Origin of the sequence: Williamsia sp. MIQD14 (assembly GCF_051025635.1) — a bacterium.
GTDB lineage: Bacteria > Actinomycetota > Actinomycetes > Mycobacteriales > Mycobacteriaceae > Williamsia_A.
In genome coordinates, this window is the sequence record NZ_JBPFDG010000005.1 from 228774 (window position 1) to 285239 (window position 56466).

Sequence of the window (56466 nt, forward strand, 5' to 3'; positions counted from 1 at the left end):
GTGCGTCGGCGATAGCCCGCCTCGGCGAGCATCGCCGCGGCCGACTCCGACAGCGCACCCTTGTTCGGCACGGCAACGCGCAGCATGTGATCGGTTTCCTTCGTGAGGGACGTGAGGGTGAGGCGTCTACAGGTACCGGTACACGTCTGCCGGTGTGAGACCACGTTTGATCATCATCACCTGCAGCCAGTAGAGCAACTGAGATATCTCCTCGCCGAGCGACTCGTCCGACTCGTGCTCGGCGGCCAGCCACACCTCACCGGCCTCCTCGATGATCTTCTTGCCGAGGGTGTGGACGCCGGCGTCGAGCGCGGCGACCGTCCCGCTGCCCTCCGGGCGGGTCGCAGCACGCTCGGTCAGCTCGGCAAAGAGGTCGTCGAAGGTCTTCACGGGAGATCAGTCTCCCACGGCCGCGTGACCGGCCCGACCGCGACGCCAGGCGTCGGACACCGCGGCCTCGTCGAGGCCGACCAGGCTCTCGCGGAACGTGCGTCCCGGCGCCTGCGGGACGTCGGCGTCGGACGGCACGACGAGGGTCGGGCACCCCGCCGCCCCGGCGGCCGCGGCACCGGTCGGTGAATCCTCGATCGCCAGACAGTCCGCCGGCGGCACCCCGGCCGCCCGCGCCGCGGCGAGGTACAGGTCGGGCGCGGGTTTGCCCTCGGCGACCTCGTCGCCGCACAGGGTGTGGGCGAAGCGGTGCTTGCCGATCGTCGGCAGAGCCCGTTCGGTGAGGTCGCGTTCGGTGTTGGTCACCAACACCATCGGGATCCCCGCCGCCGCGATCGTCCGCAGGGCGGCGTCGGCACCCGGCCGCCACGGGATGCCGTCGGCGAACAGCTCCGCGACCCGTCCCCGCAACCAGTGGGCCTGACCGTCGAGGTCACGCTGCGCCTCGGGCACACCCGCGGCATCGAACAGTTTCGTCATCGCGCCGACCATCGAGTTGCCCAGCGTCGACTGACGCAACTCCACGGTCATCACCGCACCGAGCCGCACCGCGAGCTCGGCCATCGCCACATCCCACAGCTTCTCGGAATCGAGCAGCGTCCCGTCCATATCCCAGAGAACCGCGCGCGGCAGCGCACCGTTCCCGGGATCGGCGGGGGCCACGCCCGTCGACTCCACGTCAGACGTTGAAATACTTGGCCTCGGGGTGGTGCAGGACGAACGCGTCGGTGGACTGCTCGGGATGCAGCTGCAGCTCCTCGCTCAGCTCCACCCCGATGCGACCCGGCTCCAGCAGCTCGATCATCTTCGCGCGGTCCTCGAGATCGGGGCACGCGCCGTAGCCGAACGAGTAGCGCGCACCGCGGTACTCGAGATCGAAGAATCCCTGCGGCGACGTCGGGTCGTCGCCGGCCACCGAACCGCCGTCGAACGTCAGCTCCGACCGCACCCGCTGATGCCAGTACTCGGCCAGCGCCTCGGTGAGCTGCACGCCGATGCCGTGCACCTCGAGGTAGTCGCGGTAGGAGTCCTTCGCGAACAGGTCGTTCGCGAAGTCGGCGATGGGCTGGCCCATCGTGACGAGCTGGAACGGCAACACGTCGACCTGACCGAGCTCGGTGGCCCGCTCCTTCGACGCGATGAAGTCGGCGATGCACAGGAACCGACTGCGCTGCTGACGCGGGAACTCGAAGCTGAACCGGACGTCGGCGTCGGGCCGCGGCTCGGTCAGCACGTGGACGGTGTCGCCCTCGCTGACCGCCGGGAAGTAGCCGTAGACCACCGCGGCGTGCTGCAGGATGTTGCCCGTCGACAGACGGTCGATCCATTCGCGGAAACGCGGACGCCCCTCGGTCTCGACGAGCTCCTCGTAGCTGGGACCGTCACCGCTGCGCGTGCCGCGCAACCCCCACTGCCCCAGGAACAGCGCACGCTCGTCGAGCAGACCGCGGTAGTCGGCGATCGGGATGCCCTTGACGATCCGCGAGCCCCAGAACGGCGGTGTCGGGATCTCGTTGTCGGCGGCCACGTCCGAGCGTGCCGGCACCTCGACGGGCGCCTGCTCGGCCTTGCGCTTGGCCGCGATGCGGGCCGACTTCTCGTGGCGCGCCTTGCGTTCGGCGGTCTTCGCCTCGGCCGCGGCCTTCGCCTCGGGATCCTGCGTCGAGCCGCCGCCCCGCTTGGCGGACATGATGTCGTCCATCAGCCGCAGCCCCTCGAAGGCGTCGCGTGCGTAGTGCACGTCGCCCTCGTAGGTCTCCGAGAGGTCGTTCTCGACGTAGCCGCGCGTGAGCGCGGCGCCGCCGAGGAGCACCGGATAGTTCTCGGCGAGCCCGCGGGAGTTGATCTCCTCGAGGTTCTCCTTCATGACGACCGTCGACTTCACCAGCAGACCGGACATGCCGATCACGTCGGCGCGCTTGTCCTCGGCGACCTCGATGATCGTCGCGATCGGCTGCTTGATGCCGATGTTGACGACCTCGTAGCCGTTGTTGGACAGGATGATGTCGACGAGGTTCTTGCCGATGTCGTGGACGTCGCCCTTCACCGTGGCCAGCACGATGCGGCCCTTGCCGTCCTCGCCGGTCGCCTCCATGTGCGGCTCGAGGTGGGCCACCGACATCTTCATGACCTCGGCCGACTGCAGCACGAAGGGGAGCTGCATCTGACCGGAGCCGAACAGCTCACCGACGGTCTTCATGCCCGAGAGCAGGGTCTCGTTGATGATCTTGAGCGGCGGGACCTCTTTCATCGCGTCGTCGAGATCGGATTCGAGACCGTTGCGCTCACCGTCGACGATGCGCCGCTCGAGACGCTCGAACAGCGGCAGCTTGGCCATCTCCTCGGCGCGGCTCTCGCGTGCCGACGCCGCCGACACGCCCTCGAACAGACCCATCAGGGTCTGCAGCGGGTCGTAGTCGGCGTTGCCGTCGCTGCGCACGCCATCGGTTCCGCGGCGGTCGTAGACGAGGTCGAGCGCGACCTCGCGCTGCTCGTCGGGGATACGCGCCATCGGCAGGATCTTCGAGGCGTGCACGATCGCGGTGTCGAGTCCGACCTGCGCACACTCGTGCAGGAACACCGAGTTGAGCACCTGACGTGCAGCGGGGTTCAGGCCGAACGAGATGTTGGAGATACCCAGGGTGAAGTGCACCGACGGGTGCGCCTCGTGGATCCGGCGGATGGCCTCGATGGTCTCGATGCCGTCCTTGCGGGTCTCCTCCTGACCGGTGGAGACCGGGAAGGTGAGGGCATCGATGATGATGTCCTCCTCGCCGAGCCCCCAGTTCTCGGTGATGTCGGTGATGAGCCGTTCGGCGACGCTGACCTTCCAGTCGGCGGTACGCGCCTGACCCTCCTCGTCGATGGTCAGTGCGACCACGGCGGCGCCGTGCTCCACCGCGAGCTGCATGATCTTGGTGAAACGGGAGTCGGGTCCGTCGCCGTCCTCGTAGTTCACCGAGTTCACCGCGCAGCGACCGCCGAGGGCCTCAAGTCCCGCCTGCAGGACCGCGGGCTCGGTCGAGTCGAGCATGATCGGCAGCGTCGACGAGGTCGCCAGACGCGTGGCCAACGCGGTCATGTCCTCGGCACCGTTGCGGCCGACGTAGTCGACGTTGAGGTCGAGCATGTGGGCGCCGTCGCGGGTCTGGTCCTTCGCGATGTCGAGGCACTTCTGGTAGTCGCCGGAGAGCATCGCCTCGCGGAAGGCCTTCGAACCGTTCGAGTTGGTCCGCTCGCCGACCATCATGAAGCTGTTCTCCTGCTCGAACGGCACGGACGCGTAGAGCGAGGACACCTCCGACTCGTGTTCGACGGCCCGGGTGCCCTTGGTGGTGCCACGGACCGCCTGGGCCAGCTGCGAGATGTGTTCGGGGGTGGTGCCGCAGCAGCCGCCGACGAAGGACAGGCCGTAGTCGGAGACGAAGCCGCTGACCGCCTCGGCCAGCTCGTCGGGCAGCAGCGGGTACTCGGCACCCTTCGGGCCGAGCTGCGGTAGACCGGCGTTGGGCATGACCGACACCGGGATGCGCGCGTGCTTGGACAGGTACCGCAGGTGCTCGCTCATCTCGGCCGGGCCGGTCGCACAGTTGAGGCCGATCAGGTCGACGCCGAGCGGCTCGATGGCCGCCAGCGCGGCGCCGATCTCCGACCCGAGCAGCATCGTGCCGGTGGTCTCCACGGTGACGTGGGAGATGATCGGGATCCGTCGACCGAGCTGCTCCATGGCGCGCTTGGCGGCCAGCACCGCGGCCTTCACCTGCAGCAGGTCCTGCGAGGTCTCGATGAGGATCGCGTCGGCGCCGCCCTCGAGCATGCCCAGGGCGCACTCCTGGTAGGCGTCGCGGATCACCGCGAAGGTCGTGTGGCCCAGCGATGGGAGCTTGGTGCCGGGGCCCACCGAGCCGAGGACGAAGCGCGGCGTCCCGTCGTCGGACGGGCCCATCTCGTCGGCCACGCCCTTGGCGATGGCGACGCCCTTGCGGGCCAGTTCCCGGATGCGGTCGGCGATGTCGTAGTCGCCGAGGTTGGAGAGGTTGCAGCCGAATGTGTTGGTCTCGACCGCGTCGGCACCGGCCTCGAAGTAGGCGCGGTGGATACCGGCCAGCACCTCGGGGCGGGTGTCGTTGAGGATCTCGTTGCAGCCCTCGAGATTGTTGAAATCGTCGAGGGTGAGATCGGCGGCCTGGAGCATCGTGCCCATGGCCCCGTCGCCCACGAGCACTCGTTTGGCCATCGCGTCGAGGAAGGCCGAGTCGTACGAATCGGTTCCGGTGGTGGCAGACATGGTACTCAGCGTAGTTCGCTCCCTATCGGTGTTCGGTCGTAGGCTGGTTCGGTGCACGCTGAGAAGACCGGCCATCTCCCCACATTGCGGTCACCGATCCTCGTGGCAGCGTTCGAGGGCTGGAACGATGCAGGTGACGCCGCGAGCGGCGCGGTCGAACATCTGGCCCTCATCTGGGATGCGCAACCCCTCGCCGAGATCGATTCCGACGATTACTACGACTTCCAGGTCAACCGTCCCATCGTAAAGCAGATCGACGGCGTCACGCGACGGATCGAGTGGCCGGCCACGTCGGTGTCGTGGTGCAGCCCGCCGGGAGCCGACCGCGACGTCGTCTTGCTCCGCGGCATCGAACCGAACATGCGCTGGCGTGGATTCTGCGCGGAGATCCTCGACATCGCGCGGTCGCTCGACGTGCAGACGATGGTCATCCTCGGCGCACTGCTCGCCGACGCGCCGCACACCCGGCCGGTCCCCGTGACCGGCACGGCCTACAGCACCGATTCCGCGCTGGCCTACAACCTGCAGGAGAGCCGCTACGAGGGTCCGACGGGCATCACCGGGGTGCTGCAGGACGCGTGCGTGAACGCCGGTATCCCCGCGGTGTCGTTCTGGGCGGCGGTCCCCCACTACGTGTCGACCCCGCCCAATCCCAAGGCGACGGTGGCGTTGCTCGGGCAGGTCGAGGAGGTCCTCGACCTCGAGGTGCCGCTCGGTGACCTGCCCGCCCAGGCCGAGGAGTGGGAACAGGCCGTCACCGAGATGACCGAGGACGACGAGGAGATCGCCGAGTACGTCCGCGGTCTCGAGGAGCGCGGCGATGCCGAGGCCGGCACCGACGACGCCCTGTCGAAGATCGACGGCGACGCACTCGCCGCGGAGTTCGAGAAGTACCTCCGACGCCGCGGACCGGGCTCGTTCGGCGCCTGAGCGCTCACCGCCGTCCCGTCGGATGCGTGAACACCTGAGCATCGAGATGTAACATTGCGGCAAAGGTGCATTGATCCCGGCGAAGAACACTGACGCCCATGTCGTCGACTCCCATGTTCCTGCAGGGGGTGTTCGGGTTCGTCGGTGCCGGACTCGCCGCCCCCGCCCCCCTCGACCCGTCGCTCACCTTCACCGTCCCGCCCGGGATGACCGCGCAGCCGTTGTATTTTCGTGGCGGCAACAGCTCCGACGAACTCGTGTACGTGACGTTGACGCGGGACGGGACGTCGATGCGGGTCTTCCCGATGGGTGCCAGAGCGTCGGTCAACGTGCCGCTGCGCGTGGTGGAGGATGTCGACCCGGATTCGGTGTTGGCGTTGACCTTCGCCGCGCCGGAGGGCTGCAGCGGATCGATCGTCGTGGACTTCGGGTGGGTGGTCTTCTGATGACCGCGACGCCGCGGCGTCGTCTGGTCGTGGTCGGCAACGGGATGGCCGGTGCCCGGACGGTGGAGGAGATCCTGGCCCGAGGCGGTGGAGATCTGTTCGCGATCACCATGATCGGCGACGAGCCCTACGGGAACTACAACCGCATCATGCTCTCGCACGTGCTCGCCGGTGAGAGCTCCATCGACGACGACGATCTGATGCTCAACCCGATGGCCTGGTACCGGGACAACGGCGTCGAGCTGTTCGCCGGCGACCGCGCGGTCTCCGTCGACCGCTTCGGCAAGGTGGTGACCTGCGAGAGCGGGCGCGAGATCGCCTTCGACCTGCTCGTCATCGCCACCGGGAGCACCACCTTCTTCCCGAACATGGACGGGCTGCGCGAACCCGACGGGCGGCTCGCCCGGGGGGTGTTCGGCTTCCGCACCATCGCCGACACCAACGGAATGCTGCAGATGGCCGAGACCGGTGCGGCCGACGACACCGGCGAACGGGTGCGCGCGGTCGTGATCGGCGGCGGGCTCCTCGGCCTGGAGGCCGCCTACGGCCTGCAGACACAGGGTGTGGCGGTCGACGTGGTGCACTCCCCCGGTCACCTGATGAACCAGCAGCTCGACGAACGCGGCGGTCGGGTGCTGCGGGCCAAGATCGAGGCGCTCGGGGTCGGGGTCCACACCTCACGCCGGACCACGTCGGTCGTCCGCGACGACGCCGGGACGGTGACCGGTGTGGCCTTCGCCGACGGGTCGAGCCTGCCCGCCGACATGGTCGTCGTCACCGCCGGGATCCGGCCGAACGTCGAACTGGCGCGCCGTGCCGGCCTGGTGATCGAACGCGGCATCGTCGTCGACGACCAGATGCGCTGCGAGGACGAGGGTTTCGTCTATGCGGTCGGCGAATGCGCGCAGCACCGCGGTGAGGTCTACGGTTTGGTCGCCCCGCTGTGGGAGCAGGCGGTGGTACTCGCCGACGTGGTCACCGGTGCCGATCCGTCGGCGGCTTATCACGGCACGCGCCCGACCACGAAGCTCAAGGTCGCCGGTGTCGACGTCGCCGCCATGGGGGTGAAGGGCCCCGAACGCGACGACGACGAGTTCGTCCAGTTCTATGAACCCCGCAGCGGCACCTACAAATCGGTGGTCGTGCGCGACAACAAGCTCATCGGCGCCATGTTGCTCGGCGACATCAGCAAGGCGGCCTTCCTCACGCAGGCGTTCGACGACAAGGTCGCCCTACCGACCGAACGCATCAGCATGCTCTTCGACATGGGCACCCCGTCGGCCGCCGTCGGTGCGGCCGAACTGTCCGACGACACCGCGGTGTGCAACTGCAACGGGGTCACCAAGGGCGCCATCGTGTCGTGTGTGCAGGGCGGTGCGCGCAGTGTCGGCGAGGTGGTCGCGGCGACGCGGGCGGGCAAGGGCTGCGGATCGTGCAAGGGAATGGTGGCCGACATCGTCGCGTACGCCGCGGACGGCGATCTCGCCGAGGACGTGTCGGCGAAGTGGTACGTGCCGTGCATCCCGATGACCAAACCCGAACTGCTGGGCGCGATCCGGGCGAGCAACATCCGGTCGGTGTCGGAGATGTTCGCCGAGCTCGCCCCCCACGGCGAGGACGCGGCCGCCAAGATGCCGCTGGCGTCGCTCCTGCGGATGGTGTGGGGTCGCGACTGGACCGATGAGCGCGGCGCGCTCTACATCAACGACCGGGTGCACGCCAACATCCAGCGCGACGGCACCTTCTCGGTGGTGCCGCAGATCAAGGGCGGGGTCACCACGCCGGATCAGTTGCGGCGGATCGCCGACGTCGCCGACAAGTACGCGATCCCGATGGTGAAGATCACCGGCGGCCAACGCATCGACCTGCTCGGGGTGCGCAAGGAGGACCTGCCGAAGGTGTGGGGTGACCTCGACATGCCGTCGGGTTTCGCCTACGGCAAGAGCTTCCGGACCGTCAAGACGTGTGTGGGCACCGACTACTGCCGCTTCGGGTTGGGCGATTCCACCGCACTGGGCATCGCCATCGAGCAGCGGTTCCAGGGACTCGAGACACCCGCGAAGCTCAAGCTCGCGGTCACCGGATGCCCGCGCAACTGTGCCGAGGCGCTGTGCAAGGACGTCGGTGCGGTGGCCGTCGGCGCGTCGGGCGCGGCGTCGGACCGGTGGGAGATCTACGTGGGCGGCGCGGCGGGCGCACACATCCGCAAGGGTGACCTGCTGGCGACCGTCGACTCGTCCGACGAGGTGGTGCGGTTGTGCGGCATCTTCATCCAGCACTACCGCGAGCAGGCGAAGTGGCTCGAACGCACCTACGCGTGGGTGCCGCGCGTCGGCATCGAGGAACTGCGGGCCGTGCTCGTCGACGACCGTGACGGCATCGTCGACGGTCTGCAGTCCCGCATCGAGGAGAGCGTCGCCGACTACCGAGACCCGTGGCAGGACCGGGAGGAGCCGCGCTCGCCCGCGCAGTTCACCTCCGCGCTGCCGCTGCTCCCGCTCCCCCGGGTCCCGGTCCGATGACCGCCGACACCGCAGACGGCGTCGGGACCACGGGCGCGGCAACGTATGTGCCCGTGGGGTCGATCTCGGATCTCACCCACGGGGAGGGCCGGGCCTACGCGGTCGACGGCGTGCAGATAGCGGTGTTCCGTGTCGGCGGCGACGAGGTGCGGGCCACGGCCGCGGTGTGTCCGCATCGCGGCGGGCCCATCGCCGACGGTCAGGTCGACGGGGCGAAGGTGATGTGCCCGCTGCACCAGTTCACCTACGCGTTCGCCGACGGCGCGTGCTCGGATCCGTCGATCGGATCGTTGCCGGTGTACCCGGCGCGGGTGGTCGACGGTGTCGTGGAGGTGGCGCTCTGAACAGGGCGTTGGCGAAGCGACGGTTTCAGCTGATGCGTTCGATCGACACGACCGGAGTGGTGATGCGCCAGGTGCGCACGTCGGGATCGTCGGCCGCGCGCACCCAGAACTGGGCCGATTCGCCTATGCGGCAGGACTTCACACCCAGCAGCGGGATGTCCTCGGAATCGCGACGGAGCTGACTGACGGCCCACGATTCGTCGCCCGAGCCACCGACACCGGGTGCGCGCAGCAGCGTCATCTCGGTGAAGTCGAGCAGATAGGTCGAGGTCCGGGTGACGACGGTCCACACGCCGGTCGTGGTGTCGGGGTCGATCTCTTCCAGATGGGCCACCTGCAGGACTCTACCCAGCCCGCTTCGCGGCTGACGGGGTACGGCGTCAGCGGCGCAGTTCGACGCCCAGCAACGTGTCGAGTGCGTGCTCGACATCGGCGCCGGCGGTGGTCGACGAACCGAGGCCGCGCACCGCGTCGGCCGCCCACGCATCGAGCGCCGCAAGTGCTTTCGGGGTGTCGAGGTCGTCGGCGAGGTGCTGACGCACCCGGGCGACGGTGTCGGACGCGTCGGGTCCGGTGGGGCGCGAGACCGCGTCGCGCCACGACGCCAGTCGGGTGTGTGCGGTGGCGAGCGCGTCGTCGGACCACATGCGGTCGGTGCGGTAGTGATCGGCCAACAGACCGACGCGGATCGCGTTCGGGTCGACGTCGGCGGCCCGGAGTTTCGAGACGAACACCAGGTTGCCGCGGCTCTTCGACATCTTCTCGCCGTCGAGACCCACCATGCCGGTGTGCACGTAGTGGCGCGCGAAGCGACGCTCGCCGGTGAGTGCCTCGGCGTGGGCGGCGGAGAACTCGTGGTGCGGGAAGATAAGGTCGCTGCCGCCGCCCTGCACGTCGATCGGCGACCCGAGTCGGTTCAGCGCGATGGCGGCGCACTCGATGTGCCACCCCGGTCGGCCGGGGCCGTGCGGTGAGGGCCACGACGGTTCGCCCTCGCGGGCCGCACGCCAGATGAGGGCGTCGAGTGGATCACGCTTGCCCGGTCGCTGCGGGTCCCCGCCACGTTCGGCGAAGAACTGCGCCATCGTCGCGTGGTCGTAGTTCGACTCGTAGCCGAATTGCGGTGTCGCGTCGGTGCGGAAGTAGATGTCGGGGTACTGCTCGTCGTCGACGATGTACGCCGCACCCGACGCCAGCAGCGTGTCGACGACCTCGACGACCTCGTCGATCGACTCCACCGCACCGATGTAGTGCCGCGGCGGCAACACCCGCAGCGCGGTCATGTCGTCGCGGAAGAGCTGTGTCTCGCGGGCACCGAGGTCGCGCCAGTCCTCCCCGTCGCGGTCGGCGCGCTCGAAGAGGGGGTCGTCGACGTCGGTCACGTTCTGCACGTAGTGCACCGCGTGGCCGAGGTCGCGCCATATCCGGTTGACCAGATCGAAGGTCAGGTAGGTCGCAGCGTGACCGAGGTGCGTCGCGTCGTACGGGGTGATGCCGCAGACGTACATCGTCGCCTCGGCGCCGGGGGTGACGGGACGGACCTGCCGATCGGAGGTGTCGTAGAGCCGGAGCTGCGGGCCCTGCCCGGGGAGCGGACGTACCTCGATGTCTGACCACGACTGCATCGCTCCACCCTATTGCCGCGCGGCGGACGACCGTCGGGGCACCCACCGTCCGATGCGGGGGCGGCCGGTCAGAACGCGGGCCAGGGAATCGGTCGGGACCGGTCGGCGCTGGGCATGACCGGTCGGGCGACGAGCTCGCGGGCGCGCAGGGTCAGGGCCGCCACCTCGGTCGGTGTGATGAGCCCCGGCAGGTCGCGGGCCAGATCCGAACCGGCGGTGGTGAGGTCCACCAGGAACGTCTCGATGTCGGCCACGAGGTGTGCGGGCACCGGCTCGTCGGCCCATCCCCACAGCACGGTGCGCAGCTTGTCCTCGGAGTGCAGGCAGATGCCGTGGTCGACGCCGTAGACCTGCCCGTCGAGCCCCTCGAGGACGTGCCCGCCCTTGCGGTCGGCGTTGTTGATGACGACGTCGAGGACCGCCATCCGCTGCAGCCGGGGGTCGTCGGCGTGGACGAGCGTGACTTCCTCGCCCCGGGCGTCGTAGGCGTCGATGACCCGCCGGAAGTTCTCGGGCACCATCGCCGTCGGGCACAGGTCGACGAGATCGAGGTGCTCGGGGACGGTGTCGGTGGGTTCAGGGGTGTCGATCCAGCGCTGGACCATGCCGGGGCCGAACTGACCGTCGCGGAACACCGTCGTGGGGATCACCGACCAGCCCAGCGCATCGGAGACGCGGAACGACGCGATCTCGCGGCCCGCGAGCGTGCCGTCGGGGAAATCCCACAGCGGCTGCTCGCCGCGCACCGGTTTGTAGACGCAGCGCACGCTCTCGTCGCCGAGGCTCGCCTCACACACCAGGGTCGCGTTGCTCGCGCCGCGGATCTGCCCGATCAACTCCATCTCACCCGTGCGCAGGATCTCTGCGATGTCGGGCGAGGACTCCGATGCGGCCGCCGACGGCGGCATCAGCGTGACGGCCCGTCGGTGGGGTCGTCCCCGCCCTCGTCGTCGTCCTCGTCCTCGAGCGCCGCGCGCAGATCCGGGTCGTCGAAGACGTCGGGGTCGACGAAGTCGAGCGACTTGTCGAAGGTGATGTCGCGCTTGTAGCCGTTGGTGCGCACACACATGTGCCCCGACGGGTCGAGCGGGAGACCACACAACGGGCACGGCTCACGTCCGGCCGAGATGACGCGGGTCGAGCGGGCCGCGAACTCGCGCGCGGCCGCGGTGCTGAGGAACACACGCACGGCGTCGGGCCCCTCGTCGGTGTCGTCCAGCACGACGCTCTCGTCGAACTCGCCCTCGGTGATGGCGAGGAGTTCGACGACGACTGCCTCGGATTCGGCGTCCCATCCCAGGCCCATCGTGCCCACGCGGAACTCGGCATCGACCGGCATGATCAGCGGGCTCAGGTCCTCGATGTGGTCGGACTCCGGCGGCAGCGGGGTGCCGAATCGACGGTTGATCTCCTCGAGAAGCGCGCCGATGCGATCGGCCAGGATCTGCACCTGCTGCTTCTCCAGCATGACGCTGACCACGCGCGCCTCGTGGGTGGCCTGCAGATAGAACGTCCGGTCGCCGGGTGCGCCGACGGTCCCGGCGACGAAACGGTCCGGGCTACGGAAGACGTGGATCGCTCTGGGCATGGCACCTCCTGTCGGTGTCGTGGGGCATGGGATGGGCTGGGACGGTCGTGTCAGCCCGTGTGGCTCGTGTGCGGTGTCGGCGGCGCCGCGTGGGACGGGCTCGCAGGGGACGGGGTGTCGTGGGATCCGGTCGACCCGCCGATCACGGCGTCGTCGGAGGCAGGTGCAGCGCCCGACGCGGCGTCGGCGGGGGGCGGGGGTGCCGGCACCGTCGGGCGCGCACCGGTGGAGTTGACGGTGTGCACGTACGGTCGCGACGAGCTGTACCGGATCACGCTGATCGACGCCGGCTCGACGACGATCCGCTGGAACGAGTCGAGATGCATGCCCATCGCGTCGGCGATGATCGATTTGATGACGTCGCCGTGCGAGCAGGCCACCCAGACCCCCGAGCCGTCCGGACCGCCGTAGACCGCGTCGAGTTCACGGATCGCGGCGACCGCGCGACTCTGGACGTGCGCGAGACCCTCGCCCTCGGGAAAGATCGCCGCCGACGGTTGCTGCTGGACGGTCTTCCACATGTCCTCGCCGAGCAGGTCCTTGATGGGCTTCCCCGTCCATCGGCCGTAGTCGACCTCGACGAGCCGGTCGTCGACCACCTCGGTGAGGCCGCGGGCCTCGACGAGCGGTGCGACCGTCTGCGCGCAGCGCTGCAGCGGCGAGCGGACGACGGCGACGAGCTTCTCCACGTGTCCGAGGCGATCGACGACCTCGCCGGCCTGCCTGCGACCGGTGTCGTCGAGATCGACGCCGACGCTGCGGCCGGCCAGCACACCCGAGGTGTTGGCGGTCGAACGGCCGTGGCGCAGCAGGATGACGGTCACCCGACCCACCCTATGCGGCGTGTCGGCGCGCCCGCCGTCGTCGCGGTGCGCGTTCGCGGCCAGCGCAACCGGGCATCGAGACGGTCACCGGTGCACCGCGTGCGATCAGGTGGCGCTGACGACCCCACCGGCGAGCAGACCGAGCACGATGAGGCCCACGATGACGCGATAGCCGACGAACCAGTTCAGGGAGTGCTTCGCGACGAATCGCAGCAGCCAGGCGATCGAGGCGAACCCGATGACGAACGCGATGACCGTGGCGACGAGCAGCTGCGGTCCGCTGGCCTCGAGGCCGTCGCCGCTGGGTGAGAAGGCGTCGGGGAGGCTGAACAGACCCGATGCGGTGACAGCGGGGATGGCCAACAGGAACGAGAATCGCACGGCCGCCTCCCGTTGGAGACCGAGGAACAGGCCCGCGCTGGCGGTCGCGCCCGAGCGGGACACCCCCGGGATGAGCGCGAGGCACTGGGCGAGACCCATGGTGACCCCGTCGCGCAGGGTCAGCTCCTCGATCGGGCGGCGGCGCTTGCCGTACCGCTCGGCGAGGACGATGACGGCGGAGAAGACGATGAGCATGGTCGCGATGAGCCAGAGGTTGCGTGCGCCGGTGCGGATCTGGTCCTTGAAGACGAACCCCAGCAGCCCGATCGGGATCGTGGCGAAGATCACGTACCACCCGATGCGGTAGTCGAGGCCCCGCTGCTCCGACGAGAACAGGCCTCGGAACCACGCGGCGACGATGCGCACGATGTCGCGGGCGAAGTAGAGCAGTACCGCCGCCTCGGTCCCCAACTGCGTGACCGCGGTGAACGAGGCGCCGGCGTCGTCGCCGAAGAACACCCCGGACACGATGCGCAGATGCCCCGACGACGACACGGGGAGGAACTCGGTGAGGCCCTGTACGGCCCCCAACACCACGGCCTGGGTCCACGTCATCGCATCGGTCACCGCGCGAATGCTACGTCACGGGCACATCGCGTCCGACCTGAGCGCACGACCACCTCCGACGGTGCGCCACTATGGTTCTCATGTCCCCAACCCGCACCGCCGCCCGCCACACCGTCGGCGTCGTGCTCGCCGCCGTCCTCCTTCTCGTGGTGACGGCGTGCGGCAGCGGATCGTCGGACTCCCCCGGTGTCGCCACGACCGCCCCGCAGACGCCGCTGCCCGCACCCACCGGTTCCGCCCGCCCGGCCGGATCGGTGGTGGCCGCCCCCGCCTCGAGCGCACTGGTCCTCGACTCGGCGGGCAAGCGGATCGCCGTGCTCGGTGCCGATCGCCGCTCGGTCGTCGTCTACTCCACGGCCACACCCACCGCGCCCGTGGCGACCCGGACGATCGCGCTGCCCGAGGCGGTGTCGTCGATCGGCGCGGTGTCGGGCGACGACCTCGTCGCGGTCGCGCCCTCCACCGTGATCGACGTCGACCTCGCGCGCGGTGTCGCGCAGACCCACGACGTCACCGTCGGCGAGCCGCTGAGCGTGGCTCGACTGTCCGACGGGTCGGTGATCATCGGCACCGCCGACGGGAAGATCGTCCAGGTCGGAGCCGATCGCCGCATCACGAAGACCGTCGACGGGCTCGTGCGCGTCGACGAACTGGCCGTCGCGGCGCGCGACGGGAAGTCCGATCAGGTGGTGGCCCTCGATCGGGCGCAGTCGTCGGTGACCTCGGTCGACATGTCCGACGGATCACTGGGCGAGGCCCTGCGGTCCGGCGACGGCGCGACCAACCTCGTCGTCGACCACTACGGGCGATTCCTCACCACCGACACCCGCGGCGGCGAGTTCCTCGGTTTCGACGGCGACCCGCTGCTCACCAAGTTCCGCTATCCGGTGGCCGAGGGACCGTACGCCGTAGGATATGACGACGTCCGCAACCTGGCGTGGGTCGCGACCACCGGCACCAACGAGGCGATCGCGTTCGACCTCGCGTCGGGGATCCCGACCGAGAAGCGCCGTGTGGCCACGGTGGGACAGGCCGATGCGATGGTCGTCGACAGCGCGACCGGCACCGTCTACCTGCTGTCGGCTCGCGGCGACGGGTTGCAGGCCGTCAGCGGATGACGGTGGTCACGAGGGCGAATCCGGGAGGCACAGTGCGACGTGGATCGGAGGGGCGGGTGACCCGCGCAGGCGCGTTCCCCGCCGAGTGGAACGAGATCCGTAGCGCCGAGGACTACGAGTACGTCCCGCTGCGACTGCCGCCCGACGTCACCCGCGTGACGGCATCGATGCGCCTGGCCATCGAGGCCGAGTTCGGCGGATGGGAGATCTCCCGGGTCCGTCTGTACACCGACGGCAGCCGCAAGGTGTTGCTGCGGCGCAAGCGGACCCGCACCACTCCCGACGCCACGCCGGCGCAGGTGCACCGGTGATCGATCGCCTCTACCGACTGCTCTATCCCCTGGCGCTGCGGGTCATGTTCCTGCTGCCCGCCGAGCGCATCCACACGCTGATCTCGCGAGCGCTGTCCACCGTGGGGCCCCGCAGACCCGTACTCGCCGCGACGACGAGACTGTTCGCCCCGACCGACCCGATCCTGCGGACGACGGTGTTCGGCGTCGACTTCCCGGCCCCCATGGGTCTCGCCGCCGGCTTCGACAAGAACGCCGAGGCGATCGACGCCTGGCCCGGGATGGGTTTCGGGTTCATCGAGATCGGCACCGTCACGGGCTCGGCGCAGCCGGGGAACCCGCAGCCGAGGTTGTTCCGGCTCCCCGCCGACCGCGCGCTCGTCAACCGCATGGGCTTCAACAACCACGGCGCCGCGGCCGCCGCGCATCGCCTCGGCGCGCGTCGACGCGGACCGGGATCGATACCGGTGGGGGCGAACATCGGTAAGACCAAACTGGCCGCACCCGACGAGGCCATCGACGACTACCGCACGAGCACACGGCTGTTGGCCCCGCTGGCCGACTTCCTGGTCGTCAACGTCAGCTCCCCCAACACCCCGGGCCTGCGCGATCTGCAGGCCGTCGCGTCCCTGCGACCCCTGCTGTCGGCGGTTCTGGAGATCGCCGACATCCCGGTGCTGGTCAAGATCGCCCCCGACCTGTCCGACGCCGACATCGACGACGTCGCCGATCTCGCCGTGGAACTCGGGCTGGCGGGGATCGTGTGCACCAACACGACGATCGGCCGCGACGGACTCGCGACCGACGCCGACGAGGTCGCGCGGATCGGTGCCGGCGGGCTGTCGGGCGCCCCCCTGGCCGACCGCTCGCTGGCCGTCCTGCGTCAGCTCTACCGCCGCGTCGGTGACCGCATCGCGCTGGTGTCGGTGGGCGGCATCGAGACCCCCGATCAGGCGTGGGAACGCATCTGCGCCGGCGCGTCGCTCGTGCAGGGGTACACCGGATTCATCTACGGAGGGCCGATGTGGGTGCGCGACATCCACGACGGCATCGCCCAGCGCCTCCGCGCCCATGGCTTCTCGTCGTTGCGCGAGGCGGTGGGAAGCGAGAACACCCCCCACGCGGCTGCGTGAGGGGCGTTCGTCGCGAGTTCTTGCTCAGTCCTCCGCGGCCTGCTCGTAGGTCGCGTGGATGATCGCGCGTCCGATGGCGTGGCTGAAGAGGTTGAACCCGAGGAAAGCGGGTGTCGCGTCGTCGGGCAGTCCCAGCGACTCGACGTCGACCGCGTGGACGACGAGGAAGTAGCGGTGCGGGCCGTGCCCGGGCGGCGGGGCGGCGCCGATGAAGCGCTTCGCCGACGCGTCGCCGGCGAGGGTGATCGCTCCGGAGGGGAGGCCGCTGCCGTTCTCGTCGCCTGCGCCCTCGGGCAGCGAGGTGGTCGACACGGGGATGTCGGCGACGGCCCAGTGCCAGAAGCCCGACGCGGTCGGGGCGTCGGGGTCGTAGACGGTGACCGCGAAGCTCTTGGTGCCCTCGGGGAAGCCGGACCAGCTCACCTGCGGCGAGGCGTCGTCGCCCCCGGCGCCCATGATGCCGCTGACCTGCGGCTGCTTGAAGGCCTCGCCGTCGGCGAAGCTCTCCGAGGTGACGGTGAACGCCGGGAGGTCGGGCAGGGCGTCGTACGGGTTGTAGCTCGACATGGGTGTTGTGCACATCCTTTCGAGATCACGTGCGCCCGGGCGGGCGCATCGTGACCGTCCAACGCCCGGGAACCGCGTACGTGTTCCCGGGCGCTGGATCGGCGGCGCTCAGTAGAGCGAGAACGTGGCCCTGCCGGGGAGGTTCGGGAGCTTGATGTCCCCCGACTCGTCGTACTTGCTGTACGTGGTGATGGTGGACTCGACCCGGCCGGCTCCGGGCGCGAACCCGAACCCGTCGAGGATGTTGTCGGGGAATCCCTCGATCGACCCGTCGGGTCGCACCGTCTGGATCTGGCCGTCGTGGCCGCCCGTGGTCAGGTTCCGCCAGTTGACCGCGAGCTTGAAGGCGCCGCAGTTCGCGCCGAACCGGCTGATCTGCACCTTCACCCGATAATCCATCGCCCTCGTCTGCGGCAGTTTGGTCGCGTTGATCACCGCGAAGCAGGCGAAGCCCGGTGTGACGGTGAGTGTCGGCGAGTAGGGCACGGCACCGGTGTAGACGGTCGGCGCGGCAGGTGCAGCGGTGGCGGCGCCCGCGGCGCCGGTGACCGCACCCGCGGCGACGACGGTCGCCGCGATCAGTGTGTGCAGTCGATGCGAACCAGAACGTGTCGAGATCATGTGCGTACTCCTCGTGATCACGGGTCGAAGGGCTCCGACCTCACGGGGTACGTCGCTGTACCGAACGTTCGCGTTACTAGTTAGCCAGAAGCACGGATAACGATCTGATCTCGGATCAGCTGTGCAGCAGGAAGTGCTCGAGGACGCGGGTGCCGAACAGCAGCCCGTCGACCGGGACCCGCTCGTCCACGCCGTGGAACAGCGCCGCGAAATCGAGATCGGGCGGCAGCTGCAACGGCGCGAAGCCGAAGCATCGGATACCGAGTTTCGCGAACGCCTTGGCGTCGGTGCCACCGGAGAGCATGTACGGCACGGTCCGCCCGTCCGGGTCGAACGCCAGGATCGCGTTGTTCATCGCGTCCACGAGGTCGCCGTCGAAGGTCGTCTCGTAGGAGTCGAGCTTCGTCACCCACTCCCGCGTCACGTCGGGACCGATCAGTTCGTCGACCTCGGCCTCGAACTGCGCCTGCCGGCCCGGCAGCACGCGGCAGTCGACGACGGCGGTGGCGGTCTGGGGGATCACGTTGGCCTTGTAGCCCGCGTCGAGCATCGTGGGGTTCGCGGTGTCACGCAGCGTCGCACCGACGATCCGCGCGATGGACCCGAGTTTGAACAGCGTCGTCTCGAGATCCGGCGACGTCGCGTCGAGCTGCAGGGTCGATTCCTCGCTGACCGCCGCGAGGAATTCCCCCACCGAATCCGTCATCACCAGGGGGAACGTGTGTCGGCCGAGCTTCGCGAGCGCCTCGGCGAGGTTGGTGACGGCGTTGTTCTCGTGCAGGAACGACCCATGACCGGCGGTGGCGGTCGCGGTGAGCTTCATCCACGCGATGCCCTTCTCGGCCGTCTCCACGAGGTAGAGCCGCTTGGTCGAGCCGTCCGGGGTGTCCACGGTGAGCGAGTAGCCCCCGACCTCGCCGACGGCCTCGGTGATCCCCTCGAACAGGTCGGGCCGGTTCTCGACGAGCCAGTGCGAGCCCCACTTGCCGCCGGCCTCCTCGTCGGCGAGGAACGCGAAGACGATGTCCCGTGGCGGTGCGGTGCCGTCGCGTCGGAACTGCCGCGCCAACGCCAGGGCCATCCCGACCATGTCCTTCATGTCGATGGCGCCGCGGCCCCACACGTATCCGTCCTTCACCGAGCCGGAGAACGGGTGCACGCTCCAGTCCTCCGGCCGGGCCGGCACCACGTCGAGATGGGTGTGCAGCAGCAGCGTCCCGCGATCCGGATCGGAACCGCGCAGACGCGCGAACACGTTGCCGCGCCCCGGCTGTCCGGACTCGACGTACTCCGTCTCGAATCCGACGTCGGCGAGCTGCCCGGCGACCCAGCGGGCGCACTCCTCCTCGCCGACCGTGGTCGCGAGATCGCCGGTGTTGCTGGTGTCGAACTGGATGAGTCGGCTCACGAGGTCGACGACCTCGTCGGTCGCGCGCGGGCCGGCGGGGGTGTCGGAAGCGGGGTTCTCGGTCACGCGAACCATCCTGTCACCTGCACGCGGACCCACCCTCGACGCGGTGATTTGGGTTCCGACGAGCGGGTCGGTTAGTGTCGTCAGGCACTCGCACGGGCGTCATCGCCCGTACATGTCCGGGTGGCGGAATGGCAGACGCGCTAGCTTGAGGTGCTAGTGTCCTATTAACGGACGTGGGGGTTCAAGTCCCCCTCCGGACACACTCTTTCGGTTCTCGCCGGTTCACGGCACCATCTCCCGCACGGCCTTCTCCACGGCATCGATCGTGTCCTCGACCGATCCCGCCGTCGCGACCCGTACTCCCCGCTCGTCGGCGTCGAGCTCCTCCAGTGTCGCCAGCTGCGACTCGAGCATGCTCACCTTCATGTAGTGCCCGCTGCGACCCTCGAGGCGACGGCGGAGTTCGTGGGTGGGCGCGGTGAGGTGCACGAAGACGACCCCGGCACGGGCCCGGGCGATGCGGTCCCGGTAGGCCCGCCGCAGCGCCGAACACGCGAACACGGTGGGGTCCTCGGCACCGTGGCCGTCGAGCCACGAGACCACGGCGTCGAGCCACGGCGACCGGTCGGCGTCGGTCAGGGGATGCCCGCTCGCCATCTTCGCGATGTTCGCCCGGGGATGGAGATCGTCGGCGTCACCGAAAGGCCGCCGCAGGCGCTCGGCGAGGCCCTGGGCGATGGTCGTCTTCCCCACCCCACTGACGCCCATCACGCACAGATGAGGGCCGGCGATCGGGTCCGCGGAACGCGTGTCGGTCACGCCACCCTTCTAGCACAACCCGAGGGGGTCGAGACGGTTCGTGCCGGACGCCGCGCCTCTCTACACTGGCCTCCCGTGACCTCACCGATCGATCCGCCGCACCAGATCGATCCGGCAGACATGGCCACGGTCCGGCGCGTCCTCGATCAGGTGGCGACCATGGACACCGCCCACCCCGACTCGATCGAGGTGCAGCGCGCGGTGGCCCATATGTTCAAACTCGCCAAACGGTCGAAGAAGAAGGCCCGCCACGCCGAGCGCCTCGCCGCCGATCGCGCCGTCCTCGGTGCCACCGCCACCGGATCGGCCGACCGCATCGACGACGAGACCGCGGGCGTCGGGCTGTCGGGTGACGGGAGCGGCGTCGCCGGGCACCTCCTCCGGCCGCAGGCCTGCTACATCTGCAAGACCGAGTACACCGAGGTCAACGCCTTCCATCACCAACTGTGTCCGGACTGCGCCGCCGACAACCGGGCGCGCCGCAACCAGCGGACCGACCTCACCGGACGTCGCGCCCTGCTCACCGGCGGCCGCGCGAAGATCGGCATGTACATCGCGCTGATGCTCCTGCGCGACGGCGCCGAGCTGACCATCACCACCCGTTTTCCCCGCGACGCCGCCCGGCGCTTCGCCCGACAGGACGACGCCGACGAGTGGCTGCACCGCCTCACCATCGTCGGTATCGACCTCCGTGACCCGGCGCAGGTGGTCGCCCTCGCCGACTCGGTCGCCGACCGCGGCCACCTCGACATCCTGGTGAACAACGCCGCGCAGACCGTGCGGCGTTCGCCGGGTTCCTACCGTTCCCTCGTCGACGCCGAGGCCACTCCCCTGCGCGGCGCCGCGGCGGCGATCCCGGCGCTGACGATGGGCGACAGCTCGGAGCTGCACCCGAACGCGCTCGCCGGAGGGTCGAGTTCCGACGCGGCCGCGGAATCGCTGGCGGCCCTGGCGATGACCGCCGGATCGGCGTCACCCGCGCGCATCGCCGACGGCACCGCCGTCGACGCAGGCGGGCTGCTCCCCGACCTCGTGAGTTCCAACAGCTGGGTCGCGTCGGTCGACCACGTCGACCCTCTCGAACTCCTCGAGGTGCAGCTGTGCAACAGCGTGGCGCCGTTCATCCTGCTGTCGCGGCTCACCCCGGCGTTGCGGGCCTCGCCCGCCCGACGCAAGTACGTCGTCAACGTCTCGGCAATGGAGGGCATCTTCTCGCGCGGTTACAAAGGCCCCGGGCATCCGCACACCAACATGGCCAAGGCGGCTCTGAACATGTTGACCCGCACCAGCGCCGGGGAGCTGTTCGACGACGGCATCCTGGTCACCGCGGTCGACACCGGGTGGATCACCGACGAACGCCCGCACGAGTCCAAGATGCGCCTGGCCGACGAGGGTTTCCGAGCGCCACTCGATCTCGTCGACGGCGCGGCGCGGGTGTACCACCCGATCGTCGACGGCGAGAACGGGATCGACCTCTACGGCTGCTTCCTCAAGGACTTCGAGCGGTACCCGTGGTGACCGATCCGTTGCAGGCGGCCGCGGGCACCGTCATCGACGAGACCCTCGCGGCGATGCGGACGATCGTCGCCGACCTCGGTGACGATCTGGCGAACGTCACCCCGCCTCTGCCGCAGACCAATTCGCCGTACGCGATTGTCTTCCACTGCGTCGAGCTGACGAAGTTCTGGGCGGGCAGCGTCATCGGCGGCGAGCAGATCCCCCGCGACCGCGACGCCGAGTTCCACGCCACGGGCACCGTGGCGGACCTGTGCGATGCTCTCGACGACCTGAGGGCCCGCGTCGGGGACTGGCTGCACATCGCCGTCACCGAGGGTGTGCGCGACCGTGAGGTGCGCGGGTCGACCCGTACCGCCGACATCGCCGAGGCCACCCCGCAGTGGATCGTGCTGCACGTCGTCCGTGAACTCGCCCAACACCTCGGCCAGCTCGAACTGACCCGCGACGTTCTGTGCGCCGAGCCGCCGACCCGGGAGATCCGCGAATGAGCGCACACCCCCTCGTGTTCGACTGCGACACCGGCATCGACGACTCCCTCGCGCTGCTGTACCTGCTCGCCCGTCCCGACGCCGATCTGCTCGCCGTGCTCTCCACGGCCGGCAACGTGCCCGCGGACGTGGTGTGCGCCAACAACCTCGCCTGGCTGGAGCTGTGTGGACGCGACGACGTCGAGGTGTGCCTCGGCGCGTCGTCGCCGTTGGTCGCCGACCTGATGACGACCGAGGACACCCACGGACCGATGGGCATCGGGTACGCCGACCTGCCACCGGCGCCCCGCGCACCGTCGTCGCGGTCGGCCGCCGACGCGTGGATCGAGATCACCGCCGAGCGACCGGGCGAGGTGGTCGGACTGGTCACGGGGCCGCTGACGAACCTCGCGCTGGCCATCGAGCGTGATCCGGAACTGCCGTCGCGTCTGCGGCGTCTGGTGGTGATGGGCGGTGCGTTCCACCATCCGGGGAACACGACCCCGACCTCGGAATGGAACATCGCGGTCGATCCCGAGGCCGCACAGAGGGTGTTCGCCGCCTTCGGTCGCGACGGCGCGCCCGCTCCCGTCATCTGCCCCCTCGACCTCACCGAGACGATCGTGATGACTCCCGACCACCTCGGGCGTCTGGCCGCGCAGGCCGGCAGCGCCCCCGTGGAACAACCGTCGGTGACCGACGAGCGTGGCCTGCGGTCGGTGGCCGACAACCCGGTGGTGCGCCACCTCGTCGACGCCGTCCGGTTCTACTTCGAGTTCCACGCCGATCACGACGAGGGTTACATCGCGCACATGCACGACCCGTTCGCCGCAGCGGTCGCGCTCGATCCGTCGATGGTCAGCACGCGTCCCGCCGTCGTCGACGTCGAACTGGTCGGTGCGCTGACCCGCGGCACCACCGTCGCCGACGAACGCGGCATGTGGGGGCGAGATCCCAACGCCGCCATCGCGACTGCGACCGACCCCGATGCGTTCTTCGACGACCTCGTCGACCGGATCGCCGCGCTCGCCGCTCAGCTGCGCTGACCCGGACCGGACCGTGTGGGCCCGGGGTGCGCGGCGTAGAACTCGAGATGCCGCGCCGCGGCGGCCTCCCAGGTCATCGATCGCGCCAGAGCGCGGCCGGCGTGGGCACGGTCGGGGTCGGGGGTGATCGCCTCGGCCAGGCGTGCGGCCAGGTCGTCCACCGTGGCGGCGTAGGAGACGGTGTCGCCGAACACCTCTCGCAGCACCGGCAGATCGCGTGCGACGACCGGCCGGCCGGCGGCCAGCGCCTCCATCGCCGCGAGTCCGAATCCCTCCTTCACCGACGGGAACGCGAACACCTCGGCCGATGCGACGAGGGCGGGCAGCTCGTCGTCGTCGACGGTGCCCAGCACCACCGGTGCGACGGCGAGCTCCGCGCGCCGACGGTCGAACGCCTCGCGATAGTCCCGGTAGTCGAACAGCGTCTCCCCGCCGGCGAAGACCAGCGCGACGTCGGGGTGCGAGACCTGCAGCCGCGCATACGCTTCGAGCAGATCGAGGCTGCCCTTGCGGGGTTCGATGCCGCCGACGGCGAGGATGTGGCGACCGAGACGATCGCGCCACCGGTCGCGTCGCGCGGTCGCCTCGGGGGTGTCGGCGGCGGCAGCGATGAACCGGTCGGCGTCGACGCCGTTTCCGATCACGGTCGGGTGATGTCCCCAGCCCGCGGTCACCTCCGCGGCCACCGCGTCCGACACGCAGATGTGGGCGTAGGGCTCAACGATGGCCTTCTCGTGGCAGTCCGCGAGCACGGGCGTGGTGAACGTGTCGAGGTGGTGCACGGTGCGGATACAGGCGCCGACGGCGTTGGCGCTGATGCAGTCCTGTGCGTGGACGATGTCGTGGTCGTCGGGGGTGAAGGCGCGCCGCATCGTGTCGATGGACCGGACGATGCGCTCGGTGACCGACTCGTCGTCGACGGTCGGGAAGTCGATGAGCCGCAGGCGGACCCGTGGATCGACGGCACGGAAGAAACCGCGGTCGCCCGCACGGGCCAGCGACCACACCGTCACCTGTGCACCGGCGTCGACGAGCGCCTCGGCGAGGTTCAGCGTGTGCACGACCCCGCCGCGCGGCTTGGTGGAGTAGGTGATCAGAGCGATGTGCACGGGTCCTCCTCCCTAGACCGAGGGCAACGTCTGCGGCGCCGGGACCGGGTCGGTGCCGGCCGGTGTCGACGAGGTATAGGTGTCGGGTCGCCGTTCCGCGAGATGGTGCAACACCTTTCGCGCGCGGCTGATCTCGGCCTCGACGTCCATCGTCACCGTGGCCATACCGCCCTTCGACCGGGTCGTGGCGAGGATCTCGCCACCGGGACCGACGATCTTGGCCTGACCGAGGAATCGCAACGACCCCATCACGCCGGTCTGGTTCGACGACACCACCACCACCTGGTTCTCCGCCGCGCGGGCGGCGTCGTAGAGGTCGAACAGTCGTGACTGGCGGTCGGCGGGCAGCCGCGATGCGCGATCGGTGACGCTCGCCGGCCACGCCGACAACGCGGCGATGACATGCGCACCGTCGAGGGCGACGGCACGGGCTGCCTCCGGGAAGGTCTTGTCGTAGTCGATGAGCATCCCCATCCGGCCGACGGGGGTGTCGAAGGCGGCGAACCGATCGCCCGCGGTGTACGCGATGGACTCCCCCGCGGGTTGATGCACCTTGCGGTGGGTGCCGAGGACGCCGTCTCCGCTCACGCACACCGCCGAGTTGTATCCGCTGCGCGGGGCGTCGAGTCCCCCGTCGGCGACCTCGGCGTACCCGACGCACACCGTCATGGCACCGGCCGCGGCGATGATCGCCGCGATCTCGGGGCCGTCGGTCGCGAGGACCGGCGGCAGTTCGGTCAGGTCGGGACTGCGCAGATCGCCGATGTACCCGCCGAGGCTGGCGTCGGGGAACACGAGGAGATCGACGCCGTCGCGACGGGCGGATTCCACGATCCCGATGACCTTGGCGACGCTGCGTTCGAGATCGCGGCCGAAGTGTGCGGCCACCGCGCCGAGGGTGATCGGCGCCATCAGCGTGCACCCGGGCGTTGCGCCCTCACGCGTGACCCAGGCCGGTGACCCCCGCCCGCACAGCGGTCGTCGTCACCCCGTCCGGCCAGCGCAGGCGCACACCGGGAGTCGTGGTCAACCGGCCACACACCGTGCTCACCACATCGCGCGGCAGGCCCGCGGGCGCCGCGGAACCCGCGGGGTCGGCGGTGAGCATCGCGAATCCGGGGAAGCACGTCAGCCAGCTTCCCATGTCGACACCGCCGGGACGGGGAACGGCGGCGACGTCGATCTCGGCGCCGGTCCCGCACGCCTCGGCCAACATCCCGGTGGTGCCCGCGATCCCGGCCATGCTGACGTCCTTCGCCGCGTGCGGGGCGAGGTCACGCACCATCGCGTTCATCGTGCGCAGGTCGACGGTCGAGCGCGTACTCGTCGAATCCCACTGTCCGCCGTGGTATCCGGGGCGCCACCCGCCGCTGACGTCGACGGTGAGCCGGATCTGTTCCCCGACACCCGCGCCGCCGGCCGGGACCGGACGCGATGTGGTGCCCAGAGCGGTCACGGCCAGCGAGGCGGGCACGCCGAGCTGGGTGTGGCCACCGAGCACCGGCACATCCCAGGCGCGGGCGGCGCCGGCCATGCCCCGCACGATCCGGGTCAGTTGGGAGCGTGTGGTCGCGCCGACGGCGTCGAGCAGACCCGTCGGCGTGGCGCCCATCGCGGCGAGGTCGTTGAGGTTGACCAGCACCGAACACCACCCGGCCCATTCGGGGTCGCGGTCGACCATGGAGGGCAGGATGGCGTCGCAGGCGGCGACGATGTCGCTGCCGGGTACGGGGACGCCGTCGTCGCCGGTGAAGCCCGCCGGCCCCAATCCGCCCGATTGTCGTCGGAACGGTTCGAGGGCGTCGGCGAGGAACGATTTGGTCCGCTCGGCGACGTGGGCGATGCGCCGCGGATCCCAGCGCATGCGGACGTGGGGTCGGCCGCCGATCTCGCACACACCGACGTCCTGCCAGCCGAGGTGGGCGAACATCCGTCGGTGCGGTCGCGCGACGGTTGCGTCGAAACGCAGCACGCCGCGCTCGGAGGCGTGCGCGCATGCCGCGCGCACCAGCGCCGGGCCGATCCCGGTGTCGTGACGTGACCGGTCGACGACGAGTCGGCTCCCGGTCCACCACCCGATGTCGTCGTCTCCGAGACCCCAGCCGTGCCGGGGCGCGATGCGCACCCCTCCCACCACGCCCCCCTCGGGGGTGACCGCGACGAGCACGAGGGTGCGTGGGTCGTCGTCGATGTCGTCGATGTCGCTGCCGGGGAACACCTTCTGATCGTCGACGAACGTCGCCCGCCGCAACCGGCGGTAGGCGTCGTGGTGTGCGGGGGTCGTCGCGGGGGTGATGAGATACCCGACCCGGGTGGTGTCGAGGCCACGCGGCTGCCCCGACAGGATCGACATCTCGGCGATCGGCGGGCGCATCTCAGCCGCCGACGTTCGGCAGGATGCTGCACGCACCACAGGCGGCGCACCCCGCGTTCTGGTCGGCACCGCTCATCCCGGACAAACGCAGATGTTCGGCCACACCGCGCGAGACCTTCTCCAGGACAGCCGCGTCCGGTGCGTGCGCTCCGTCGGTGTCGACGGCGAGGGTGCCCGGGTGCGGACGGAACGGGACGACGAACGGGTAGACGCCGGCGTCGATCAGGTCACGCGCACCGGCGACCATCTCGTCGGGGTCCTCGCCGAGACCGACGATCAGGTAGGTCGACACCTGGTTGCGCCCGAAGACGCGGACCGCCTCGGCCCAGGCCGCCCGGTACTCCGCGAGTGCGACGGTGGCCTTGCCCGGCATCCATCGTCGACGGACGTCGTCGTCGAGGGACTCGACGTGGATGCCGATCGACCGGGCGCCGGCCTCGTACAGCTCGGTGATGGTGCCCAGATCGGCGGGCGGTTCGCACTGCACCTGGATGGGGAGGTCGGGTACCGCCGCACGTACCGCACGCACACACCGTGCGAGATGCCGGGCGCCACGGTCACTCCCGGCCGAGGTGCCGGTGGTCATCACCATCTGCCGTACACCGTCGAGGCGGACCGCTGCCTCGGCGACCTCGGCCAACTCGTGCGGCTTCTTCACCGCGACGGTGGCCCCCGACCGCAGCGACTCCTCGATCGAACAGAAACGACACCGCTGGTCCTCGTCGTAGCGGATACATGTCTGCACCACCGTGGTCGCCAGCACGTCCCGTCCGTGCAGCCTCGCCAGCTTCTCGTAGGCGATGCCGTCGGCGGTCTGCAGATCGTAGAACCGTGGGCGGTCGACCGCGGCGACGTCCAGGCCGGTGTCCACGCCGTCGAGCAGCACCCTGTCCCCGTCGAAGACGAACGGGCTCAACGGGTTGCGCGGGATCGCGGCGGGCAGCCCGTCGATGACGAGATGTCCGTCGTCGCTGGGACCGGCGCCGGGCGACCGGGTGACCGGGGCACTGCCCCGGAAGCCGAGCAGCGCGAGATCGACGCGCGTGGATACCGACATGTCCGTCTCCTAGACCATGTACGTCGAGTTGATGATGGCGCCCTTGCGGGCGTAGTGGATGAGCGCGTCCTGCACGTCGAGCGGGTGGGCAGGGATGACGCCCTCGATGAGGTCCTCCTCACGCCCGCCGTGCAGCGCGAGTCCGAAGCGACAGCAGTAGACGGTGCCGCCCTCGGCGATGAACGTCTCCAGCGAGCCGTTGATGTTCTGCTCACCCGGGAAGCCGGAGTCCCCCGTGGTCGGGAATCCGCGTGTCGCCGAACAGTTCATGGCGCCGGGACCGTAGAAGTAGATCGCCGACTCGAAGCCCTTGCGCAACGCGCGGGTGGCCTGCAGAACCGCGACGAAACTGACCGACGATTCGTGGGCGATGCCGTGTACCAGGGTGAAGTACGTCTCGCCGTCCTCGGCCTGGTAGTCGGGGAACAGCTTCGTCGAGCCGTAGATGTTCGATCCCTTGGGGAGTGAGGGGTGCGGGATCTCGGCGAGAGACTTGGCGATGTTCTCGGCGATCTGGTCGTCGATCTCGGACATGGGTCCTCCTGGAGGTGGGGAGATGACACGGCGTCATCTCTTCGGTTGTCCCGACTGGTTCGATGTCGAGTACACATGGGAGCCGTTTCCGGCTGGTTGTGGATGGAACAACGCGTTGTTACACAAACGATCCCGCGTTGCGATCAGGTTTCGGCAACCGCTGCGACCGTCGCGGGCAGCGACGACCGGCGCACCTTGCCCGCGGCGTTGCGGACCGGCGCGCGCCTCACGGTGATGGTCCCGGTGGCGCAGTGTGCGGCGAGGTGAGCGCGGGTGAAGGCCGCAACCGTGTGTCGGCCGACCTGCGCGTCACCGATGTCGACGACCGCACACAACCGCGGGTCGCCGTTGCGGGCCCGGGCCCCGTAGACCACGGCGTCGCGGACGGCGGGATGTCCGACGATGCCCTGTTCGAGTCGGGTGGGATAGATGTCGGTGGTCCCGCACGTGACCACCCGTGTGCGCCGGTCGACGATGTGGAGCCACCCGTCGTCGTCGACGACGCCGATGTCGCCGAGGGTGTCCCACCCCGCGGCGTCACGGTGGGAGTCGGCGCCGAGGTAGCGATACCGCGTCCCGCCCGATCGGCGCATCCAGATCTCGCCGATCTCGCCCGGTTCGGCGCGGCTTCCGTCGGCACGCCGGATGCACAGCTCGGTGTCGCCGAGTGGCCTCCCGACGCTTCCGGGGTGACGCAACCAGTCGACGCCGTCGATCATGGTGAGGCCGTTGGACTCGCTGCCGGCGTAGATCTCCACCACCCGTCGCGCGCCCACCAGGTCGATGAGGGCGCGTTTGTCGGCCTCGGGACACGGTGCGCCCAGATGCAGGACGGTCTCGAGGGAATCGAGGTCGGCTCTCGACCGCCGCGCGGTGTCGGACCGCACGAGTCGGTGGATCTGGTGCGGGGTGAGCATCATCCACGTCACGCGGTGCTCGGCGACGACGGCGGGCAGAGCCGCGACGTCGAGGGGGTCGGCGAGGACGAGGCTGTGGTCGGTCATCAGCCCGCGGAAGGCGTAGGTGAACGTCGCCGAGTGCCACATCGGTCCCGTCACCAGCGCGACTGCGGACCGCGGGAGGAACGCGGGCGCGGCGGCATCGGGATCGAAACGCGCGGGGGCCGTCGCCGCCACCACCTTCGGGGTCCCCGTGCTCCCCGAGGAGGTCGGTGCCTTCCAGCTCGAGGCCCATCGATCCTCGACCGGTCCGGTCGGCACCGAGGTCGGTGCGACGGCCCCGGTCGGCCAGCAGGGAAGGCTCTCGTCGACCGGTGGCGCGCCGACGACCAGCGCCGGCCGCGCGACGCGTTCCACGACCGCCCTCTCGTCGGTGCCCAGGTCGGGTGCCAGCGGCTGCGGCGTCGCGCCGCACTTCCAGACGGCCGCGCACGCCACGACGAACTCGATCGAGGTGGGCAGGGCGACGGTCACGAGGTCGTCGGTGCCGACGCCGAGCCGGCCGAACACCCGCGACAGGCGATTGCTGCGGCGGTCGAGTTCGGATGCCGTGAGCTGCTCGCCCGTGCGGTGGTCGGTGACCAGCACCCGGCCGGGGTGATCGGCGGCACGCCCCGAGATCAGGCCACCGATGGACTTCTCGGTCACCTGGCGTGGCGCCGGGTCACGGACCGACCGCCAGGCGCAGTGACCCTCCACGGTTGCCCGCGCGGTCGGCGATGACGTCGGCGACGTGGCCGGCGTCGCGGTCGATGCCGAGGAACCGACCCGATCCCCACGTGTGCATCCATGGCAGACCGATGAAGCTGAGGCCGTCGACGGCGGTGATCCCCCGGGTCTGCATGGGTCGACCGCCCCCGTCGAAGGCGCTGGCCTCGATCCACCGGTAATCGGGTCGGTACCCGATGGCCCAGATGATCGTGGTGACGCCGGCGGCGGCGAGGTCGAGTTCGGTGGGATCGGTGTCGGGCTCCCACACCGGCGTGTACCGCGACGGTGGTGGTGCGTCGATCCCGGCTCGGTCGATGTGGGCGTCGATGTCGCGGCAGATGGAGTTGTAGACGGCGTCGGCGGCGTCGAGCGACGCGGTGAGGGTGGGTGCGAATCGCAGCGTGGTGCCCTGACCGTCGACGAGGGTCCCGTAGAGGCCCATCCCCTCGAGCGCGAACGCGCGCAGGTCGACGTCGCGCCCGCCGTCGCGCCCGGTGACGTAGTGGTTGGTCTTCTCCCGTGCCGCGGCGCCACCGGGGTACTGCCGGGCCGGGACGTCGTAGAGACCCATGTCGGCCAACCAGGTCATGGCGTCACGGCCGCGATAGAACCGCGCGACCCGGGGCGCGTTCCCGATCGCGAGGTGGACCGCGCGGCCCTCGAGATGGAGGTCCTCGGCGATCTGCGCACCCGACTGCCCCGACCCGACGACGAGGACCGCGCCGGGCGGCAGGTCGTCGGCGTTGCGGTACTCCTCGGAATGCATCTGGTGCACAGCGGGATCCAGCGAACCCGCGAACGGCGGCACCACAGGGATGGGGTACCCGCCGGTCGCGATGACCACCTCGTCACACGACATCGTGGTGGTCTCGCCGTCGGACTCCAGCGTCAGCTCGAATCCCCCGTCGGATCCGTGGGCCAGGCGCGTCACGCGGGTGTGGGTGATCACCGGCGGTGAGAAGGTCTCGAGCCAGCCGGCGAGCCAGTCGACGACTTCGTCGCGGGTCATGAAGCCGTCCGGGTCGACGCCGTCGTAGGCGTATCCAGGCAACCGGCAGTGCCAGTTCGGGGTGACCAGGGTGAAGTTGTCCCATCGGGTGTCGGCCCACTGGTGCATCGGCGTCTGCGCCTCGATGACGACGTGGTCGATGCCGCGGTCGGCGAGATGCCAACTGACCGACAGCCCTGCCTGCCCACCGCCGATGATCGCGACCGGTGTCCGTTCGGGTGGCTGCTGCGGATCGCGCTCGAGGCGTGCGGCGGTCGTCACGACGCCCCCTGGGTGTCGAGGGCGGGGTGCATCTGTGCGACCGTCACCACGGCGTCGCCGGCGAAATGTGCAGAGCGGGAGACGATCTGTTCGCTGGTCGCCATCGCCGAGGTGCAGGCGAAACCGTACTTGGCCCGCACCCGTTGCGCCGCCTCGTCGAGCGCCGACACCGAGCGGGTCACGAAGTCGTCGACGGTGTAGCTCGCACCGTCGGTCAGATGGTCGTGCATCACCAGGCTCGGTGAGTAACAGCGGTCGACGCTGCCGTCGGGCCACCGGACGTCGAAGGTCATCTCAGGCATGGGTCAGTCCCTTCCAGGCCGCGGTGTGATCGGTGTCGGTGAGCGCGCCGTAGACGTCGGGGCGACGGTCGCGCAGGTGGAACATCCCACCGCGCATCGCGCGGAAGGTCTCCTCGATGTCGACCTCGGCGACGGCCATGCCACTGCCGAGCAGCGTGGTGGCGAGGATGTTGCCGCCCGGGTCGACGACCTTCGCGTTGCCGACGTAGCGCAGGGAACCGAAGGTCCCGGACTGGTTCGAGGCGATCCAGAACACCTGGTTGTCGAGTGCGCGGGCCTGGTCGAAGAGGTTGAACCGGTGGGTCCAGCGGTCGTCCTGCAGGTTCTCGGCGGTCGCGGTGCGGGCGGCCGGCCAGGCCGACAGGCTCGCGATGATCTCCGCGCCGTCGAGCGCCATGGTCCGTGCGGCCTCGGGAAAGGCCTTGTCGTAACAGATCTGGAGTCCCACCCGCCCGACCGGGGTGTCGAAGACGCCGTACCCGTCGCCGGCGGAGTACGACATGTTCTCCCCCAGCGGCTGGTGCACCTTGCGGTAGCTGCCGTAGACCTGTGTGCCGTCGAGCACGGCGGCCGCGTTGTAGCGGATCTCGCTGCCGTCGGGTGCGGTCCCGAGCTCACAGAACCCGATGGCGACGACCATGTCGCCGACGATCTGCCGGACCCGACGGATCTCCGGGCCGTCGAGGGTGATGGCCGGCGGCAGCGACCGCGCGGTGGTCTTCACCGTGTCGCCGTGGTTGCCCAGCGACGACAGGTAGCCGCCGATCGCGGCCTCGGGGAACACGAGGAAGTCGACACCCCGCTCCCGCGCCTGGGCGACCATCGTCTCGATGAGCGCGTAGTTCTGGTCCAGGTCGCGCGTGAAGTTCGCGGACACCCCTGCGATGGTCGTCATGATGGTCCCTCGTCGTGGTTTCGAGCCGGTCTCGTGCTCGAATCCAGTACACGGGTGGGCAATTGCGGGGTGGTTGCGCCCAGAACAACGCCGTGGAGCGCGATGCTCACAGCTGTAATCTCGCCGAAACGTGCTGCGGGTGCCCGGAGGTCAGCCGCGGTCGTCGAACGCGGTCACGATCTCGAGTGCGGCCAACGCCGGGGTCAACGACCCGTCGCGCACCTGCGCCTCGACACGAGCACGGGTGGCCCGCACCGTGGGATCGGTACCGAGGCGGTGCATCAAGGCGTCGGTGACCATCGCCCACATCCAGTCGACCTGCTGCTGGGCCCGTCGGGACTCGAAACGGCCCGCCGCCGCCAACACCTCGCGGTGACGGCAGACGGTGTCCCAGAACTCCCGTACACCGGTGTTCTCCAGGGCGCTCATGGTCAGCACCGGGGGGAGCCACAGAGCGTCGTGGGGATAGAGCAGTCGCAGTGCGCCGCCGAGTTCCTTCGCCGCCGAACGCGCCTCGCGCTCGTGTTTGCCGTCGGCCTTGTTGACCACCACGACGTCGGCGAGCTCGAGGACGCCCTTCTTGATGCCCTGCAACGAGTCCCCGGTACGAGCGAGGGTCAGGAAGCAGAAGCTGTCGACCATGTTCGCGACCGTCACCTCCGACTGGCCGACCCCGACGGTCTCGACGAGGACGACGTCGAATCCCGCCGCCTCGAGCAGCACGATCGTCTCCCGGGTGGCCTTGGCGACGCCGCCGAGCGTGCCCGAGGTCGGCGACGGCCGGATGTAGGCCTGTGGGTGCACCGACAGGCGCCCCATCCGCGTCTTGTCGCCCAGGATGGAGCCACCGGTACGGGTCGACGACGGGTCGACGGCGAGCACGGCGACCTTGTGACCCTGCTCGATGAGGTACATGCCGAGCGCCTCGATCGTGGTCGACTTGCCCACGCCGGGGACGCCGGTGATCCCGACGCGATAGGAGCGCCCCGCATCGGGCGTCAGCTCCAGGAGCAGTTCCTGGGCGAGCGCGCGGTGGTCGGCGCGCGTCGACTCCACCAGCGTGATCGCCCGGGCGAGCTGGGGTCGGCGATCGGCCCGGATGTCGTCGGCGAGCGTCGCGGGATCGATGGGTGCGGGAGGCATCAGCGCGGCGGGGGGCCGTTCCGGTCGGTCATCCGGCGGCCGCCGAACTCGGCAGGGCGTGACCGAGCTGTGCGGCGAGCTTGGTGACCAGTTCCACGGCGCTGTCGGCGATCACGGTGCCGGGCGGGAAGATCGCCGTGGCTCCGGCCGCGTACAGCTCGTCGAAGTCGCCGGGTGGGATGACGCCGCCGACGACGATCATGATGTCCTCGCGGCCGACCGCGGCGAGCGCCGACCGCAGCGCGGGCACCAACGTGAGGTGTCCCGCGGCCAGCGAGCTGACCCCGACGACGTGCACGTCGTTGTCGGCGGCCTGACGGGCCACCTCGTCGGGCGTCTGGAACAGCGGACCCACGTCGACGTCGAATCCGAGGTCGGCGAACGCGGTGGCGATCACCTTCTGGCCGCGGTCGTGTCCGTCCTGGCCCATCTTCGCGATGAGCACGCGGGGTCGTCGGCCCTCGGCCTCGGCGAATTCCTCCACGATGGCGATCGCGGCATCGATGTTGCTCACCTGCCCGGCCTCATGTCGGTACACCCCGCTGATGGTCTTGATCTCCGCCTGGTGCCGACCGTAGACCTTCTCCAGCGCCTCGGAGATCTCGCCCACCGTCGCCATGTGCCGCGCCGCCTCGATGGCCAGCGCCATCAGGTTGTTCTCGACACCCGTGTCGGCGCCGGTACCACCCTCGGTCGACGTGCCGGTGGCCTCGGCGGCCCGGGTGAGGTCCGCCAGGGCCGCGGCGACCGCGTCGGAATCGCGTGTGGCGCGCAGCGACGCCAGCTTCTCGAGCTGCTCGGCACGCACGCGGCTGTTCTCGACCTTGAGGACCTCGACCTCCTGATCGGAGTCGACGGCGTACTTGTTGATGCCGATCACGGGTTGACGCCCCGAGTCGATCCGCGCCTGCGTGCGGGCGGCGGCCTCCTCGATCCGAAGCTTCGGGATGCCCTCGTCGATGGCCTGGGCCATGCCGCCGGCCTCTTCGACCTCGGCGATGTGCGCGCGTGCCCGTTCGGCGAGTCGGTGGGTGAGCCACTCGAGGTAGTACGACCCACCCCACGGGTCGATGGGACGGGTGGTGCCCGATTCCTGCTGTAGCAGCAGCTGGGTGTTGCGGGCGATGCGGGCGGAGAAGTCGGTGGGCAGTGCCAGCGCCTCGTCGAGGGCGTTGGTGTGCAGCGACTGGGTGTGGCCCTGCGTCGCCGCCATCGCCTCGATGCACGTACGCGCGACGTTGTTGAACGGGTCCTGCGCGGTGAGAGACCATCCCGAGGTCTGCGAATGTGTCCGCAGCGACCGCGATTTCGGGTTCTTCGGCTCGAACTGGGCCACCAGCTCACTCCAGATGAGCCGTGCGGCACGGAGTTTGGCGACCTCCATGAAGAAGTTCATGCCGATGCCCCAGAAGAACGACAGACGGGGGGCGAAGGTGTCGATGTCCATGCCCGCGGCGAGTCCGGCCCGGATGTACTCCACACCGTCGGCGAGGGTGTAGGCCAGCTCGAGATCTGCTGTGGCCCCGGCTTCCTGGATGTGATAGCCCGAGATGGAGATCGAGTTGTACTTCGGCATCCGTTCGCTGGTGTAGGCGAAGATGTCGGAGATGATCCGCATCGACGGCTTCGGCGGATAGATGTAGGTGTTGCGGACCATGAACTCTTTGAGGATGTCGTTCTGGATGGTCCCGGCGAGTTTCTCCGGTGCCACCCCCTGCTCCTGCGCCGCGGCGACGTACAGCGCCAGGATCGGCAGCACGGCCCCGTTCATCGTCATGGAGACCGACACCGACCCCAGGTCGATCCCGTCGAACAGCTCACGCATGTCGAGTATCGAGTCGATCGCGACCCCGGCCATGCCGACGTCGCCCTCGACGCGGGGATGGTCCGAGTCGTATCCGCGGTGGGTGGCGAGGTCGAAGGCCACCGACAGGCCCTTCTGGCCCGCCGCTAGGTTGCGTCGGTAGAAGGCGTTGGACTCCGCGGCGGTGGAGAACCCGGCGTACTGACGGATCGTCCACGGCTGGTTGACGTACATCGTCGGGTACGGCCCGCGGAGGAACGGCGCGGTGCCGGGGTAGGTGTCGATCGGGAAACCCTCGGCGACGGCCTCGTCGCGATCGGTGCGTCCGTAGACAGGTCGCACGTCGATGCCCTCGGGGGTCGACCACGTCACCTGCTCGGCGGTGTATCCGTTGGCCGCGGCGCCGGACTCGGCGAGGGCGTCGAGGTCGTCGCGACGGACCTCGGTGGCGTCGGCACCGGCTGCGTCGGGGTCGACGAGAGGGATCTCGGCGAAGCTGCCGATACCGGGTCGGGTCTGCTGTGTCGTCATGCGGGGGCTCCCTGCGATGTGAGCATGTCGAGCAGGTCGGTGAGGACGGCCACCGCATCGACCCCGAGGGTCAGGTACCCGTCCGGGCCGAGCGACTCGTCGTCGGCGGCCGCGGTGTCGGCCAGGGCCTTCCGGGGCCCGGCCAGCAGGACGCGGGTCACCCCGGCCGACCGCAGCGAGGCGATCGCGTCGAGTGCCTCGGTGGCGTAGCGCTTGTCGGTGCCGCAGACGACGGCGACCGTTGACCCGGCGGCCCGTGCCGCCCCGGTGAGATCGTCGGTGGGTCCCGGGTCGATCGCGGCGATACCGCCCGCGGCCATCAGGTTGGCGGCGAACGTGGTGCGCGCGTTGTACTCCGCCACGGTGCCCAGCGGGGCGAGGAACACCGACGGCCGGTCGCCGGTGGCGGCGAGGTGGGCGTCGGACCGGTCGCGCAGCCGCTCGAACGCCTCGCCGTAGCGGGCCGCGGTGGGCGCGACACGGTCGGCCGGAAGGGGTTTCTCGGCGAGGTTCGGGAACTCGGTCACGCCGGTGACGGCGACGCGTCGGTGGGCGATGTCGTCGTCGCGACGCGCGCGGGTCGCGGCCACGTCGTCTGCGAGCGATCCGGAGTCGAGTGCCGCGGAGTACCCGCCGGCCGCGTCGATGCGCTGCAACACCTCCCAGGCCGCCTGCGCCATGCGGTCGGTGAGGTCCTCGACGAACCACGAGCCCGCCGCCGGGTCGAGCACCCGACCCAGGTGCGATTCCTCGAGCAGCAGCAGTTGGGTGTTGCGGGCCATGCGTTCGGCGAAGGTACGCGAGACCCCCAACGCGTCGGGCGGCAGGGCGGCGTCGAACGGCAACACCGTCACCTGATCGGCACCTCCGACGCCGGCGCCGAACGCTCCGAGTGTCGTGCGCAGGAGGTTCACCCACGGGTCGCGCTGGGTCATCATCGCCGACGACGTGACGCCGTGCTGGGGGGCGCCGCCGTGGTCGGGGGCCCCGGCGACCTGCGCGACGCGTGCCCACACGCGGCGTGCCGCACGGAACTTGGCGATCGTCTCGAACTGGGCATCGGTGGCGGCGAGGCGGAACGAGATCTGGTCGAGGGCGTCGGCGACCGTCATGCCGCTCTCGGTGGCCAGCCGCAGGTACTCGACCCCGGCCGCCACCGCCGCACCGATCTCCTGTGCCTCCGAGGCGCCGGCGTCGTGGAACACCGTGCCGTCGACGCAGATGGCCCGGATCGGCTCGGTACGTGCGGCCGCGGCGGCCGCCAGCGACAGGGTGTCGGGGAGGGATGCGGCGTCGCTCCCGGCGAATCGCGCGGTCAGCGGGTCGGCCCCGAGGCAGATGTGGGTGGTCGCCGGATCGGCGCCGGCGGGGCGCGCGTCGAGCAGGGAGAACAGCGCCGAACCGACCGCCGCGGTGTCGGGACCGGCACGCACGGTGAGGGGCGCGAGGTCGAGGAGGACCCCGTCGAGCGCGCGGGTCAGATCGGCGGCGGGGTCGTCGGTGCTCGGGCTCCACCACAGCGCGCTGACCCCGGTGGTCAGGCCGTCGAGGATGGCCGTGTTGACCTCGGCGGGATCGGTTCCCGCGCCCCCGTAGACCGCGGTGACATGCCAGCCGCGCGTGACGTCACGGTCGGCGTCGCGGCCGCGGACGAACGGGAACCGGCCGGGCAGTGCCGGCTCGGAGGTCTCCGTGCCGGGGTCGTAGAGCGGGTCGACGAGGATGTCGTCGTAGGTGGTGGTGGCCAGCAGCGCCGACGCGGGCGCGGTGATCTCCGACGGATCGACGCGACGTGCCTTGGCGAGCACCCCGGCGACGGCCTGCTCCCAGGCGGCGCGGGCGGCGTCGGGGGCGTCGGCGGGCGACGACGCCTGATCTCCTGAGCTCTGAACCACGTGTGGAACTCCTCGTCCCCGGTCGATCCCCGGTGGGTGTGATCGTAGCGGCGGTCGGTCACCGTGCGGTGGCGTCGGCCGCGGTCGACGGTCGCGCGTGGTGAGGCGGGCCTCCTGTGTATCTACCGCATCCGTCGATGAGACGGCGGTCACACCCGTGTGAACGCTCGGTCGGGTGGTCGTGACGAGTCGACGGGTACGGTGAAACACCGTGGTCGGAGCTTTTCGTCGCTGGTGGCGACTCGGTGCGGTGGGTGTCGTCTTCGTGGCCGCCGCGATCACCGCGACCGTCGTCGGTCTGCCCGACGTGGACCAGTTCCGGGAGTGGTCGCAGTCGATCGGCCCCGGATTCGTGATCCTCTTCCTCATCGTCCACGCGGTGGTCTGCGTGGCACCTATCCCGAGGACGATCTTCACCCTGGCCTCGGGTGTCCTGTTCGGACCGGTGCTCGGACTGGCCGTGGCCGTCGTCGCGAGCACCGCCAGCGCGACCGGGGCGTTCCTGCTGGTCCGCGCGCTCGGACGGGATACGGTCGCCGCGCGGCTCACCCACCCGGCCGTGACCGCGGTCAACACACGCCTGGAGCGCCGCGGGTGGTTGGCCGTCGGGTCGCTGCGGATGATCGCGCCCGTGCCGTTCTCGATCATCAACTACTGCGCCGGGTTGTCGGCGGTGCGGCTGCTCCCCTACGTGGCCGCGACGGTGGTCGGCATCCTGCCCGGGACGGTGTCGATCGTGATCCTGGGCAGCGTGATCGGGGGTGGCGCGAATCCCTGGGGTCTGGTGGTGTCGGTGGCCGGTGTCTGCCTGGGGCTGCTGGGCATGGCCCTCGACGCGCGGCTGCCGGTGGCCGCGTCCGTCAAGTCGAAAAGCTTGTCCGACGATAATCAAGCCTCGAGCATTGATTCAAGTCCGGCGACGCCCCGCTCGTAAAGGTTTGACGCTTGACATGCGCAGGTCAACTACGCAGACTTGACGCATGTTCGTGATGACCGTCGACCAGCGACGTAGCCGCCGCGAACGCGACCGGGTCCCGGACCTGCTGGCACGGTTCGCCGACACCCCTGTTGTCCGAGCCTTCGACCGCACCGCCGGCGACGAGGTGCAGGCCGTCGTCGCCGAGGCGTCCACCGTCGTCGACATCACCCTCGTCCTCGCCGAACTCGGCACCTGGAGCATCGGGATCGGTGCCGGCGCGGTCGAGGAGCCGCTGCCCGCCGTCACCCGCGCCGGCCGTGGGCCCGCCTTCGAGGCGGCGCGCGACGCGGTGACCCTCGCCAAGCACGCGCCGGGGTCGGTGTGTGTCCGCGGACCCGACACCGACGCCGCCGCCGACGCCGCGGCCGTCCTCAGCCTTCTCGCGGTCCTGGTCGCACGTCGGTCGCCGGAGGGCCGCGCGGCGGTCGAACAGATGCGGGCCGGTCGATCGCAGAGCGAGGCCGCCGACGCACTCGCCGTCAGCAAACAGGCGGTGTCGCAACGCCTCGCGGTCGCCGGATGGCAGGCCGAGACGGCCGGGCGGCGCACCGCGATCCGTCTGGTCGAGCGCGTCGATCCCGATCGGGGTGGTGCGTCGTGATCGCCCTCGTCATCGTTGCCCTCGTGGTCTCGGCCCTCGCCCCGATCCCTCCACTCCTCGGCCTCCGATCCCCCACCGCGCGCCGTGTCGCCGCGGGCCTCGGGGTCCTCGGCGTGGCCGTGGCGGCGATCGCGGCCGCGGAGACCGACCCGGTCACCGGCGTCGCGCGCGGCCTGGTCCTCGTCCTGGGCGTGACCGCGGCGGCGACCGGCGCCGTCGCCCTCGTGCCCCTGCTGTTCGACATCGTGCGGGCCGAGGACGACCGTGGACCCGCCCCCGGCGACAGCGACCCCGACACCACGGATCCCGACAGCACCGACCCCGCATCGGCGACCGTGACGACACCGCTGCGCGGCGGGCGTCTCATCGGGGTCCTGGAACGCACGGCGGTCGCCGCCGCCGTCCTCGCGGGGTGGCCCGAGGGCATCGCCGTCGTACTGGCGGTGAAGGGTCTCGCGCGTTACCCGGAGATCCGTGCCGCGCATGCCGGGGAACAGTTCATCATCGGCACGTTCGGATCGGTCCTGTGGGCGCTGGCCGTCGCGGGCACCGCGCACCTCGCGCTGTACTGACACCCGCCACGACGGATCGAGGCCTCTGCCGTATTACCCTGTCCGCCATGAGCTCTCGGACACGATCGATCCTGACACCGACGCTCGCCGCGGCCATCCTCGCGGTGGCGGTCCCCACGGGCGTCGCGTCGGCGGCCCCGACGACATCCGCATCCGGCGCCGGTGCGATCGTGGCGCCGGTGGTCGATCGTCTGCTGCTCGCCGACGCGGTGGCGCGGTCGAAATGGGTGACCCGCAGCCCGATCGACGACCCGGTGCGCGAACGCGCCGTCATCGACGGCGCGGTGGCGGGCGCATCGCCGGCATCGGCCGATCGGGTGCGCGCGGGGGTGCGCGATCAGATCGAGGCGAGCAAGACGGTGCAACGGGGACTGTTCGCCGGGTGGCGAGCGGCGCCGTCGACCGCGCCGCGCGCCGCGTCGGACCTGACGGCCACCCGCGGCAGGATCAGCGCCCTGACCAGTGACATCGCCGCGCGCATCGCCGATCGGGATCCCCACGACCCGTCGTGTCGTGCCGATGTCGCGTCGGCGACACTGCATGTCGTCGTCGATCGCGGGCTGACGCCGCTGCAGACCGTGGCGCTGGTCCAGGCCGAACGCTCGGTGTGCGGACTATGAACCGGTCCCGGGGCCGATCTCGTCCTGACCGGCATCGGGGTACCCACGATCGCGGCCCCCGAGCACGGTGTCCGGTGCACTCGACTGCGAGCGCGACGTGAGCGGTTCGGCCACCGGCTTGCGGGCCACCGCCTCGGCCTCGGCGACCGCCTGCGCGACCTTCGGGTCCGACGCGAGATCGAACCAGTCCTCCACGTCGGAGTCGTCGACCACCGGCGGCTCGTCGGAATCCGACGACTCGTAGCGGAACACGCCGTCGTCGCCCTGCGCACCGAACGACTTCGCGAATCCCTGCAGCGCGGAACCGAAGTCCGACGGCACGACCCACACCGAGTTGCCCTCGCCCGCCGCCATCTCCGGCAGCTTCTGCAGGTACTGGTAGGCGAGCAGCTCCGGGGTCGGCTTGCCCGCCTTGATCGCGGCGAACACCTTCTCGATCGACTTCGCCTCACCCTGGGCGTACAGATACTGGGCGGCGCGCTCACCCTGGGCGCTGAGGATCCGTGACTGGCGGTCGGCCTCGGCGGCGAGGATGGCGGCCTGCTTGGCGCCCTCGGCCGAGAGGATCTGACTCTGCTTGTTGCCCTCGGCGGTCTTGATCGACGACTCGCGCTGACCCTCGGCGGTGAGGATCATGGCGCGCTTCTCGCGATCGGCCTTCATCTGCTTCTCCATCGACTCCTGGATCGACGGCGGCGGCATGATGCTCTTGAGTTCCACGCGGGCCACACGCAGACCCCAGCGTCCGGTCGCCTCGTCGAGCACCCCACGCAGCTGCGCGTTGATCGAGTCGCGTGAGGTCAGCGTCTCCTCGAGTGTCATGCCGCCGACGACGTTGCGCAGTGTCGTGGTCGCGAGCTGCTCGACGCCGATGATGTAGTTGTTGATCTCGTAGACCGCCGACTGGGGAACGGTCACCTGGAAGTAGACGACCGTGTCGATCGACAGGGTGAGGTTGTCCTCGGTGATCACCGGCTGCGGCGGGAACGACACCACCTGTTCACGCAGATCCACCCGGGCGCGGATCCGGTCCACGAACGGCACCAGCAGCGTGAGCTGACCCGACACCGTCTTGGTGTACCGACCGAGTCGTTCGATCACCGCCGCCTCGGCCTGCGGGATGAGGGCGACCGAGCGGAAGAGGATGACGAATGCCAGGAGAACCAGCACCACCACGACCACGAGTCCGACAACCATTGCGCACCTAGCCTTTCCAGACGACCGCGGTCGCCCCGTCGATCTGCATGACCATGACGTCCTGGCCGGATTCGAAGACGTCGGAGGAGTGGAGGGCACGCGCCGACCACACCGCGCCGTCGAGTCTCACCTGACCACCCTGCCCGTCGACGGTGGTGACCACCGTCGCCGTCTTCCCCTGCAGCGCCTCGGCGTTGGTGGCCAACATCGGCCGACGCATCAGATGCCGTCTCGCCACCGGACGCACCGCGCCGAGCAGCAGCACCGACACTCCCGCGAATACGATGCCGTCGACCACCAGCGGCAGGTCGAACAGGGCGACACCCGATGCGGCGAGTGCACCGCCGGCGAGCATCAGCAGCACCAACTCGCCGCTGAGCGCCTCGGCACCGACCAGGATCAGTGCCGCGGCCAACCACAGGAGCGCGGACATGACCCCATACTGCCAGAACGCGCGTACGAGCCGCTGAGACGTCGATGGCGACCGGGCCCGTCGGATCCGCCCGGCGGCCGGGAGATCCGGGGCTACTCCGGTACGGCGGTGACGAAGTCGATCAGTTCCTCGACGCTGCGCAGCAACTCCACGCGGACGTCGCGGAAGTCGCGGACCGCGGCGTACACGCGACGCCATCCGTCCTGCGGTGTCCCCCACCCCAATCGGGCGCAGACACCGGCCTTCCACTCCTCCGACCGGGGCACCGATGGCCACGCGTCGATGCGCAGCCGTTCGGGTTTGACCGCCTCCCACACGTCGATGAACGGGTGACCGCACACCAGGACGTGGGGTCCGACACTCTCGGTGAGTCGACTCTCCTTGGAGTGTGCGACGAGGTGGTCGACGAGGACACCGGCCCGGCGATGCGGTGCGGGACCGAATTCGGCGAGCACGTCGTCGAGGTTGTCGAGTCCGTCGAGGCTGACCACCACGATCCCCTCGGCGCGCAGGTCGTCGCCCCAGATCCGTTCGACGAGAGCAGCGTCGTGGACGCCCTCCACGAACAGGCGGCTCGCCCGTGCGGTGCGGGCCCGCTGTGTGGGGGCGGCGACCGATCCCGACGCCGTGCGCGCCCGGGTGGTCGGTGCCGCCACGGTCGGTCGGGTGAGGGTGACCGGCGCGCCGTCGATGAGGAAGGCCGCGGGCCACATGCCGAACAGTCTGGTCCGTCCGCCTCGGTCCTCGAGTCGGACGTGGTCGACGTCCTTGCCCCGTTCGATCCCGACGACCGCACCGCAGAAGCCGGTCGCCGCATCCTCCACGACGAGATCCCTCTCGGCGGCCACGGTGGGTGTGGGTGGGCGGCGACTGCGTCGCCCTGCGAGGACATCGGATCCGTACCGGTCCGCGGACCTGTTGCTGTGCACGCGTCGACGCTAGATTTCGCCACCCGGGAGCGGGTGGTGCCACGCCGGGTGCGGGTCGTATCGGGCCGGGCTTCGGCGCGCCCGGTGTCGTGGGCGAGCGCTATCGTGGCGGGGATGACCGACACCACCCACGATCCCCGGGTCGGCAGCCTGCGGGCACTGACCGGGCTCGCCACGTCCGGCGCCCTGTGGCGCCGCGGCCGACGCTCCCCCGACGACATCGTCGACACGTTGGCCGACATCGCGCCCGGTCACCGGGTCGCGGCCGCCGACCCCGACGCGGCGGCGATCATCGGTGTGGGTGCGGCGGAATCCGGCACCGGGGCGCTGCTGCGCGCGGTCCGCACCGCCGATCGGATCCGGCTGCTGATGCCCGCGGCCGGCGACACGTGCGGGATCACCGACCCCGCCGCCCTCGCGGTGGCGCTCGAGGCGCGAGCGGTCCTGGTGCTGTGGACCGGTGTGGGCGACGACGCCGTCGGCATCGTCGTGCGGGCGGTGGCGCCCGGGTCGCTCTCGTGGACCGCGCACCACCTCGGCGAGGTGCGCGGCGGCCCGGTGGAGAGCCTCGGAGACGTGGAATACGAACTGCGGCAGGCGGTGCGCGACGCCGCCGAACTGTTCGCGACGCTGGACACGATCGATCCGGGGTCGCGGTCGGCCAGCGATCTGCGGACGCGGCTGACGGCGCTCATCGACATCGACCGTGTCGAGTTGCCGCCCGAGGCGGGTGACCGGATCATCCGGGTGATGGATCAGGCGACCCAGGTCGCGGCCATCGTCACCCTCGTCGGCGAGCGGACCCCCGCGGTGGGCATGACCGCCGGCAGTCAGGACAGCGTCGACGCCGCTCTCGAACGTCTGCGGTCGCTGACCCGCACGGCCCGCATGACCGCGGTCAACACGATCATCTCCGAGCTGGAGCGATCACCGCACTGACCGGCTCAGCTGGGTCGTGACGGACGTTGCGAGGCGCAGCATCCGACGGCACAGCGGGCCCCGTTGTCGGTGCACCCGAGCCCGGCGGCGTCGGTGGTCTGCCCCTCGAGCTGATCGGTGATCAGCGCGACGATCATGTCGATGTAGCGGTCGTCGGCCCCGACGGTTGCCGCACGGGCCAGTGCGATCCCGACCTCGCCGGCCGTCTCGACCGCCTCGGTGTCGAGATCCCACACCACCTCGAGGTGGTCGGAGACGAAGCCGATCGGGCAGACGATGGCCGCCGCGGCGCCGTCGGCCGCGATCGACTCGAGGTGGTCGCAGATGTCGGGTTCGAGCCACGGGATCTGCGGCGGACCCGACCGGGACTGCCACACCACGTCGTGCCCGCCGAAACCGGCTGCGGCCGCGGCCTTTTCCGATGCCGCGGCGACCTGACGACTGTAGAGGTGACCCCCGAGTTCCGGCGGCCCGGCGGCGACATCGGCGGCCACCGGGATGGAGTGGGCGGTGAACACGAGGCGTGCGTCGTCGCGGACCGCGGCGGGTAGTCGGGTGCGGGCATCGGCGATCGCGTCGGCGCACGCGCTGATCATCTCGGGGCGGTCCCAGTAGTGCGGGAGTTTGCGCAGCGTGATCGGGTCGTCGGCGAGGCCGGGCGTGGTCGCGGCCAGCGATTCCAGCGCCCGCGCGATGTCCTCGTGGTACTGCGCGCAGCCCGAGTAGCCGCCCCACGCCGACGTCGGGAACACCAGCACGTGGCGGTGGCCCGCGGCGTACATCGCCGCCACGGTGTCCTCGACCATCGGGTGCCAGTTGCGGTTGCCGAAGAACACCGGCAGATCGATCCGCGCGGTCTGCAGGGCAGCGCGCAGGCGCTCGATGATGTCGAGGTTGAGGGCGTTGATCGGCGACACCCCACCGAAGTGGAAGTAGTGCTCGGCCACCGCGTCGAGTCGTTCGGGTGGCACCCCGCGGCCCCGCGTGACGTTCTCGAGGAACGGTCGCACGTCGTCGGGACCGTCGGGCCCGCCGAACGACAGCAGCAGGATCGCGTCGAACGGGGTGTCGCCGGATGCGGCGGTCATGAACCGGTGAAACCCTCGGGGAACCAGGTGTTGTGGCTCGCGCCACCGTCGACGTAGACGATCGACCCGGTGGTACCCGGCAGCCAGTCCGACAGCAGCGCACAGATCGACTTCGCGACGACCGTCGGGTCGTCGACGTTCCAGCCGATCGGCGATGCGCCGTCCCAGTACTCGTTGAGCATGTTCAGCTGCTTGGCGTCGTCGGTCGCGGTGCCCGCGATGGCCTTGGCGGCCAGCGTCTTGATGGGGCCGGCGGCGACGAGGTTCGAGCGGATGCGCTTGGCTTCGCCCACCTCTCGCGCGACGTAGCGGTTGACCGCCTCGAGTGCAGCCTTGGCCACACCCATCCAGTTGTAGTACGGCATGGCCGTACGGGGATCGAAGTCCATCCCGACGATCGACCCGCCCTCGTTCATCACCGGCAGTACCGCACGCGCCAGCGAGGCGTAGCTCCACGCCGAGATCTCGAACGACTTCGCGGCGTCGGGGCCGGGTGCGTCGAGGAACGGCACGGCGTCGGGACCCATGAGGTTCTTGGGGGCCATCGCGATGGAGTGCAGAACACCGTCGACACCCTCGGGTGCGAGTTCGCGCACCTTGTCGGCCAACTCGCCGAGGTTCTCCTCGTCGGTGATGTCGAGGCCGATGGCCGGGGGCACCTCCTGCGGCAGCCGCTTGGCGATGCGGTCGATGAGGCGCAGGCGCTGCGGGATGCCGGTGATGATCACCTTCGCGCCCTGCCCCTGTGCCATCGCCGCGGCGTGGAACGCGATCGACGAGTCGGTGATGATGCCGGTGATCAGGATGGTCTTGCCCTCGAGCAGTCCGCTCACGTGTGACTCCTAAGACGTCGGATGCAGATGGAAGTGGTGGGAGGTTCGGCGAGAGTTCAGTGACCCATGCCGAGGCCGCCGTCGACCGGGATGACGGCGCCGGAGACATACGAGGAGTCGTCGGATGCGAGCCAGCTGACCACGGCCGCGACCTCGTCGGTGCGACCCATCCGCTGCGCCGGGATCAGCTTGAGCGCCTGATCCTGGTACTCCTGCGGCAGCTCGGCGGTCATGTCGGTGTCGATGAATCCCGGCGCGACGACGTTGGCGGTGATCGACCGCGAACCGAGCTCACGGGTCAGCGACCGCGCCATGCCGATGAGGCCGGCCTTCGACGACGCGTAGTTGATCTGACCCGGGGTACCCATGGTGGCGACCACCGAGCCGATGAAGATGAAACGGCCGAATCGCTTGCGCAACATCGATCGACACGCCGCCTTCGCCACCCGGAACGAACCGGTGAGGTTGGCGTCGATGACCTTCGAGAACTGCTCCTCGCTCATCCGCATCAGCAGTGTGTCGTCGGTGACGCCGGCGTTGGACACCAGCACCTCGACGGGTCCCTGGTGCTTCTCGATCTCGGCGAACGCCGCGGTGATGGAGTCGGCGTCGGTCACGTCGCACACCACGCCGAACAGACCGTCGGGGGCACCGGAGCCGCGGTGGGTCACGGCCACCTTGTGGCCGTCGGCGGCGAGTCGCTGGGCGATCGCCAGTCCGATGCCACGGTTGCCGCCGGTGACGAGGACGGATCGTAAGACCTTCTCGGATCCGCCGGGTGAGGTGGAGGTGTCTGCCATGACGGTCAACCTATCGGTCGGGCGCGAACGCCGGACAACCGGCGCGCGGTCTCCGCCGTCACGGCAGGCGTCGATTCATCGCGATGGCACCGACGGCGGCGATCAACACCAGGATCGTGCCCGCGATGACCCATGGCCGGGAATTGTCGCCGCGTCGGGTCTCGAAGCCGATCTGCTGCTGCAGGGTGTCGTAGACCCTGGTCAGTTCGTCGAGGCTCGACGCCGTGAAGAACTCGCCGCCGGAGAGGTTCGCGATGCGGTTGAGCGAATCGTCGTCGACCGGCACCGGGATGCGGTCACCCTCGAGATCGACGGTGCCCGTTCGGGTTCCGAAGGAGATGGTGTTGACCGGGATCTTCTCCTCCTTCGCCTTGCGGGCGGCGGTGAAGGCGCCACGGGGGTCGTCGGGGTCGTCGGGCACGGTCTCCTTGCCGTCGGACTCCAGCACGATCCGGGCCGGCGGTGCGCCGGTGTCGCCGCCCAGGACGGCGTTGAGCGTCTTGATCTGCTGGATCGCCGCGAAGATGCCCTCGCCGGTCGCGGTCTTGTCGGCGAGCTGCAGCTTGTCGACCGCCTCCTTGGTGGCGTTGTGGTCCGGGGTCGGTGAGACCAGCGTGGCAGCGGTGCCCGCGTACGAGATCAGCCCGAGGTTGATGCCGTCGGTGAGGTCGTCGGCGAACTTCTTGGCCGCCTGCTGTGCGGCCTCGATGCGGGTCGGAGCGACATCGGTCGCGTTCATCGACCGCGACACGTCGATCACGAGGATGACCGTCGCCTTGTTGCGCGGGATCTTGCGGTCGGCCTGGGGGCCGGCGAGCGCGATGGTGAGCAGCAGCAACCCGACGAGCAGCACCGCGATCGGGGCGTGCCGGAGCCGGTTGCGCTGCGGCGGGACGACCGAGTCGAGGAGTTCGAGGTTGGCGAACCGGATGGCGCGGCTGTGCCTGCGCCGCTGCATGTAGACGTAGCCGACGGCGAGTGCCACCACGACCAGTGCGAGCAGCAACCACCAGGGGGTGGCGAGATCGACCATGTCAGCGTCCCGTCCCGGCACCGAGGCCACGGCGGCGACGCACCACGAACCGGACCACGTCGGCGATCCAGTCGCGATCGGTGCGCAGCGCGAGAGTGGGTGCGCCGCAGGTGCGCAGCGTACGGTGCACCTCGTCGGAGTGGGCGCGGGCCGCGCGCGCGAAATCGTCGCGGATCCGGTCGGTGACCGTCAGTTCGCGGACCTGACCGCTCTCGGCGTCCCGCAGGATGATCTCCCCGACGTCGGGGAGTTCCATGTCGCGTGGGTCGAGGACCTCGACACCGAGCACTTCGTGGTGTCCGCCGACCGCGCGCAGCGGCCGGGCCCAGTCGATCGGGCCGAGGAAATCACTGACGACGACCGCGAGTCCACGGCGGCGCTCCGGGCGCCGCAGAGCCTCGATCGCGGCGTCGAGATCGCCCCGCACGCCGTCGGATGCGCGGTGCGTGGTCGCGATGGTCTTGAGGAGGTTCAGCGCGTGGGCCCGGCCACCGCGGGCGGGGATACGCACGATCTGGTCCCCGGTGGCGACGATCGCGCCGATGCGGTTGCCCCCGCCCAGGGTGAGGTGGGTGATGGCCGAGCACGCGGCGACGGCGAGATCACGCTTGGTGCCGTTGACCGTGCCGAAGTCGAGGCTGGCCGACATGTCGACGACGAGCCAGGTCTCGAGTTCACGGTCGGCCACCATCTGTCGGACGTGGGCGTGGGTGGTGCGCGCGGTGACCGACCAGTCCATCCGACGGACGTCGTCGCCCGGTTGATACATGCGCGCCTCGCCGGGCTCCGACCCGGGACCGGGGATCAACCCGAGGTGATCGCCCTGCAGGACACCGTCGAGCTTGCGCCGGACGGTGATCTCGAGGGTCTTCAGAGCCGCGGTCAGGGTCGGGTCGTCGAGAGTGCCCGCGCCGAACGACGGCAGACGGTCAGCGTCGGCCATCGGCGGCGTCGGTGCGACCGTAGGTCGGCGCCGGGTACCCACCGGTGGCCCGCGGGTCCTGCTGACCGTAGGGGGCCTGCTGCGGCGCGGACCCCGGTGCCTGAGCGGGCACCTGCTGGTTCGGTACCGGCCGGCCCTGCTGACGCGGATCCGGCTGTCCCGCAACCGGTCCGGGGCCGGCGGGCTGAGCCGACACCTGCGGCAGACCGACGGTCTGCAGGACGCGGGCGATGACCTGATCGGCGTCGACCTCGTCGGCCAACGCGTCGTAGCTCAGCACCAATCGGTGACGCAGGACGTCGGGGATGATCTCCACGACATCCTGCGGGATGACGTAGTCGCGGCCCCGCACCAGCGCCAGGGCGCGTGCGGCGGCGACGATGCCCAGTGTGGCGCGCGGTGAGGCGCCGTACGACAGCCAGTTCGCGACGTCGGTGAGCCCGACCGTCTCCGGACGGCGGGTCGCGGTGATGACACGGACCACGTAGTCGACGAGCGCGTGGTGGACGAACACGTTGGCCGCGACGCGTTGCAGGCGCACGGTCGCCTCGGGATCGAGGACGGCGTTCGCGCTCGGCGGCACGTTGCCCATCCGGTAGACGATCTCCCGCTCCTCCTCGACCGAGGGGTAGTCGACGAGGACCTTGAACAGGAACCGGTCGCGCTGCGCCTCGGGGAGCGGGTAGACGCCCTCGTTCTCGATCGGGTTCTGGGTCGCCATCACCAGGAACGGATCGGGCATGGGGTAGGTGACGCCGCCGATGGACAGGTGCCGCTCGGCCATCACCTCGAGCAGTGCCGACTGCACCTTCGCCGGGGCGCGGTTGATCTCGTCGGCGAGCAGGAAGTTCGCGACCACCGGGCCGAGCTCGGTGTCGAACTCCTCCTTGCCCTGGCGGTAGATGCGGGTACCGATGAGGTCCGTCGGAACGAGGTCGGGGGTGAACTGGACGCGGGAGAAACTGCCGCCGATGACGCGGGCGAAGGTCTCCACGGCGAGGGTCTTGGCGACGCCGGGGACACCCTCGAGGAGGATGTGCCCGCGGGCGAGCAGGCCGACGAGGATCCGCTCGATGAGCTGGTCCTGACCGACGATGACGCGCTTGACCTCGAACATCGTGCGCTCGAGCAGCTTCACGTCGGATTCGGTGAGGGCCGAGCCGCTCCCGCTCCCGTTCTGCCGATCACTGCCGTCGTGCGTTTGCGCCACGCGAGATCCTCCGATTGCCGCCGGTGCGTCGAGTTTGACCTCACCGAGAGTAGCCGTACCCGCGAGCGGGACCCGGCCACCTCGCGTGCGAGCAGGCGCTATCCGGTGAGTCGGACCACCGACGGCATCGCCCCGCTGGTGCGCAGCGGCGAGATCTTGACGACGCTGCCCGACTGCGGCGCCTCGACCATCTGGTTGTTGCCGAGGTAGAGCGCGACGTGCTGGCTGGCGTTGGGGCCGTAGAAGATCATGTCCCCACGCTGCATCTGCGAGAGCGGGAACTTCGGACCCGACGTGTACTGGTAGCCGGTGTAGTGCGGCAGCGAGATGCCGATGCCCGCGAAGGCGTAGATCATCAGGCCCGAGCAGTCGAAGCCGCTCTTGTTGTAGTCGCCGTAGCTGTCGGCGACACCGCCGTCACGGATGCCCTTGGTGGGGCCGTTGGCGTTGCCACCACCCCAGGCGTAGGTGACACCGAGCTGCGACAGCGCGCGGTTGACCACGATCTCGACGGCAGCCGAACCGGTGACACCCGGGGTGATCGACGTCGCGCCTCCGGTACCGGGCGAGGTGGTGGTGCCCTGGTTCGTCCCGTCGAGGTCGGTGTGGGGTCGCTGGATCGATGCGACGACCGAGGCGAGGACCTGCTGCGCGGCGTCGACGGCGAGCTTCGCCGCCGCCTGCGCGGCGACCTGGAACGCCGACTGTGCGGCGGTCGCGATGGCGGACTGCAGCGGATCGGCCGCGGCCGGGACCCGGCCGGGCAGCGGTGCGGCGGCGTCCTGGCGGCCCGGGACGACGGCGGCGACACCCTCGGGCGTCGGCGCCGCGGGGGCTCCGGCCTGCGCCGGTGCCGTCCCGTTCTGGGCCGGTGCGGCGGCGGCACGCCCACGCAGGGCGTCGAGTTGCCGCTGCGCCTCGTCGCGGGCGGCGGCCAGCGACGCCTTCTTCGCCGACTCGGACTTCACCGCGGCCATCGCCTGGGCGATCGCGCCGAGCGCGTCGTCCTTGCGCTGCGCGGACGTCGATGTCGCGAACGCCGCCTGGCGACGTGTCGCGGTGGCGGTGGCGACCCGGTTGGCCTTCTCGTTGCGGGCGACCTTCAACTTCTCGATGGTGGCCTGCTGGTCGCGGGTGAGCTGATCGATCACGCCGGCACGGTCGAGCACGGCGCCGGGGTCGGCGGCCGAGAGCACGTTGGCGATCGACGCCTGGTTGCTGCCCTGGCGGTAGAGGTCGCGGACGAAGTCGTCGAAGCCCTTCTGCGCCTGCGCGATCGCACCGTCGGCGCGGCTCAGCGCGTCCTTCGATCCCGTGACCGCCAGCGAGGCGAGACGCTCCTGATCGCGGGCGTTCTGCAGGTCGACGAGGGTGCGGTTGACCGACTCACGCTTCAATGCCACCGAGTTGTCGAGGTCGGCGAGGTGTTGATCGGTGTCGGCGATCTGGTTGATGAGCGCCGCGATGCCGGTGGGGCCGCGTGGCGCGTCCACCCCCGGCGCGGCGGTGGCCGCCCCGGATCCCAGCAGACCTATCGCCACCAGGGTCGACAGGACGAGGGCCGACAACAGTCGGACCCCCGATTCGGACAGACCGAACACGTGAGCGGCGGGACCCCGACGATCCCGAGCAGCGTGTGACGGGCGGCGCGGGCTCGACCACACAGAACGTGATCGGCAGCCCGATGCGGAACGTCGCCTCACAGATGACTCCCTCGCAGAACTGACGTGCGGTCGCCGGCCGACGCCCCGAGAGGGCGCCGGACTCCAGTCGGAAACACCGAACACGACCGCGAACTTGCGTCACGAAAGATGTCAACTTCCCCATCAACACCATCAATGACAGCTCGAACCGTACGCCACAATCGTCCCGAGTGAAACATGAGTCACAAATTACAATGGGGTGATTACCTGCGGATATGCCGTGAACTGGCGCTCATCACGAAAGCATTTCGGGAATCACACACGTGTGATTTCTGAAAGGGCGGCGATGATCCCACCGATTGCGCGGTGCGATACGTGCGAACGGACGCATCGCCGCGGCGTCGCGTGGCCGGATCAGGCCTCGGGCGTCGAGGCCTTCGGGTCCGCGGGATCGCCGGGCGCCGAGGCGGTGACCGGTGCGGGTCTCGGTGCCGACCCCGCCGACCGACGGCGTCCGATGACGCGTGCGGCGACGGCACCGATCGCGACGGCCACGACGAGCAGAACGGTGACCACCGTCCACGGCACCTGGGTCTGGTCGGTCATCCGATCGAGCAGGGTGTCGGCGGCCGCGGTGGGGTTCGCGACGGAGAGATTGTCCTGGGCCTGTTCGAGTTGCACCCGGCTGAAGTCGTCGGACGCGGTGCCCAGCGTGTTGGGTCCGAACACCACGACCGTGCCCCCGGTCTTCTCCTGCAGTGCGGTCGCGATGTCGCGGTAGTAGGTGAACTTCGGCTGGGTCTCGGTCAGCACGACGAAATACATGTCGTGCCCCTCCCCCTTGGCCTTCGCCACGACGTCCGCCAGTCCCGGGGTGACCTCGGCCGGCGCGTCGACGTGATCGTCGGCAAGGCCGCGCTCGATGGCGCCGAGGTCGACGTCGTCGGGGACGATCGTGTGCAGCCCGGTCACCGTGTGCGCCGGACTCGTCTGATGCCACGGGAGCGAGGTCGGGGCCATGGCGTGTCGTTCCCTTCGGGGCAGTCCGGTCGAGCCCCGTGCAACAGGCTCACATCAAGAGGCACAGTACGACACAATCGCAGATGTGCCGGTTCACCCACTCGGTGACACCCACACCCGCTGTTCACCCGGACGCGCCGAGTTTTCACCGGGATCGATTCAACCAGTACGCGCGTACTGCTAGACTGACGGCACGCATCGGAGTTCGTGAGACCGGTGCCCCGCATACAGCGTCGGCCAGCCCGCCGGCGGCAAGTCGTCGGCCACGCCCAGCCGACCGAAGCGAGAGTGGAGTGTTCTGTGAGCTCGTCAATTGATTCATTCGGTGCCAAGGGAACGCTGGAGGTCGGTGAGAACTCCTACGAGATCTTCCGGCTGAGCGCGGTCGACGGCGTCGACAAACTCCCCTACGCCCTCAAGGTCCTCGCCGAGAACCTGTTGCGCACCGAGGACGGCGCCAACATCACCAAGGACCACATCCAGGCGATCGCCGGATGGGACCCCTCGGCCGATCCGAGCATCGAGATCCAGTTCACCCCGGCGCGCGTGATCATGCAGGACTTCACGGGCGTGCCCTGCATCGTCGACCTCGCCACCATGCGTGAGGCCGTCAAGGAGCTCGGTGGCGACCCGGACAAGGTCAACCCCCTCGCGCCGGCGGAGATGGTCATCGACCACTCGGTCATCATCGAGGCGTTCGGCAACGCGCAGGCCTTCGAGCGCAATGTCGACATTGAGTACCAGCGCAACGAGGAGCGCTACCAGTTCCTCCGCTGGGGCCAGGGCGCGTTCGACGACTTCAAGGTCGTCCCCCCGGGCACCGGCATCGTCCACCAGGTCAACATCGAGCACCTCGCCCGCTCGATCATGGTCCGCAACGGACAGGCCTACCCCGACACCTGCGTCGGCACCGACTCGCACACCACCATGGAGAACGGTCTGGGCGTCCTGGGCTGGGGCGTCGGCGGTATCGAGGCCGAGGCGGCCATGCTGGGCCAGCCGATCTCGATGCTCATCCCCCGCGTCGTCGGCTTCAAGCTCTCGGGCGAGACCAAGCCCGGCGTCACCGCCACCGACGTGGTCCTGACCATCACCGAGATGCTGCGCAAGCACGGTGTCGTCGGCAAGTTCGTCGAGTTCTACGGCAAGGGCGTCGCCGCGGTGCCGCTGGCCAACCGCGCCACCATCGGCAACATGAGCCCCGAGTTCGGCTCCACCTGCGCGATGTTCCCCATCGACGAGGAGACGGTGAAGTACCTGCGTCTCACCGGCCGCAGCGAGGAGCAGCTCGCGCTGGTCGAGGCCTACGCCAAGGAACAGGGCATGTGGCACGACGGCGAGAAGGAGCCGGTGTACTCGGAGTACCTCGAGCTCGACCTCGCAGACGTGGTCCCGTCGATCGCCGGACCGAAGCGTCCGCAGGACCGCATCGAGCTGTGGGACGCGAAGAACGCGTTCCGCAAGGACATCCACAACTACGTCGAGAACGGCAACTCGGCCGAGCACACCAAGCTCGACGAGGCCGTCGAGGACACGTTCCCGGCATCGGATCCGGCTGCGCTGTCGTTCGCCGACGACGATGCCGCCCCGCTGCACTCGGCCGCCCGCAACGCGCAGGGTCGTCCGTCGAAGCCCGTTACGGTCGAGTCCGCCGAGCGCGGCAAGATGATCCTCGACCACGGCATCGTGACCATCGCGTCGATCACGAGCTGCACCAACACCTCGAACCCGTCGGTGATGATCGGTGCCGGCCTCCTCGCCCGCAACGCGGTCGACAAGGGCCTCACCAGCAAGCCGTGGGTCAAGACCTCGATGGCGCCGGGTTCGCAGGTCGTCACCGGTTACTACGAGAAGGCCGGTCTGTGGCCGTACCTGGAGAAGCTCGGCTTCTTCCTCGTCGGTTACGGCTGCACCACGTGCATCGGCAACTCGGGCCCGCTGCCCGAGGAGATCTCGAAGGCGATCAACGAGAACGATCTGACCGCGACCGCGGTGCTCTCGGGCAACCGCAACTTCGAGGGTCGTATCAACCCCGACGTGAAGATGAACTACCTTGCGTCGCCGCCCCTGGTCATCGCCTACGCACTCGCCGGGACGATGGACTTCGACTTCGAGTCCGATCCCCTGGGCCAGGACACCGATGGCAACGACGTCTTCCTGAAGGACATCTGGCCCTCGGGTGAGGAGATCGAGAAGACGATCTCCGAGTCGATCTCACCGGAGCAGTACGCGGCCGACTACGCCGACGTGTTCAAGGGCGACGAGCGCTGGCGCGGGCTGCCCACCCCGGACGGCAAGACGTTCGAGTGGGACGAGAAGTCCACCTACGTGCGCAAGCCCCCGTATTTCGACGGCATGGAGCGCGAGCCGGCCCCGGTCACCGACATCAAGGGCGCCCGTGTGCTCGCGAAGCTCGGCGATTCGGTCACCACCGACCACATCTCCCCCGCCTCGACGATCAAGCCGGGCACGCCCGCGGCGCAGTATCTCGACGCCAACGGGGTCGAGCGCAAGGACTACAACTCGCTGGGCGCCCGTCGCGGCAACCACGAGGTGATGATCCGCTCGACGTTCGGCAACATCCGGCTGCAGAACCAGCTGCTCGATGGTGTCTCGGGTGGATACACCCGCGACTTCACCCAGGACGACGCCCCGCAGTCGTTCATCTACGACGCCGCACAGAACTACGCCGAGCAGGGCACCCCGCTCGTCGTGCTCGGCGGCAAGGAGTACGGCACCGGGTCGTCGCGTGACTGGGCCGCCAAGGGCACCAGCCTGCTGGGTGTGAAGGCGGTCATCACCGAGAGCTTCGAGCGCATCCACCGCTCGAACCTCATCGGCATGGGCGTCATCCCGCTGCAGTTCCCCGAGGGCGAGTCGCACGGGTCGCTGAAGCTCGACGGCACCGAGACCTTCGACATCACCGGTATCGAGGAGCTCAACAACGGCGGTGTCCCGTCGACGGTCAAGGTCGTCGCGACCAAGACCGACGGCTCCACCGTCGAGTTCGACGCGGTCGTCCGCATCGACACCCCCGGCGAGGCGGACTACTACCGCAACGGCGGCATCCTGCAGTACGTGCTGCGCAACATGATCAAGAACTGACACACCGGTTCTCGATGTACGTCCACACCCGGTGGTCTCGGCACACGCCGGAACCACCGGGTGTGTCGTATCTCCCCACGCCCGTCCATCGCCCGTCCGTTCACCACCGTCGACACAGGGGGTCGTCTCGTGCCGAAGGTCAGTGAGGACCATCTGGCCGCCCGTCGTCGCGAGATCCTCGCCGGCGCGCGCCGGTGCTTCGCCGAGTACGGCTACGACGGCGCGACGGTGCGGAGGTTGGAGGAGGCGACCGAGCTCTCGCGCGGCGCGATCTTCCACCACTTCCGCGACAAGGAGGCGCTGTTCCTGGCGCTCGCCCACGAGGACGCCGAACGCATGGCCGACGTCGCCGCCGATCAGGGGCTCGTGCAGGTCATGCGCGACATGCTCGACCATCCCGAGGAGTTCGACTGGCTCGGGACCCGACTCGAGATCGCCCGGAAGCTGCGTACCGATCCGGCGTTCCGGTCGGAGTGGCTCGACCGGTCGGCCGATCTCGAGACCGCCACCCTCGCCCGCCTCGAACGCCAGCGCAGCGCGGGCCGCCTGCGTGACGACGTGCCCACCGCGACCATCGTCGCCTACCTCGACCTCGTGCTCGACGGGATGATCACCCGTCTCGCGTCGGGGCGTGACACCGGTGACCTGCACGCCGTCCTCGACCTCGTCGAGGAGTCGGTCCGGCGGGGCACCGCGGGCTGAACCCTCCGATCGCGAGCAATGGTTCCTGACCTCGGCTAACGTCACGTCCATGATGGCGCAGAACCGGCGATTCGGCCCCGGCGTGGCGATCGGCTACGGGGCCACCGCGCTCGCCGCGGTCCTCCTCTTCCTCGGGCTCATCACCTCGACGACCTGGCTGTGGGTGCTCGCACTCGTCCTGTTCGTGCTCACCGGTCTGTGGTGGGGCGGGATCCGTCGACAGTTGTTCCCCCACGAGGGTCGGTCGCGCAACCGCTGAACGCACCACTGCCCGAAA

The 56466-nt window shown here is 69.8% G+C and carries 55 protein-coding genes and 1 tRNA gene (1 of these 56 cut by a window edge); 19 read left to right on the forward strand and 37 right to left on the reverse strand.

The features are described from left to right. The 4 genes in view from hisG to metH are tightly spaced (at most 40 nt apart) and all read right to left on the reverse strand, a layout consistent with a single transcriptional unit that may run on beyond the window. Positions 1 to 86, reverse strand: the 5' end (the start) of a protein-coding gene (gene hisG, locus ACQ7HM_RS18510) for an ATP phosphoribosyltransferase (RefSeq protein WP_434217715.1). 760 nt of this gene lie to the left of the window's left edge; only the first 86 of its 846 coding nucleotides appear in the window; its start codon is at positions 84 to 86; its stop codon lies beyond the left edge, outside the window. A 40-nt stretch (positions 87 to 126) separates the two neighbouring features. Then, entirely contained in the window at positions 127 to 390 is a 264-nt protein-coding gene (locus tag ACQ7HM_RS18515) for a phosphoribosyl-ATP diphosphatase (protein ID WP_045822783.1), read from the reverse strand. 6 nt (positions 391 to 396) lie between these two features. Further along, a complete protein-coding gene (locus tag ACQ7HM_RS18520) occupies positions 397 to 1113 on the reverse strand; it encodes an HAD family hydrolase (protein WP_434217716.1) in 717 nt (238 codons plus the stop codon). Positions 1114 to 1129: 16 nt separating this feature from the next. Next, a complete protein-coding gene (gene metH, locus ACQ7HM_RS18525) occupies positions 1130 to 4738 on the reverse strand; it encodes a methionine synthase (RefSeq protein ID WP_434217717.1) in 3609 nt (1202 codons plus the stop codon). Between the two features lie 51 nt (positions 4739 to 4789). On the opposite strand from metH, the gene ACQ7HM_RS18530 reads away from it, so the two are divergent. From ACQ7HM_RS18530 to ACQ7HM_RS18545, 4 genes are all read left to right on the forward strand, one after another. Beyond that, complete coding sequence (locus tag ACQ7HM_RS18530; RefSeq protein ID WP_434217718.1) at positions 4790 to 5668, forward strand: PAC2 family protein; 879 nt, start codon at positions 4790 to 4792, stop codon at positions 5666 to 5668. A 98-nt stretch (positions 5669 to 5766) separates the two neighbouring features. Further along, positions 5767 to 6114, forward strand: a complete 348-nt coding sequence (locus ACQ7HM_RS18535; protein ID WP_434217719.1) for a molybdopterin oxidoreductase — start codon at positions 5767 to 5769, stop codon at positions 6112 to 6114. Continuing rightward, complete coding sequence (gene nirB / locus ACQ7HM_RS18540) at positions 6114 to 8636, forward strand: nitrite reductase large subunit NirB (RefSeq protein ID WP_434217720.1); 2523 nt, start codon at positions 6114 to 6116, stop codon at positions 8634 to 8636. The genes ACQ7HM_RS18535 and nirB overlap by 1 nt, the downstream gene beginning before the upstream one ends. Further along, positions 8633 to 8980 carry a Rieske (2Fe-2S) protein gene (locus ACQ7HM_RS18545; protein ID WP_434217721.1) on the forward strand — a complete coding sequence of 116 codons (348 nt, stop codon included), beginning with the start codon at positions 8633 to 8635 and terminating at the stop codon, positions 8978 to 8980. Before nirB ends, ACQ7HM_RS18545 begins: the two co-directional genes overlap by 4 nt. A gap of 25 nt (positions 8981 to 9005) precedes the next feature. On the opposite strand, the gene ACQ7HM_RS18550 is transcribed toward ACQ7HM_RS18545, so the two are convergent. From ACQ7HM_RS18550 to ACQ7HM_RS18575, 6 genes are all read right to left on the reverse strand, one after another. Then, a complete protein-coding gene (locus ACQ7HM_RS18550) occupies positions 9006 to 9314 on the reverse strand; it encodes a hypothetical protein (protein WP_434217722.1) in 309 nt (102 codons plus the stop codon). A 46-nt stretch (positions 9315 to 9360) separates the two neighbouring features. Beyond that, the gene (gene mshC / locus ACQ7HM_RS18555) at positions 9361 to 10605 is read right to left on the reverse strand and encodes a cysteine--1-D-myo-inosityl 2-amino-2-deoxy-alpha-D-glucopyranoside ligase (RefSeq protein WP_434217723.1); all 1245 of its coding nucleotides are present in this window, start codon (positions 10603 to 10605) and stop codon (positions 9361 to 9363) included. 68 nt (positions 10606 to 10673) lie between these two features. Beyond that, on the reverse strand, positions 10674 to 11513 hold the full coding sequence (locus ACQ7HM_RS18560) for an SCO1664 family protein (RefSeq protein ID WP_434217724.1): 840 nt from the start codon (positions 11511 to 11513) through the stop codon (positions 10674 to 10676). Then, on the reverse strand, positions 11513 to 12193 hold the full coding sequence (locus ACQ7HM_RS18565) for a DUF3090 domain-containing protein (protein WP_434217725.1): 681 nt from the start codon (positions 12191 to 12193) through the stop codon (positions 11513 to 11515). Before ACQ7HM_RS18565 ends, ACQ7HM_RS18560 begins: the two co-directional genes overlap by 1 nt. 50 nt (positions 12194 to 12243) lie before the next feature. Then, on the reverse strand, positions 12244 to 13017 hold the full coding sequence (locus ACQ7HM_RS18570) for an MSMEG_4193 family putative phosphomutase (protein ID WP_434217726.1): 774 nt from the start codon (positions 13015 to 13017) through the stop codon (positions 12244 to 12246). Positions 13018 to 13122: 105 nt separating this feature from the next. Further along, positions 13123 to 13965 carry an undecaprenyl-diphosphate phosphatase gene (locus ACQ7HM_RS18575; protein WP_434217727.1) on the reverse strand — a complete coding sequence of 281 codons (843 nt, stop codon included), beginning with the start codon at positions 13963 to 13965 and terminating at the stop codon, positions 13123 to 13125. Positions 13966 to 14045: 80 nt separating this feature from the next. Here ACQ7HM_RS18575 and ACQ7HM_RS18580 point away from each other — a divergent pair, with 80 nt between their 5' ends. From ACQ7HM_RS18580 to ACQ7HM_RS18590, 3 genes are read left to right on the forward strand one after another with little or no spacing between them, the layout of a single operon-like run. After that, positions 14046 to 15083, forward strand: a complete 1038-nt coding sequence (locus ACQ7HM_RS18580) for a hypothetical protein (RefSeq protein ID WP_434217728.1) — start codon at positions 14046 to 14048, stop codon at positions 15081 to 15083. Between the two features lie 56 nt (positions 15084 to 15139). Next, positions 15140 to 15394, forward strand: a complete 255-nt coding sequence (locus ACQ7HM_RS18585; protein WP_434217729.1) for a DUF5703 family protein — start codon at positions 15140 to 15142, stop codon at positions 15392 to 15394. Continuing rightward, positions 15391 to 16506 carry a quinone-dependent dihydroorotate dehydrogenase gene (locus ACQ7HM_RS18590; protein ID WP_434217730.1) on the forward strand — a complete coding sequence of 372 codons (1116 nt, stop codon included), beginning with the start codon at positions 15391 to 15393 and terminating at the stop codon, positions 16504 to 16506. The genes ACQ7HM_RS18585 and ACQ7HM_RS18590 overlap by 4 nt, the downstream gene beginning before the upstream one ends. A gap of 24 nt (positions 16507 to 16530) precedes the next feature. On the opposite strand, the gene ACQ7HM_RS18595 is transcribed toward ACQ7HM_RS18590, so the two are convergent. The 3 genes from ACQ7HM_RS18595 to ACQ7HM_RS18605 form a co-directional block, all read right to left on the reverse strand. Beyond that, positions 16531 to 17073 carry a YbhB/YbcL family Raf kinase inhibitor-like protein gene (locus ACQ7HM_RS18595; RefSeq protein WP_434217731.1) on the reverse strand — a complete coding sequence of 181 codons (543 nt, stop codon included), beginning with the start codon at positions 17071 to 17073 and terminating at the stop codon, positions 16531 to 16533. 108 nt (positions 17074 to 17181) lie between these two features. Continuing rightward, positions 17182 to 17694, reverse strand: a complete 513-nt coding sequence (locus ACQ7HM_RS18600; protein WP_434217732.1) for a hypothetical protein — start codon at positions 17692 to 17694, stop codon at positions 17182 to 17184. A gap of 115 nt (positions 17695 to 17809) precedes the next feature. Continuing rightward, positions 17810 to 19168 (reverse strand): M20/M25/M40 family metallo-hydrolase, encoded by a 1359-nt coding sequence (locus ACQ7HM_RS18605; protein WP_434217733.1) that lies wholly within the window; start codon positions 19166 to 19168, stop codon positions 17810 to 17812. A gap of 114 nt (positions 19169 to 19282) precedes the next feature. On the opposite strand from ACQ7HM_RS18605, the gene ACQ7HM_RS18610 reads away from it, so the two are divergent. Beyond that, positions 19283 to 19368: transfer RNA gene (locus ACQ7HM_RS18610), tRNA-Leu, on the forward strand. Positions 19369 to 19390: 22 nt separating this feature from the next. On the opposite strand, the gene ACQ7HM_RS18615 is transcribed toward ACQ7HM_RS18610, so the two are convergent. Further along, positions 19391 to 19927, reverse strand: a complete 537-nt coding sequence (locus ACQ7HM_RS18615; protein WP_434217734.1) for a gluconokinase — start codon at positions 19925 to 19927, stop codon at positions 19391 to 19393. Positions 19928 to 20047: 120 nt separating this feature from the next. Between ACQ7HM_RS18615 and ACQ7HM_RS18620 the strand changes: the two genes are divergently transcribed. Genes ACQ7HM_RS18620 through ACQ7HM_RS18630 form a run of 3 tightly spaced genes read left to right on the forward strand, consistent with a single transcriptional unit; the run spans position 20048 to position 22958 of the window. Continuing rightward, positions 20048 to 21445: an SDR family NAD(P)-dependent oxidoreductase gene (locus tag ACQ7HM_RS18620; RefSeq protein WP_434217974.1), complete on the forward strand. Its 1398-nt coding sequence runs from the start codon at positions 20048 to 20050 to the stop codon at positions 21443 to 21445. Continuing rightward, on the forward strand, positions 21442 to 21933 hold the full coding sequence (locus ACQ7HM_RS18625) for a DinB family protein (protein ID WP_434217735.1): 492 nt from the start codon (positions 21442 to 21444) through the stop codon (positions 21931 to 21933). The genes ACQ7HM_RS18620 and ACQ7HM_RS18625 overlap by 4 nt, the downstream gene beginning before the upstream one ends. Next, positions 21930 to 22958 (forward strand): nucleoside hydrolase, encoded by a 1029-nt coding sequence (locus ACQ7HM_RS18630; RefSeq protein ID WP_434217736.1) that lies wholly within the window; start codon positions 21930 to 21932, stop codon positions 22956 to 22958. The genes ACQ7HM_RS18625 and ACQ7HM_RS18630 overlap by 4 nt, the downstream gene beginning before the upstream one ends. On the opposite strand, the gene ACQ7HM_RS18635 is transcribed toward ACQ7HM_RS18630, so the two are convergent. The 12 genes from ACQ7HM_RS18635 to ACQ7HM_RS18690 form a co-directional block, all read right to left on the reverse strand. Next, positions 22946 to 24067 carry an MSMEG_0565 family glycosyltransferase gene (locus ACQ7HM_RS18635; RefSeq protein WP_434217737.1) on the reverse strand — a complete coding sequence of 374 codons (1122 nt, stop codon included), beginning with the start codon at positions 24065 to 24067 and terminating at the stop codon, positions 22946 to 22948. The genes ACQ7HM_RS18630 and ACQ7HM_RS18635 overlap by 13 nt on opposite strands. Before the next feature lie 12 nt (positions 24068 to 24079). Continuing rightward, on the reverse strand, positions 24080 to 24979 hold the full coding sequence (locus tag ACQ7HM_RS18640) for a carbon-nitrogen hydrolase family protein (RefSeq protein WP_434217738.1): 900 nt from the start codon (positions 24977 to 24979) through the stop codon (positions 24080 to 24082). A 25-nt stretch (positions 24980 to 25004) separates the two neighbouring features. Next, the gene (locus tag ACQ7HM_RS18645; protein WP_434217739.1) at positions 25005 to 26441 is read right to left on the reverse strand and encodes an MSMEG_0567/sll0787 family protein; all 1437 of its coding nucleotides are present in this window, start codon (positions 26439 to 26441) and stop codon (positions 25005 to 25007) included. 1 nt (position 26442) lies between these two features. Further along, positions 26443 to 27498 carry an MSMEG_0568 family radical SAM protein gene (locus ACQ7HM_RS18650; RefSeq protein ID WP_434217740.1) on the reverse strand — a complete coding sequence of 352 codons (1056 nt, stop codon included), beginning with the start codon at positions 27496 to 27498 and terminating at the stop codon, positions 26443 to 26445. Positions 27499 to 27507: 9 nt separating this feature from the next. Next, the gene (locus ACQ7HM_RS18655; protein WP_045822735.1) at positions 27508 to 28032 is read right to left on the reverse strand and encodes an MSMEG_0572/Sll0783 family nitrogen starvation response protein; all 525 of its coding nucleotides are present in this window, start codon (positions 28030 to 28032) and stop codon (positions 27508 to 27510) included. Positions 28033 to 28175: 143 nt separating this feature from the next. Continuing rightward, entirely contained in the window at positions 28176 to 29639 is a 1464-nt protein-coding gene (locus tag ACQ7HM_RS18660; RefSeq protein WP_434217741.1) for an AMP-binding protein, read from the reverse strand. A gap of 16 nt (positions 29640 to 29655) precedes the next feature. Beyond that, entirely contained in the window at positions 29656 to 30972 is a 1317-nt protein-coding gene (locus ACQ7HM_RS18665) for an MSMEG_0569 family flavin-dependent oxidoreductase (protein WP_434217742.1), read from the reverse strand. After that, positions 30969 to 31274: an MSMEG_0570 family nitrogen starvation response protein gene (locus ACQ7HM_RS18670; protein WP_434217743.1), complete on the reverse strand. Its 306-nt coding sequence runs from the start codon at positions 31272 to 31274 to the stop codon at positions 30969 to 30971. The genes ACQ7HM_RS18665 and ACQ7HM_RS18670 overlap by 4 nt, the downstream gene beginning before the upstream one ends. Next, positions 31267 to 32169 (reverse strand): carbon-nitrogen hydrolase family protein, encoded by a 903-nt coding sequence (locus ACQ7HM_RS18675; protein WP_434217744.1) that lies wholly within the window; start codon positions 32167 to 32169, stop codon positions 31267 to 31269. Before ACQ7HM_RS18675 ends, ACQ7HM_RS18670 begins: the two co-directional genes overlap by 8 nt. Positions 32170 to 32319: 150 nt before the next feature. After that, positions 32320 to 33312, reverse strand: a complete 993-nt coding sequence (gene meaB, locus ACQ7HM_RS18680) for a methylmalonyl Co-A mutase-associated GTPase MeaB (RefSeq protein ID WP_434217745.1) — start codon at positions 33310 to 33312, stop codon at positions 32320 to 32322. 28 nt (positions 33313 to 33340) lie between these two features. After that, complete coding sequence (gene scpA / locus ACQ7HM_RS18685) at positions 33341 to 35647, reverse strand: methylmalonyl-CoA mutase (protein WP_434217746.1); 2307 nt, start codon at positions 35645 to 35647, stop codon at positions 33341 to 33343. Next, the gene (locus tag ACQ7HM_RS18690; protein ID WP_434217747.1) at positions 35644 to 37542 is read right to left on the reverse strand and encodes a methylmalonyl-CoA mutase family protein; all 1899 of its coding nucleotides are present in this window, start codon (positions 37540 to 37542) and stop codon (positions 35644 to 35646) included. Before ACQ7HM_RS18690 ends, scpA begins: the two co-directional genes overlap by 4 nt. 211 nt (positions 37543 to 37753) lie before the next feature. Here ACQ7HM_RS18690 and ACQ7HM_RS18695 point away from each other — a divergent pair, with 211 nt between their 5' ends. Genes ACQ7HM_RS18695 through aroQ form a run of 4 tightly spaced genes read left to right on the forward strand, consistent with a single transcriptional unit; the run spans position 37754 to position 40314 of the window. Beyond that, on the forward strand, positions 37754 to 38476 hold the full coding sequence (locus ACQ7HM_RS18695; RefSeq protein WP_434217748.1) for a TVP38/TMEM64 family protein: 723 nt from the start codon (positions 37754 to 37756) through the stop codon (positions 38474 to 38476). A gap of 46 nt (positions 38477 to 38522) precedes the next feature. Then, positions 38523 to 39122, forward strand: coding sequence for a hypothetical protein (locus tag ACQ7HM_RS18700; protein WP_434217749.1), 600 nt, complete (start codon positions 38523 to 38525; stop codon positions 39120 to 39122). Then, positions 39119 to 39694: a hypothetical protein gene (locus ACQ7HM_RS18705; RefSeq protein ID WP_434217750.1), complete on the forward strand. Its 576-nt coding sequence runs from the start codon at positions 39119 to 39121 to the stop codon at positions 39692 to 39694. The genes ACQ7HM_RS18700 and ACQ7HM_RS18705 overlap by 4 nt, the downstream gene beginning before the upstream one ends. A 47-nt stretch (positions 39695 to 39741) precedes the next feature. Continuing rightward, the gene (gene aroQ / locus ACQ7HM_RS18710) at positions 39742 to 40314 is read left to right on the forward strand and encodes a gamma subclass chorismate mutase AroQ (RefSeq protein WP_434217751.1); all 573 of its coding nucleotides are present in this window, start codon (positions 39742 to 39744) and stop codon (positions 40312 to 40314) included. Here aroQ and ACQ7HM_RS18715 read toward each other — a convergent pair. From ACQ7HM_RS18715 to ACQ7HM_RS18725, 3 genes are all read right to left on the reverse strand, one after another. After that, positions 40309 to 41511, reverse strand: a complete 1203-nt coding sequence (locus tag ACQ7HM_RS18715) for an SPFH domain-containing protein (protein ID WP_434217752.1) — start codon at positions 41509 to 41511, stop codon at positions 40309 to 40311. The two genes, aroQ and ACQ7HM_RS18715, sit on opposite strands and share 6 nt — an antisense overlap. A gap of 7 nt (positions 41512 to 41518) precedes the next feature. Further along, complete coding sequence (locus ACQ7HM_RS18720; protein WP_434217753.1) at positions 41519 to 41944, reverse strand: NfeD family protein; 426 nt, start codon at positions 41942 to 41944, stop codon at positions 41519 to 41521. A gap of 92 nt (positions 41945 to 42036) precedes the next feature. Then, the gene (locus ACQ7HM_RS18725) at positions 42037 to 42873 is read right to left on the reverse strand and encodes a DUF3097 domain-containing protein (RefSeq protein WP_434217754.1); all 837 of its coding nucleotides are present in this window, start codon (positions 42871 to 42873) and stop codon (positions 42037 to 42039) included. 114 nt (positions 42874 to 42987) lie between these two features. Here ACQ7HM_RS18725 and ACQ7HM_RS18730 point away from each other — a divergent pair, with 114 nt between their 5' ends. Further along, positions 42988 to 43812: a serine/threonine protein kinase gene (locus ACQ7HM_RS18730; RefSeq protein WP_434217755.1), complete on the forward strand. Its 825-nt coding sequence runs from the start codon at positions 42988 to 42990 to the stop codon at positions 43810 to 43812. 5 nt (positions 43813 to 43817) lie between these two features. Here the strand turns inward: ACQ7HM_RS18730 and ACQ7HM_RS18735 are convergent, their stop codons facing one another. The 8 genes from ACQ7HM_RS18735 to ACQ7HM_RS18770 all read right to left on the reverse strand — a co-directional run bounded on the left by ACQ7HM_RS18735 (position 43818) and on the right by ACQ7HM_RS18770 (position 52382). Then, entirely contained in the window at positions 43818 to 44900 is a 1083-nt protein-coding gene (locus ACQ7HM_RS18735) for a ferrochelatase (RefSeq protein WP_434217756.1), read from the reverse strand. Continuing rightward, on the reverse strand, positions 44897 to 45733 hold the full coding sequence (inhA, locus tag ACQ7HM_RS18740; RefSeq protein WP_045822720.1) for an NADH-dependent enoyl-ACP reductase InhA: 837 nt from the start codon (positions 45731 to 45733) through the stop codon (positions 44897 to 44899). Before inhA ends, ACQ7HM_RS18735 begins: the two co-directional genes overlap by 4 nt. Before the next feature lie 56 nt (positions 45734 to 45789). After that, positions 45790 to 46533, reverse strand: a complete 744-nt coding sequence (fabG1, locus tag ACQ7HM_RS18745; protein WP_434217757.1) for a 3-oxoacyl-ACP reductase FabG1 — start codon at positions 46531 to 46533, stop codon at positions 45790 to 45792. A gap of 58 nt (positions 46534 to 46591) precedes the next feature. After that, positions 46592 to 47566 carry a VWA domain-containing protein gene (locus tag ACQ7HM_RS18750; RefSeq protein ID WP_434217758.1) on the reverse strand — a complete coding sequence of 325 codons (975 nt, stop codon included), beginning with the start codon at positions 47564 to 47566 and terminating at the stop codon, positions 46592 to 46594. Between the two features lies 1 nt (position 47567). Next, positions 47568 to 48509 carry a DUF58 domain-containing protein gene (locus ACQ7HM_RS18755; RefSeq protein ID WP_434217759.1) on the reverse strand — a complete coding sequence of 314 codons (942 nt, stop codon included), beginning with the start codon at positions 48507 to 48509 and terminating at the stop codon, positions 47568 to 47570. Then, positions 48496 to 49719: an AAA family ATPase gene (locus tag ACQ7HM_RS18760; protein ID WP_434217760.1), complete on the reverse strand. Its 1224-nt coding sequence runs from the start codon at positions 49717 to 49719 to the stop codon at positions 48496 to 48498. Before ACQ7HM_RS18760 ends, ACQ7HM_RS18755 begins: the two co-directional genes overlap by 14 nt. A gap of 98 nt (positions 49720 to 49817) precedes the next feature. After that, positions 49818 to 51320 carry an NlpC/P60 family protein gene (locus tag ACQ7HM_RS18765; protein ID WP_434217761.1) on the reverse strand — a complete coding sequence of 501 codons (1503 nt, stop codon included), beginning with the start codon at positions 51318 to 51320 and terminating at the stop codon, positions 49818 to 49820. A 456-nt stretch (positions 51321 to 51776) separates the two neighbouring features. Beyond that, positions 51777 to 52382: an Rv1476 family membrane protein gene (locus ACQ7HM_RS18770; protein WP_434217762.1), complete on the reverse strand. Its 606-nt coding sequence runs from the start codon at positions 52380 to 52382 to the stop codon at positions 51777 to 51779. A gap of 300 nt (positions 52383 to 52682) precedes the next feature. On the opposite strand from ACQ7HM_RS18770, the gene acnA reads away from it, so the two are divergent. The 3 genes from acnA to ACQ7HM_RS18785 all read left to right on the forward strand — a co-directional run bounded on the left by acnA (position 52683) and on the right by ACQ7HM_RS18785 (position 56448). Beyond that, positions 52683 to 55487 carry an aconitate hydratase AcnA gene (acnA, locus tag ACQ7HM_RS18775; protein WP_434217763.1) on the forward strand — a complete coding sequence of 935 codons (2805 nt, stop codon included), beginning with the start codon at positions 52683 to 52685 and terminating at the stop codon, positions 55485 to 55487. A gap of 129 nt (positions 55488 to 55616) precedes the next feature. Next, positions 55617 to 56189, forward strand: coding sequence for a TetR/AcrR family transcriptional regulator (locus tag ACQ7HM_RS18780; RefSeq protein WP_434217764.1), 573 nt, complete (start codon positions 55617 to 55619; stop codon positions 56187 to 56189). A gap of 49 nt (positions 56190 to 56238) precedes the next feature. Further along, entirely contained in the window at positions 56239 to 56448 is a 210-nt protein-coding gene (locus tag ACQ7HM_RS18785) for a hypothetical protein (RefSeq protein WP_434217765.1), read from the forward strand. The last annotated feature ends 18 nt before the right edge of the window (positions 56449 to 56466 follow it).

Coding starts and splice junctions, on each gene's coding strand:
- ACQ7HM_RS18730 (WP_434217755.1), top strand. CDS start 42,988: ATGACCGACACCACCCACGATCCCCGGGTCGGCAGCCTGCGGGCACTG.
- meaB (WP_434217745.1), bottom strand. CDS start 33,312: ATGCCTCCCGCACCCATCGATCCCGCGACGCTCGCCGACGACATCCGG.
- ACQ7HM_RS18545 (WP_434217721.1), top strand. CDS start 8,633: ATGACCGCCGACACCGCAGACGGCGTCGGGACCACGGGCGCGGCAACG.
- mshC (WP_434217723.1), bottom strand. CDS start 10,605: ATGCAGTCGTGGTCAGACATCGAGGTACGTCCGCTCCCCGGGCAGGGC.
- ACQ7HM_RS18770 (WP_434217762.1), bottom strand. CDS start 52,382: ATGGCCCCGACCTCGCTCCCGTGGCATCAGACGAGTCCGGCGCACACG.
- ACQ7HM_RS18720 (WP_434217753.1), bottom strand. CDS start 41,944: ATGTCCGCGCTCCTGTGGTTGGCCGCGGCACTGATCCTGGTCGGTGCC.
- ACQ7HM_RS18645 (WP_434217739.1), bottom strand. CDS start 26,441: ATGCGCCCGCCGATCGCCGAGATGTCGATCCTGTCGGGGCAGCCGCGT.
- ACQ7HM_RS18785 (WP_434217765.1), top strand. CDS start 56,239: ATGATGGCGCAGAACCGGCGATTCGGCCCCGGCGTGGCGATCGGCTAC.
- ACQ7HM_RS18620 (WP_434217974.1), top strand. CDS start 20,048: ATGGCCACGGTCCGGCGCGTCCTCGATCAGGTGGCGACCATGGACACC.
- aroQ (WP_434217751.1), top strand. CDS start 39,742: ATGAGCTCTCGGACACGATCGATCCTGACACCGACGCTCGCCGCGGCC.
- ACQ7HM_RS18630 (WP_434217736.1), top strand. CDS start 21,930: ATGAGCGCACACCCCCTCGTGTTCGACTGCGACACCGGCATCGACGAC.
- ACQ7HM_RS18715 (WP_434217752.1), bottom strand. CDS start 41,511: ATGGTTGTCGGACTCGTGGTCGTGGTGGTGCTGGTTCTCCTGGCATTC.
- ACQ7HM_RS18650 (WP_434217740.1), bottom strand. CDS start 27,498: ATGTCGGTATCCACGCGCGTCGATCTCGCGCTGCTCGGCTTCCGGGGC.
- ACQ7HM_RS18595 (WP_434217731.1), bottom strand. CDS start 17,073: ATGTCGAGCTACAACCCGTACGACGCCCTGCCCGACCTCCCGGCGTTC.
- metH (WP_434217717.1), bottom strand. CDS start 4,738: ATGTCTGCCACCACCGGAACCGATTCGTACGACTCGGCCTTCCTCGAC.
- ACQ7HM_RS18750 (WP_434217758.1), bottom strand. CDS start 47,566: ATGGTCGATCTCGCCACCCCCTGGTGGTTGCTGCTCGCACTGGTCGTG.
- ACQ7HM_RS18600 (WP_434217732.1), bottom strand. CDS start 17,694: ATGATCTCGACACGTTCTGGTTCGCATCGACTGCACACACTGATCGCG.
- fabG1 (WP_434217757.1), bottom strand. CDS start 46,533: ATGGCAGACACCTCCACCTCACCCGGCGGATCCGAGAAGGTCTTACGA.
- ACQ7HM_RS18565 (WP_434217725.1), bottom strand. CDS start 12,193: ATGCCCAGAGCGATCCACGTCTTCCGTAGCCCGGACCGTTTCGTCGCC.
- ACQ7HM_RS18535 (WP_434217719.1), top strand. CDS start 5,767: ATGTCGTCGACTCCCATGTTCCTGCAGGGGGTGTTCGGGTTCGTCGGT.
- ACQ7HM_RS18700 (WP_434217749.1), top strand. CDS start 38,523: ATGTTCGTGATGACCGTCGACCAGCGACGTAGCCGCCGCGAACGCGAC.
- ACQ7HM_RS18655 (WP_045822735.1), bottom strand. CDS start 28,032: ATGTCCGAGATCGACGACCAGATCGCCGAGAACATCGCCAAGTCTCTC.
- ACQ7HM_RS18640 (WP_434217738.1), bottom strand. CDS start 24,979: ATGGCGCCGATCACCCTCGGCGCGGTGGCCGCACACTTCGGCCGCGAT.
- ACQ7HM_RS18735 (WP_434217756.1), bottom strand. CDS start 44,900: ATGACCGCCGCATCCGGCGACACCCCGTTCGACGCGATCCTGCTGCTG.
- scpA (WP_434217746.1), bottom strand. CDS start 35,647: ATGACGACACAGCAGACCCGACCCGGTATCGGCAGCTTCGCCGAGATC.
- nirB (WP_434217720.1), top strand. CDS start 6,114: ATGACCGCGACGCCGCGGCGTCGTCTGGTCGTGGTCGGCAACGGGATG.
- ACQ7HM_RS18675 (WP_434217744.1), bottom strand. CDS start 32,169: ATGACGACCATCGCAGGGGTGTCCGCGAACTTCACGCGCGACCTGGAC.
- ACQ7HM_RS18670 (WP_434217743.1), bottom strand. CDS start 31,274: ATGCCTGAGATGACCTTCGACGTCCGGTGGCCCGACGGCAGCGTCGAC.
- ACQ7HM_RS18755 (WP_434217759.1), bottom strand. CDS start 48,509: ATGGCCGACGCTGACCGTCTGCCGTCGTTCGGCGCGGGCACTCTCGAC.
- ACQ7HM_RS18580 (WP_434217728.1), top strand. CDS start 14,046: ATGTCCCCAACCCGCACCGCCGCCCGCCACACCGTCGGCGTCGTGCTC.
- ACQ7HM_RS18560 (WP_434217724.1), bottom strand. CDS start 11,513: ATGCCGCCGTCGGCGGCCGCATCGGAGTCCTCGCCCGACATCGCAGAG.